Genomic DNA, 57,671 nt, shown 5'->3' with positions numbered 1-57,671 from the left:
AATACATCATCAATCAGCAAAACAGAACATCCTTTGAGATATTTTTTAACCTTATGCGAAACCTTAAAAGCATTTTTTACGTTAAGTTTTCTCTCTCTCGAAGAAAGACTAACCTGCGGACGGGTATGCCGACAACGAACAAGCCAACTCGGTTTTAAAAGCTTTTTTTGTGATGCTGCAATATAACGCGCAAGCTCAGCAGATTGATTATAACGTCTCTCCCAAAAACGACGAAAATGCAATGGAATGGGAATAATAACATCACAATCATCAATAACCTCGCGTCCAGCAAACATCATCCAGTTGGCCATAAATGATGCCAATTCTATATGATCACCATATTTTAAGCGCGTTACTAAAGCTCGTGCAAGCCCTTTATGAACAATAGCAGAACGGACACGTGAAAAAGGATGAGAATTACGAAGCGCTTCACCACTGAGAAAACCATCCCCCATATCACAAACAAAGGGAGTCCCCATAACAGGACAATAAGGTTTAGTGATAAATTGAAGGTCTTTCCAACATTCGGAGCAAATCGTGCCATAAGTAGAAACATTTTGCTTACATCCAGGACAAATTGGTGGATAAAGCACCGTTTTCAAGCGTTCAATGAACTTACTTAGTATATCCCCACTACTTAACGCCGCTTCTCGAAAATACAACATTATAAATTTAGGCTTTTACAAGTTTCCCTCAGAACAAAAGTTCCTTTGTATTTCCTCAATTTATAATTTTAATTCCTTTAAAAATTCTTACCTTCTATAAATTTATTTTTCTTTTATATTATAAACTTGACAGAGCTTGCACAAATAATGAACCTTTTCAAAATATATTCTTTCATAGATCGAAAGTGTTCCACAATATGTCGCATCCTTTAATTTTTGATCATAACCGCATTGAACAATTCCGAAAACGTGCCTTTCAAAAAGCAAAAAAAGGATACGACTTTTTACTCTCTCACATGGCAGAAGATCTCTATAAACGTCTTAGCACTGTTGATCGCCTCTTTACATTAGCTCTCGATTTACACAGCCATACAGACCTTGCTGCGCAAGCTTTAATGAAATCTGGAAAAGTTTGTTCCATAGAACGTATTGAGACCAATACGCTTTATCAAAGCCATGATAAAAAATTTCATTTACGTCATCGGGAATTTCTTGATTTACCTCAAAGTTACTGTGACCTTATTGTTTCACTTCTTTCATTACAATTGACCAATGATACCCCTGGTGTTCTAAGCCAGATAAAAAACACCCTTAAACCAGATGGCTTATTTCTTGCTGTTATGGCAGGAGCTGGTACATTAAGAGAATTGCGCGAAAGCCTTCTGCAAGCTGAAAGTGAAATTTATGGTGGAGCAAGCCCTAGGATCTATCCTTTTGCCGACATTCGTGATGCAGGCGCTCTTTTACAGCGTGTTGGCTTTGCCCTGCCTGTAGCAGACGTTGAAGATATCACAATACGTTATAATACAATGTTTGATCTTATGCACGATCTTAAAGCTATGGGAATGCAAAATGCACTCATCAATCGTTCACGACGCCCTGTATCCAAACGTTTTTTTCTCCGCGCAGCTGAAATCTATGCACAACGATTTAGTGATCCTGATGGACGTATTCGTGCACATTTTTCTTTCATCTGGCTCTCTGGTTGGGCTCCTCATCCCAATCAACAAAAACCCTTACAACCTGGTTCAGCGCAAATATCTCTTACAGATATTTTACAACCCCAAAAAACATAACCTAAAATCATTTTTTAAAAATACTTTTATCTGTTGTCTGTAACATTTGACTGGTGATCGTTCCAGCTATCATTGAATCGCTCACGTTTAGAGCGGTCCGTCCCATATCAATTAGCGGTTCGATAGAGATAAGTACAGCAACCAAAGTAACAGGAAGCCCCATAATTGGTAACACAATCAATGCAGCGAAAATAGCGCCTCCCCCCACACCAGCAACACCAATAGAACTCAATGTCACAACCCCAATAAGCGTAGCAATCCAAGTAGGATCAAGAGGGTTAATACCCATAGATGGTGCAATCATGGTCGCAAGCATCGCTGGATAAAGACCAGCACAACCATTTTGTCCAATTGTTGCCCCAAAAGAAGCTGCAAAACTCGCAATGGGTTGTGGTACACCTATCCACTGTGTTTGCGCTTCAATATTCAAAGGAATACTTGCAGCACTTGAACGACTGCTAAAAGCAAATGTTAAAACAGGTAAAACCTTTTTGAAAAAACGAAAGGGATTAACTCCAGAAATACCAAGCAATACACCATGAATTCCAAAAATTAAAATAATACCGACATAAGAGGCAATGACAAAAACCAGTAAATTTAAAATATCTGCAATACGCGATATTGCTCCTACTTTCGTCATAAGTGCAAAAATACCATAAGGCGTCAAAGCAATCACAATACGGACTAACCGCATAATCCAAGCTTGTCCCACTTGAATAAATAAAAGCGCTTTTTCTCCTTTTTCTGGCTCATCTTTCTTTAAAAGAAGAACCGCTGCACCTAAAAATGACGCAAAAATAACAACACTGATAATTGACGTACGTTTAGCTCCACTCAACTCAGCAAATGGATTTTTAGGAATCATAGACAAAATCATCTTTGGTATATTCATATCTCCAAGTTTAGAAATATGACCTTCAAGAATAGCAGAAACATTTTGCCCTTCATGCACTAAACCATCGGCTGTTAATCCAAAAAAATTAATCACAAGAACACCAACCAATGCTGAAAGAGCCGTTGTAAAAAGCAATATTGAAATTGTTATTATACTCATCTTTCCAACAGCATAAACAGAATGTAAATGAGCAACTGCTGAAACAATAGAGATAAAAACCAGTGGCATAACAATCATTTGCAACAATAAGATATAGCCCTCACCAACAATGTTAAACCATTCAACGGATTTCAATAAAGTGCTTTCACCCTCTCCATAAATAAACTGCAAAACACTTCCAAAAATCAAGCCAAGGATAAGCCCTAGCATAACACGTAGTGAAAGACTCCATTGCATTCTCTTACTTTGAGAAACAAACAATAAAAAAATAACAAATAGAAATAAATTGACGAAAAAATTAAATGTCATTGTCTATGCTCACTTACTATTGTTATGATTGACGTCAATAATCTGCATAATTCAAAATCAATGCATGATATTTAAAATTAACATAAAGCTTACCAGGCTTTTACAAAATCATTATTTTTTTAATTTATAGATTAAAAGAGAATTTTTTATCTACTAATAACTGTTTAAAGAAAATAAATAAAATTATGTTCCTATTCTTTAAATTTATGCTCTCATAAAATAGTTAAAAAAGAGAAATATAAACAACATTCATTGCATCTTAATACCGAACAATTCCAGCATATCTTATCCTATCAATATCCTTACCTCTCTCTTTTGCTATTTGAACTGAAGCGAGCTTTTCAAGAAAGGATGAATTAACAATCGAACATTCATGATTTTTCTAGAAAATACCTTTCATAGATTCTTTCTTTGCTTTCAATGAACGCTTTTTTATTTTTCGAATTTTTTTTATAGTCATAAAAAAGACTTTAAAAGCCACAATGCCTATTGAACGACAATACATTGATTTATAATAAATAATTTACTATTTTGCATATTAAATGAGAGTCCCGAATAACGTAAGATTCTCTCATTTCAAACCTGTTTATCTTGAATCAATCAAAATCATTTTCTTGCACGTCACAAGCAGAGCTGGCGTGTGGATAAAAAATGTATAAGAAAGGTGTAGAAATACCTCTTATGAAACGTCTTAATGCAAGAGCTGTCGCAACATTGGAGGACGGAGCTTGGGCAGAAAATATAAATAATATGATTGCTTTTTATAATAGCGCAGTAAAACGTTTTAACGATACATATCTATATGCTGATCGAACAACACGTGTACGTGCCGTAGATAATTTTATCACTTTAGATATAAAGTTGTAGTTATAATGTTAAGCAAGAACTAATAAGAGGAAGGGTTTTTGAATTTGAAAAGACATGCCTCATGCAAAGTTCGTATCGTTCTTTTACACGACTATGGCTTTATTATAATCGTATCTTCAATGACGGAGTTTATCAGATACCACATGTATTCCCTATGGGGCAAGCAGTAGAAAATAGAGTCATAGAAATTACAAGCATAGGAGCACGAAGCGGTTTTTCTGTGTTAATAGCTAAGAATTTACCTAATCTAGATGCAATAGATACAGGCCAATGCTTTCCACGGTATCTTTATAAAAATGTTGAATCTTCTATAACTGATCATGATGAGAAACAATCCCATTTGTTTACAAATTCAATAAAGGAAAGAAAAACATCTGGTTTACAGAGGCGTGATGCCATCACTGATAAAGGATTAGCGCATTTTAAGCTGCTTATCCTAGTGAGACCATAACTAAAGATGATCTATTCTATTACGCTTACGGATTATTGCATTCAAAAGATTACCGTACTCGCTATGCTCATAATTTATGAAAAATTTATGCAAAGAATTGCCTCGTATCCCTTGTGTAAAAAGCGCTGAAGATTTCTGGATATTGTGGACAACAGAGTGTGAATTTGATCACTTGCACATGAATTATGAAAGTGTGGAGCCTTATCTTGTGACCTTTAAAAAAGGGTAATCCAAAACTGACTGACATCTCTAATCCCGAAAAGTTTTATTACGTGACAGAAATGAAATTCGCAAAAATTAAAAATAGTAAGGAAAAGGATAAATCTACTTTATTTACAACAGCAATATCATCATGACAGACATCCTTCTTGAAGCTTATGAGTATATCGTTAATGGCAACCCCACTCTTGAATGGGTTATGGAGCGTCAATGTGTAAAGACAGATAAAAAGAGTGGCATTGTTAATGATGCCAATCGCTATGCTCTTGGAACCATTAGTAACCCTGCTTATCCATTAGAGTTGTTTCAAAGGATCATACTATAAATTTAGAAACAATGAAAATTATTAAGAAACTACCAAAATTAGAAGTGTGAGAAACCGAATAGACTTATGAGGTTAACACACCTCATAAAGGTCTCTTGTGTATTGCTTTAAAACGGCAGTCTATAACTTTAATCATCTTATTAAGTTTATTACCTACAATCTTAAAAGGATAGCTTATCATGCATTATTCTAAAAAAGAAGCTTTGCACTTTTAAACACTGTTATTTGGATTGCTTTTAAAAGATTATATCGTAATCTAAAATGATAGCTTTATTGTTTTGAAAAACTCTGTTGAAAAAGAGCTTTATGTATTCATTTTACTTATAGATTTTGAAGGTGTCTAAAATCCTAAAAATCTTCAAAAATCTCAAAACTAATAACCATAATGGTCTTAATAGCATTTTTTATGACTAGAACCTATCTTTTGAAATGGCTTTAAAGAATCACATGCTTTTCATAAGATTTAATCACTCACTAAAATGATCTATTTTGTCGGTTCAATTTACTGACAGAAAACTGACAAAAATGACAAAAGTCTATTAAAAGGGAGTTTGCTGACCTCTATAATTATCAGTCTCTCTTTAGATGTTTTTATAAAAGGCAATAAAGCGCATTATCATCTTTATCATTTATCTTATGAAAATGAAAAATGGTGCCATGACTATAAAAATATAATAGCTATAGAGCATGCGTGAAAAAAAGCAAGTTTTCATAATCACAATGCAAATGAACGCGTTGGTTATAAAGAGCGCGGTGCCTATTAAAGTTGTTCAAATTAGAGCCCCTTATAAACAAAATCTACAAAAATCATTAAAATCATTTAGTAAAAAACTGATACGTTATAAAGCTAAAAATACGCATGATGAGAGCGTTTATAAATATTATTAATGTTATAGATAATAAATAACGCAATTGTTTAATAAATTCCACAATATATCTTTAAAAGACATAATAAAAAACAATCAAGTAATAAGCATATAAACAATATTTACACATAATATATTTAAAAAATATAAAATTGTAAAATATTTATTTACAATAAATACGTATCGTGTTACATAAATTATAGATATATTAGTTTATATGTTACGAAAAAGCCTTTTCCATACCTTTAAAATACTGATTGTCTTTTATGCTTTTGTTAGTATATGAGTACTTTGTCGGGTGTAGCTATGCCATACAATACCCTTTTATGGGAAATGCAACGCCACTCGTAATCTACATATCATTCAATATAATTTGAAACACAATACCAACAAAAATATCACATATACCATTGATATAACCAAATTAAATGATATCAACCGTCGTAATAGACCCTATTCAATACCGGCCTATTTATCGAAGATAAGGAGTTAAATCACTCATGAAACGTACCGTAACATTTATTGTTTTATCTTCTCTATTGATCATTTTGTTTGCTGTATTAATATCACTTGGATATACCAAAGTGAATGATCTGAATCCGTACAACGAACTTTATCAGTCATACCTAAAATAACAACTATAGAAATTCAGAATATCGCTACAAAAAGGAAATAGCAAAAGAATAAATTATCTGTATAGAGAAAATGATACCCTGTAATTTTCCTACCCGTTTTAGAAATACATCTATTGCCTTCATGCTGACTGTATAACTATATCGTATAATGGTACAAAAAGGTATAAGAATCCCCTTGAGATCTAGCTACTAAAAAATGGAAGAAGAAAAATTTAAAAGCGCACTAGATATGTTTAGCTAACAAAAAAGTTTTTGTTGCCCGTCTCTGCAAAAACTGAAATTTTTTATTTTTATTCCATACTTTACTCTTGTAACAACAGAATAACACATATTGATATAATATAATCAAATACATGGAGTGAGAATAATAACTGTAAAGAAAAATATCTCAAATGCTGTTTTTCTCATGCATAAAAATTCAATTTATTAATATTTAATGATGTAATTAACACCTTAATTCTATATATTATAATCTCTATTTCTATCTCTTTACATAATATATTTCTTTTTTATATAAAAATAAATTTGAGTTATACATACACAGATCTATCGGCATTTTTTCTACTGTCTTTTTAGCTTACTGAACGATTGATATCGTAATTTTTGTATAATAAAATGCTCTTTCATATAAGCATCGTACATTGAATTATAATAACGGACTATTAAACGCAAATTATATTTTTTATCCCTTTTAAAAGTGAAAAATATTATTTTCAGACCTATTCATAAGTGGGATGAGCTATGTGAATAAAAAATGTTTGATAATAAGCTTAAGTATATCTTTTATGAGCTATCTTTAGCACAAAGGTACAACATTAAGATTACGGAAATATCGTGATATTATTGGGTATAAAAATCACACTGCCCAAGAGATTTTTGTATTGTACCCTTTATGAGAAATGTTAAAAGAAAGGCAGGGTATGCTCTCTAGAGCAAATGAGTGAATGAGCCACCACGGTGATATGCATTTTTTAAAAAGTAGGAAGTCTCTTTTCTTCAAATTTAATAGGCACATTCTAAAAATAAAGGTTCTACAGATTCATTCCAAATAGAATAGTAATAAGACAAAAATTTTTCAGCATCTGTTTGTCCCATTGCAACAACCTCTTCTAAAGGATTAAGAAAATTTGTTTCATCAAAACCATTCGTATCATACTGTTTGCGATTTTTTAAGCCTTTGCGGGCAATAGCAAGAGCTTGTCGTGCTAACTCTAAAAGAATAGTTTGACGAAAAGGAGTTTTTAACCCTTCTTTAGGAACGCGTTGGCGCACATCTAAAACTTCTTCAAAACACCAATCTTTTGTCAAAGCTTCTGCCTCATTAAGTGCTTCCCTATCATAAAGAAGCCCGACCCAAAAAGCCGACAACGCACAAATGCGCTTCCAAGAACCGCAATCAGCTCCTCTCATTTCTAAAAATCTTTTTAAGCGGACTTCAGGAAATAACGTTGATAAGTGATTAATCCAATCTCCCATGTTTGGAATTGAATTTGCAACTTGTCCTTTTAATGCTCCATTCATAAACTGACGAAATGTTATATGTGTACAATCATAATAACGACCATCACGCACAACAAAATACATTGGAACATCAAGAGCCCATTCAACATAATCAGCAAAACCAAAACGCTCAGAAAATATAAAGGGAAGAACGCCTGTCCTCTGATTATCCGTATTACGCCAAATTTCAGAACGCCACGACAAAAAGCCATTTGGGCGTCCTTCTGTAAAAGGTGAACTTGCAAATAATGCTGTTGCAATGGACTGTAACTTCATAGATACTTGCATTTTTCGCCGCATATCACTTTCAGATGAAAAATCAAGATTAACCTGAACTGTTGATGTGCGATACATCATATTAAGACCATTATGCCCCACTTTAGGCATATAATCAGTCATAATCTGATAACGTGATTTAGGCATTCGCGGCGTTTCAGCTAAAGTCCACTTTGGACTAGCTCCAAGACCTAGAAAACCTATACCCAATGGTTCTGCAATTTTTTTGAGAAGAGTTAAATGCTCCATCAACTCGTGATATGTATGGCCTACTGATTTTAATGGTGCACCAGATAATTCAAATTGTCCTCCAGGTTCCAAAGAAATGGCTCCCTGATCAACTGATCCTACAAGCCCAATAATATTCTCTTCATCTAAAATAGGTTTCCATCCTAAGGCGCTTTGCATCCTCTCTAAAAGCGCTTGGATTCCCCTCTCTCCTTCATAAGGAACAGGGTGAAAACCATCTTTATAAAACGGAAACTTTTCATGTTCTGTACCGATACGCCAATCATCTTCTGCTTTATACCCCCCTTGGAAATAGCTAACCAAGGAATCTAAGTTATAAATTTCACTTTCATCAGTTATATCAAGCGCCATAACTTATCGTATCCTATCATTGGTATCATCATCTTAAATGAACTGTTTAGAATGATTTTACAGATTTCTCAATCCATTGCCCAATCCCCCACGGTAGCATTAAGAAGAGCCAAAGCAGCAACAGCGGCAGTGTCAGCGCGTAAAATACGCGGACCTAATGATATTGGAACTACAAAAGGATGTTTTTTTAAAAAGCTCCGCTCTTCTTCACTAAAGCCACCTTCTGGTCCAATAAGAATACCAGGTGTTGTAACGTCACGCTTTTTAAAAGAAGGTAATGGATTATGCGATTTATGCTCTTCATCACAAAAAAATAAAGGCTGTGTCTCATCCCACCGTACTAAAAGTTCTGCTAATGATAGAGCAGATACGCATTCAGGGAGAGATAAAATGCCACACTGTTCAGAAGCTTCAATAACATTGGCTTCCATACGCGCCATATTGATACGCGTAACCTGCGTATGATGCGTTATAACAGGCTGCAAAGTCGATACCCCCATTTCAACAGCTTTCTGCACCATATAATCCAACCGAGCGTTTTTGAGTGGAGCAAAGCAATAAATAAGATTGGAATGCGTCGTTTGTAATCTTTCTTGATGGATAAGTTGAACCACAACAAATTTTTTCTTAACAATGATAAGTTTAGCAAGCCACTCACCATCCTGTCCATTAAAAAGTAAAATTTCTGCTCCTTCTTTCATACGCAGAACGTGCACAAGATAAGAAGCTTGTGCCCCCTCTATCTTTATTTCTTCATTCAAAGCCAATGTCTGTCGTATAAATAATCTTTTAAGTTTATAATTTATGCGCATAAAAATTTTGCCAATGCTCACTATCGTCATCGAAAAAATAAAGAAAAATATATAGCAAAAAGAAAAAATTATATCTATAGAACTATAATATATTAAAGAAATATAGAGTTTTTTTAGCTTTATGAGATAATAATAGGAACTTATAGATCCTTAAGTGATTCTACTTTCATAAAAGTTTAAATAATGCACCATTCATCTTTGCATTCAGTCATTGATGCATCCGTGGAGGAAAAATATGTCTGCTAAAAAAGCTACAATTATTACGATTACAACCCTCTTAGCCTTTATTTTGATTACAGTGGGAATTGGTTCTGTTGGAGCAGATGGGAAGCATACAATTACCAAAGATGGTTATGGTATTTCTTCTGGGATTCAGTAAGCACTGGCCGACATCCCCCTTAAAAATTTAATGTTTTTTAGAAACTTTTATAAGATTTGCATCAATATTATGAATTTCTTGTATTTGAAAGATTCCATAAGAAGGATTTTTATTCCTCTCTTCAATCATTTATCTATATCAACCACACTTATGACGGAGAGAACGATTTTTACTGCTTCACCACGAACGGATTTAAAATGAGAAAATCTTCCGATAGAGTGGGACCTCTGATTTAAATTAAAAGACAATTTTAAGTTGCAAAAAGACGAATTACTATTATAAGATAGAGTGCTATATAGATAAAAAACAATTCTCAATCTGCGTCAATGTCTTTTGTAACCCAAAAATTACCATGGTTTTGCCCTTTAGAGCGTAGAGAAAATGTAAAAGGCCATGCAAGGCTATTAGCGAGACATTGGACATCTTTACATAAAGTTTCTGATCTATAGTTTTTGCGTAGTTGTGCCTGTAATATCAATTCATTCTGCTTCCCTTGCGCGATATCAGTTGCAACGGTTCCTTGAATGGATAAGCTCAAGTCTGCTGTACGCATTAATGACTCTGTCACCTTCATCATACCTTCTGAAAAGCTTGTCTGAATATCCCAGTGATCAAATGTTGTTGAAAAAGTATCATTAGTCATTAAAAGAAATTGTTGTTTATTTAAAAGTCTTGTTTGTAATTCATTCAAATCATATCCTAAGAGCCGACCAGAAGACATCTTCAGTGTTAATTCACCCTGCATTTGCGTAAAAATTTCTCGCCAAGAATCAGCAAGTGTTCGTATCGTTGCAGTAAAATTCGTTTTGCTTTGTATAAATGGAATCAATCCCAAGGTTTCTAAAGTCTCCTGCATATCAATAGAAGCACCTGAAATATTTCCTCCTATACGCACTTTCTGTCCAGCTGGCGTAACTTCAATATTACTTTGCACGGATCCACCAAAAATATTCGCATGTCCAAGATCAAAAATACCATGCCCATTTCTTATTTGTATTGCAGCAGCTAAATTTGTGAGGGAAATATTTCCTATTTTAGCTTGTGGCGCAGAAAGTCGTATATCCACGCCAATACGATCAAAAATTGTCATATCAAAGAAGGAATTTTTCTTTTTACCTGAAAAAAACATTGAACCCAAGAGGCTAAGATCTAGGTTATCAAAGGCTAACGAGCCCATAACATTTGGTACATAATCTTGAAAATCGAGTTTTAAAGCTCCTCGCGCATTGGCTTTCCCCATCGTAAATGTAACATTGTTCATTTGAATATGCATTGGCTGCGCTAAAAAATGAGATTCCCATACAATGGGTATTTTAAATTTATGTCCCCAAAACTGATTTCCACCAACCCAAGACAATGTCTGATTCCATCCCGGAGAACGCATCGATACTTTTCCGTCAAAAATATAATATTCAGATAACCGAGCCTTTCCTGTAAAAGTTATTCCCCCACGTACAGAATTGAGACTTGCCCTAATATGACTTTTTCCTCCTGCAAGAAGCAGCAATGCTTGAGAAGCATCAATTGATAACTTTGTAAATTCTCCGCGCCAACGCGCATCTGCACGTAACCGTACTTCCTGAGTCGATTCCGGCCAATGTAAAGTCGCATTTAATCCTGTTATTTTTTCTGCCATCCCCGAAAAACTATCGTGATACACAAGAACACCATTTTTAATGACAATCCGCCCAAAAGGTTGTTTTAAAAGGTGCTCTATCTCTGGATGTTCAGGATTATGTTTTAATATTTCACGCGTATTGCGTATTGCCAACCCTAATGCACCTTGTGAGCGAGAAAACCGATCAAAAAAATCTGCTATTGTTTTAACAGGCTTTTCCATAACAAATTGAGGACGCATAATCCGCGTCTCTGAAAAAGAAACATGTCCCCAAAGAAGATCGACGACAGAAAGATCAACTTCTATTGATTCAGCTTCCATTAATGGCGCAACATCATCCATTTTTGATGTTAAAGTAACGCCAGAAAGAAATGCTTTAGGATAAGGAAAAAGATGTAACCGCGGTGGATCACGCAATTGCACATTGTAACCGGTCCATACACTCAAATCCTGCGCTAAACGAATACGAATCGCATCTGTAGAGATAAGATAAGGTAAAACGAGAATCCCCACTCCAAATAAAAAGATAATTGTAATAAAAATTCCGCTCAAAAATTTTATTATTCTGATGCGCACAATATCCCTCTATATTTATCCCCCCCTATAACAGATTAAAAACAAACTTAAATGATTATAAAAAGTTTTTATAACCCTATAATTCACTATATCCACTTTGTATCTTCATTATTTTTGTTCTTTATCCAAAATTTATTCAAACAGCAATGTTGCTGCTTCTTTATAAAGCAATTATTTAAAAGTCTTCAAAACTATAAATCCACAACATTATAAAACCATTCTTACTGTTCTCACATGAATATTGCTATAAAACTCTATCGTATTATTAGAAAATGCTTTACAAAAAAACAAACAGCCTTACCGAAAGGATCTCTGAATGAATAATATTATCGATGGAAAAAAACTTGCTGAAGAGATTATTGCGAAAGTTAAGGCCGAAACAATAAATCTCCGCCATCACTATAATATACAACCTAGTATCGCTGTTATTATCGTTGGAGATGATCCCGCAAGTCAAGTATATGTCACCTCAAAAAATAAAAAAGCCGAAGAATGTGGGTTTCTTTCAATCAAACATGTCGTTTCTAAAGAAACGCAAGAAAAAGAACTCCTTCAACTTATTGCAACATTAAATTCTGATCCAAAAATTCATGGTATTTTGGTACAGTTGCCTCTCCCTGCTCATATGAATACAAATCGCATAACACAAGCCGTTGCTTTCCAAAAAGATGTTGATGGTTTTCATTATATTAATGTAGGAAAACTCGCGGCAAATGCACTTGAAGATGCGATTATTCCCTGCACACCAGCTGGTGCCATGATGATGATTGAACGACACTGTGGGCAAGATTTATCTGGACTTGATGCTGTCGTTGTTGGACGCTCTAATATTGTTGGAAAACCTATGGCTGCCCTTTTAACAGCAGCCAATGCCACTGTGACAATTGCCCATAGTCGTACCCGTGACCTTGATGATGTGTGTCGAAGCGCTGATATTTTAGTCGCAGCTGTAGGCCGCCCACAAATGATTAAAAAAGACTGGATAAAAAATGGTGCAATTGTTATTGATGTTGGTATTAACCGCGTTGCTGCACCAGAAAAAGGTGTAGGGAAAACACGTCTTGTTGGTGATGTCGATTTTGAAAACGTAAAAGAAAAAGCTGCTGCGATTACCCCTGTTCCAGGAGGCGTTGGACCAATGACAATTGCCATGCTTATGGTTAATACACTCAAAGCCGCCGCGCGATCACACAATCTGCCTATACCAAAATTCTAAGAATTGTAACAATTCCTTGTATATGGTTTTATTGTACATGATTAAGCTTGTTTATTTTTGCATTTTTCATGTCATAAAAACAGATGCCCCTTGATCTGCACGATTAACGGATTGACGAAAAACATGAAAAAGTTCGCGTCCAACACCATGTTCGTTTTTTGAAAGATCAGGAGGTATGATTTTTCGCGCGTTAAATTTTGCTAAATCCTCCAAAAGAGTTAGTTTACCCTCATGAGCATCAAGAAAAACAATATCACCATCCTGCAAACGTGCAATGGGGCCATTATCCATTGCTTCCGGTGTCACATGAATGGCAGCAGGAATTTTTCCTGACGCCCCTGACATACGCCCATCGGTTATCAATGCTACCTTTTGACCGCGATCTTGTAAAACGCCTAAAATGGTCGTTAATTTATGAAGCTCTGGCATACCATTGGCTTTTGGTCCTTGATAGCGAATGACAGCGATAAAATCTTTATCATACAACACTCCAGATTTAAAAGATTTTTGTAGTTCCTCTTGATCATTAAAAACAAAGACTGGTGCTTTAATCTGCCAATACTCTGGTTTAACAGAGGAAACTTTTATAATAGCTGTTCCCAAATCTCCCGATAAAACACGAAGACCACCGTCAGGCTGAAATGGCTTTCTCCACCCTGCTAACACCTTATGATCACCACTTTCCTTGAGAGCCGCTTCACGCACCACATGACCATCAGCAGAAAGCTTTGCTTCAATTGCATAAGCAGTGAGATCTTTACCAAAAACCGTAGAAACATCTTCATGTACTAAACCTGCCTCGATAAGCTCGCGAATAATAAATCCCATCCCCCCAGCAGCATAAAAATGATTGATATCCGCTAAACCATTAGGATAAATGCGCGCTAAAAGAGGCACAGCGGATGAAATTTCTGCAATATCATGCCATGTCAATTTAATACCGCAAACAGCAGCTATAGCAATCAAATGAATCGTATGATTGGTAGAACCTCCTGTTGCATTTAATCCTACAATGGCATTTACAAAAGAACGCTCATCAATGATCATACCAAGTGGCCTATAATGATCACCAAGATCTGTCATTTCAAGTACACGTTTCGTGGCTTCTTTTGTTAAAGCATCACGCAACGGTGTATTCGCATTAACAAAAGAAGCTCCCGGCATATGAAGCCCCATCATCTCCAGTATCACCTGATTAGAGTTAGCTGTTCCATAAAATGTACATGTTCCTGGTCCATGATAAGAACGTGCTTCTGATGCTAGAAGTGTTTGGCGATCTATTTTATTTTCCGCGTAAAGTTGACGTATCTTCGCTTTTTCATCATTACCTTGACCACTTGTCATAGGACCAGCTGGTATAAAAATTCCTGGTAAATGACCAAATGTTAGTGCACCAATCAATAAACCTGGTACAATTTTATCACACACCCCAAGATACAATGCTGCATCAAAGACATCGTGTGATAAGCTTATAGCTGTCGCCATTGCAATTACTTCACGCGAAAAAAGGGAAAGCTCCATCCCCGCATTTCCCTGCGTAACACCATCGCACATCGCGGGAACACCACCTGCAACCTGTGCAACACCACCAACCATACGGGCCGACTCTTTAATTAAGTGAGGAAATTTTTCAAAAGGTTGATGAGCTGAAAGTAAATCGTTATATGCCGTGATAATGCCAATATTCCCAACGATATTTCCCTTCAAACGCTCTTTATCTATTGCACCACAAGCAGCAAAACCATGAGCCTGATTGGCACATCCTAAAAAACTTCGTTTGGGGCGATGAACTTGTGCTTTCGTAATACGATCTAAGTAAATTTCTCGTGTTGATCGAGAACGTTCATAAATCCTTCGTGTAACTGTGGCAATTGTCTTGGAAAGTGCCATATTCCCCTCCCTCTTTCATTGTTGCTTCCCCTCATTCATTGAGAGAGATTACGTTTTTATTCACCTTGTCTCTCATATTCTAATTCACTTATTTCATTATCTGCAGGCGACCAATAAACCTGCACAAGATGAGGGGAATTACGCAAAACTGCCCGAATAGGCATTTCTATTTCAGATCCATCTTGACAAGCTTTTTCAAAACAATCGCGTTTCTGAAAACCTTCGATATGGAGAATAATACAACGAGACTGCATAATAACTGGCAAAGTTAGTGAGAGTCTTGGCTCAACAGCACTCTTAGCATGAAGGGGCAAAACAAGTGCTTGTGTTCGCAGATCAAGCGCTTGCTTTAAACGATCAGCATCAGGAAAAAAAGAAGCCGTATGTCCATCACCCCCCATTCCTAAAACAACAACATCAAAGGGTTTAGGCAAAGTATTAATACGACTCGCCGCTGAAAAAGCAGCAAGTTCAGCAGTAATCGCTTTATGATAAAGCCCTACAAAACGTGCTTTTTCGGCAAAATTTTGTAACAAATGACACCGTACCATATGCTCATTTGAACGTTCATCGTGTGTAGGAACGAAACGTTCATCGACCAAAGTGATAATGATATTTTGCCAATCAATATCCGCTTTTGACAAATAATGAAAAAACAATTCTGGTGTTTTACCACCAGACACCGCTAAAACTGCTCTCTTACGCTCAAGAACAGATACACTAAGTTCTGCGGCTACTCGATCTGCTAATGCCAAGGCTAAAGTCTGAGGGGTTTCAAAATCTAAACGGTCAATATTCATTCTATACATACTTATTGCTCTAAACTAAATTGTTCCATATACGCCCATCACGTTCCATGAGAATCGTTGAAGCAGATGGCCCCCACGAACCAGCGCTATAACTGTGAAAAGGCTGTTTTATTGCTTCCCATCCCTTAATGATTGGATCAATCCAACGCCAAGCAGCCTCAACTTCATCACGACGCATAAACAGCGTTTGATCTCCACGAATAACATCCATTAATAAACGTTCATAAGCATCAGGATTACGTTCAGAAAATGCGGAAGCAAAACTCATATCTAATGGAATGTGACGAAACCGCATACCGCCGTAACTTGGATCCTTAATCATCAACCATTGTTTCACACCCTCATCAGGTTGGAGACGAATCACAAGCCGATTAGAAAAAATTTCATCTAAATCCACATTAAAAATATTATGAGGAATAGGTTTAAAAACCACAACAATTTCAGACATTCGCGTGAACATGCGCTTACCTGTTCGTAAATAAAAAGGCGTATTAGCCCAACGCCAGTTATCAATCTTAACCTTAAGCGCTACAAATGTTTCACTCTTACTCACTCTTCCCAGATCATCGAAATAAGACTCTACAGATATACCATTTGATAGACCAGAAAGATACTGCCCACGTACAGTATGCTGTCCTACATTATGTACATCAAGCGGTGTTAAAGAATGTAAAATTTTAAGTTTTTCATCGCGCACAGCATTAGCACTGTTGGTAAATGGTATTTCCATCGCAACCAAACAAAGTAATTGCAGCATATGGTTTTGGACCATATCCCGTAGAGCACCAGTGCTTTCATAATATTCTGTACGCCCCTCTAACCCTAAAGATTCAGCAACGGTTATTTGAACATGATCAATATAGTTGGAGTTCCATAGCGGTTCATAAAGTGTATTAGCAAACCGCAATGCCATTAAATTTTGAACAGTTTCCTTCCCAAGATAATGATCAATACGAAAGATCTGCTCTTCATTAAAGACGCTTGCAAATGCATCATTAAGTGAAACAGCTGTTTTTACATCGCAACCAATTGGTTTTTCAATGATAATCCGTGTTTGTGGTGTCACCAAATCATTTTTTCCCAACTTCATCGCAATATCAGCAAAAAGTGACGAACTAACAGCCAAATAAAAAGCTCGAATATTCGCTGAATCTCGTGACAGAAGGAGAGCTAAATCCTCCCACCCTCGATTTGAGGAAGCATCAACAGAAACATAGCTTAAACGTGCAAGAAAACGATTGAGTTCTGTTGAATTGAGATCTTTTGGATGGATATGTTTTTCTAAAGAAGTGCGGACAAAATTTTGATATTCTTCATGACTTAAGGGAGTGCGGGAAGCCCCAATAATACGTGTTGGCTCACTGAATTGACCAACACACTGACAATGATACAAAGCCGGCAAAAGCTTGCGCGACGCCAAATCACCATTGCCACCAAAAACAATACAATCAAAAGAAGAAACTGGAATAATTTTATGCACCATGAACTTGTTTATTTTTCTATTCGATTATGAAATCCCATATCACTTATAAAAGCTTCGCTCATTAAAGCAAACAGATACTAAAGAAGCCATTAATTTGCTTCATTTCAAGCAATGTTTCCATCAAAAACGATCCATTAAAGAAAACCAACGCATTGCTAAAAATATAAGCGGATAACGCAAAACTCTTCCCCCCGGAAAAGATGAAATCTTCAAGTCTTGGAAATAGGAAAAACGTTCATATTTTCCAGTCAACCATTCTGCGTATAATTTTCCTATGAAAGGAGCCAGCATAACGCCATGCCCTGAATAACCACCACAATAAGTCATCCTTGAGAAAAGTTGTCGAACATAGGGCATGCGCTCAACTGTAATGGCAACCGTTGCTCCCCAACAATGGCTTAAATTGATAGAGTGTAATTGAGGATAAACTTCAGCAATTTGCCGTTTTATACGTTCATCTAAATTTAAAGGATGTTTATTATCATAACTTTCTACGCCACCAAATAAGAGACGATTATCAACGCTTTTGCGAAAATAGCGAACCATAAAACGGGAATCATCAACCGATTCCCCGCCTGCGAGAATTGAACTGTGCTTTGGTAATGGGTCCGTTGCTCCAATATAAGAACGAATAGAAACAATATTTTTTTCAATAAAACGCTCCAGACCAAGTTTATACCCATTTGTTGCAAGTAACACATGCTCTGCTGTTACACTGCCTTTTTCTGTTATCACTTTCCAATGGGCTCCCGTGCGCCTTACGGTCGTTACTTGTGACTTCTCATAAAGCTTAGCACCAACATCTTTAGCTTTTTTTGCCAATCCAATAATCAATTTTAAGGGATTTATATGGCCGGTATCCGCATCATAAATACCACCACAATAAAAAGACGATCCAAGTCGCCTAGATGTTTCTGCCCTATCCATAAAAGTAAGCGCATGATAGCCATAACGCTGCATCACCTCAATATGCCGTTGATAAGAGAGAAGCTCACGCCTTTTATGTGTCACAGAAAGCTGTCCTCCTATCAAATCACACGAACAATTAGGCATCGCGCATAAAGATAAAATATCTCTTTTAGCTTCTTCTGCTAAATCAAACAGAGCCTTACTTCGCTCAAAACCATACTTTTTTTCTAATGTTTCTACCCATTGCCGTTGCCCTGTTCCCAGCTGTCCACCATTGCGCCCTGAAGCACCATCACCAAAACGTGATGCTTCAAATAAAACAACATCTACTCCAGCCTTGACTAAATGATAAGCAGCCGACAGACCCGTAAATCCGCCTCCAATAATGACCACATCACACTGTCTGTTTTCACAAAAAGAAGGATAAGAGGGACGTTCTTTTAAAGTATCTTCATACCAAGAAATTCCTGGAGAAATTGAATTATAATCAATCATCGTCATAAAATTTAAACATTCAGCAGAAGATATTCACGCTCCCACGGACTAATTACTTCCATGAAAGTTTCAAACTCTTGTCGTTTGATTGCAGCATAAGTACTGACAAACACATCCCCTAAAATAGCACGTATCGCTGTATCTTGTTCAAACAAATTGACTGCCTCAATGAGTCCACGCGGTAACTCAATATTATCAGCGTTTACATTATTTGTTGCTGGCTCATCCGGCTCAATTTTTTGTTGCAAACCAATAAGACCACACGCTAGAGAAGCTGCAAGGGCTAAATAGGGATTCGCATCTGATGAAGGAAGTCTATTCTCAACACGCCGCGCTTGAGGAGCAGAACGGGGAACTCGAAAAGCTGTAGTACGATTATCATATCCCCATCTCAAATTAACAGGAGCCGAATTATCAGGGACAAGACGTCGATAAGAATTCACATAAGGCGCAAGCATCACAAGTACCCCTGGCATATGTTTTTGCAATCCACCAATAAAATGGCGAAAACAGATACTTTCTTCACCATTTTCCTGTGTAAAAATATTCATACCGGTTTTCTTATCAACAACCGATTGGTGAATATGCATAGCAGAACCCGGCTGCCCTTGAATGGGTTTTGCCATAAAAGTTGCATACATATTATGTTTTAGTGCAGCTTCACGAATTGTTCGTTTAAACATAAAAACTTGATCCGCTAATTCAATAGGATCACCATGACGTAAATTGATTTCAAACTGACCTGCTCCTTCTTCATGAATGAGGGTATCAATTTCCAATCCTTGTGCCTCTGAAAAATGATAAATATCATCAATCAAATCATCAAATTCATTCACACCGGCAATGGAATACCCCTGTCCACCACCAATTGAACGCCCAGAACGACCAACCGGTGGAACTAACGGATAATCAGGATCGGGATTTTTTTGTACCAAATAAAACTCAATTTCTGGTGAAACAACAGGGCTTAAACCCATTTTTGTGTAAAAATGAACTACCGTTCGTAAAACATTGCGTGGTGTGTAATCCACAACCTGACCATTTTGATACACAAGATCACAAATCACCTGTGCTGTGGGAGCATCTTCCCATGGAACAATGCTTAACGTAGAAAGATCAGGCTCAAGGCGTAAATCACCATCTGCTTTAGGATATTCAAAACCATGACCATCTTCAGGATAATCCCCTGAAATTGTTGCCATAAAAACTGCTGAAGGCAATGCCAATGATGTTTCCGATGTAAATTTTTTAGAAAGCATCATCTTGCCCCGTGGTACCCCTGCTTGATCAGGCGTAATACATTCAATATCCTCTACCTTACGGAAAGCAAGCCATTGTGAAACTTGTTCCCAATTGCGCACACCACGTAAACTTTTGAGAAAACGAGAGACAGGTTTAAAATTTTTACTTTTCGTTTGTTTACCATTTTTTACAGCCATAACATACCAACTTTACAAACAATCAAGTTCTATTCTTATAGTATCAGCCCCTGCATAAACGACACGAAAAAAAATTATCAACTGATATTTTTGAAGAATACTATAAGATCTATCAAGGTAAAAGAACTTTACGCTCAACAAGCTATCCTATCACCATAGTGAAAAAGTTGATATTGCACGCGATACATCGGTGCGAACCTTCTTCTTATATAAAACAGCGAGAAATACCATATTGTACGTAACCTAATTCCGATTCAAATAATCATATATAAGCAAACATTGGCGAGAATAATAAAGGCGAGATATTTAATTTCCTTTTGATTGTAGTAATGCTTAATTAAAAGAAAAAAAACTTTTCTTTTAATATGAAGCAAGTTTTGTAACTCTATTGTTATCCACATAGAAGTAAACACCCTAGGATGGTGAGTAGCCTTTACAGCTAGTGCTTACAAACACTCACCCCGCCGTAATATGCGTAAATGTATTTTCAGGACAAGACATACGCTTAGCATTTCCGACATGAAACTTAACCATCCCCTGCATAATAGAGCTATCAACCTTGTTCTGAGCGGATACTTATAGACTCTGCACTTATATCAATTCCCACCGCTTGACATTGCACTTCGCACACAATATTTAGGGCTGAAAATACAGTAGAGCATACCAAATCCAATAGATAGGATTTTTTGCTAATTGCGCCATGCGGGATCCAACATTTGATAGTCTCCAGCCCACTAGGAGGTTTGTTATTTATATCTAAAAAGCCAAAAAATCAGGATATGAGAACACAATAATATCAATTTCCTTTGAACTAACGTCCTTCATCGTCGATCTTCCACCATCGTAAAATCTTTTTTGTATCAGTTGCTTTCACATACTTTGACTTATGATCTAGTGATACTGTGTAGATTGAGTACACATCCCCAGAGCCCAGATTGTAATTAAGTTCGTACCATTCTGCTCTTTTATAGAGCTAATATTTGAAAATAAATAACCATAATCTTCAGATATAATACGCCTAGGTTCAATAATTACCGTAAGCTTATGTAAATCACAACCCAATTGTGATAATGCCTCATAAATTTTGCGAGGGTATTCGTCATTGACCGTCACGGCATCGCAAAACGCTGTGGAAGTCGGATATCCCCCGCCTAGACTGATAAAACTTTTTTGATCCTTCAATGCGTAAATATCCTTTCTAGCCTTAGTTAAGGTGGATACTATTAACTCAGTCGAATTCAAATGAGAGCCCACATGCAAAGGCACCCCATTAAGCCTAATCCTATTGGATTCTAGCAAAGATAATGCGGCACGTAACTCCGCCGCAGTCATACCAAAACGCGATCTATCCCCGTTTGCCAGTACATGGCACAATCTCAATGAGATTTTAGGCAATATGTCAAAATGGCGGGCAAGAGCGATGATGTCATGTAATTCGATAATATTATCACACTGGACATTTATATGTTTTCTAATAGATAATTCTATCTCTTCTCGAAGTTTTACAGGGATATTAAAAAATATATCTCTACCTTTAAAACCATCTTTTTGCGCTAATGACATTTCATAACCAGACGCAAATTCCAAGTCCCAGCAACATAACAATGATGCCCCGCATGTCCATTAAAATACCCTGCTTTTTCTCGCCCTAGGCATTCATAGCCCGACCACGTAAAACAGGATACCAATTACAATATCAGACCATAAGGCAGCAAGAGAAAGTTTTTTTATATTTTTATCTTTACATTGCCTCTTAAACAAGCTAGCCTGTTCATATAATAAGTTATATGTATAATACATATAACTTCTACAAAAGGAGGATTCATTATGTTCCGTGAAAATCTTTGGTAATACACTCGGGTGATTGGGTCACCAGTCGCCCGTCAGTAATGTAGTGCAAGTTAAGAAATTGGGGGAGGTAAGCTATGCAACTTGTGGATCATCCTTTTGTGAAGTTCGATCAACTCAAGCCGATTTACAACTTCACATATCCGTTATTTCGCACTATTTCAAATGAATTTTACGATTACCTAGACTTTAATAAACTAGCGCAAAGTAAGCAGATTCCACAAGCGCGTACCATTTCTCTTTATTTGCATATTCCCTTTTGCGAAACCATCTGTTCCTTCTGTCCCTTTCAGAAAGGGGCCTACAAGCACGTTAAGCAAATCGAATCTTATATGTCAGCGCTTACCACAGAGATCAGAACCAAAGGAAATTTCATTCGCTCGCTTAGAGGGCCCATCCGCAGCATCTATATAGGGGGCGGCACACCGTCGCTTTTGTCTGCAGATAATATCCGACACATCGGAAAAGTATTGCATGGCGAATTTGAGCTCTCTTCCTTAACCGAGTTTACACCGGAAAGCGAACCGAAGAGCGTCACACGTGATAAACTTTATGCTGCCCGTGAGATCGGCGTTAACCGGATCAGCTTCGGTATACAGAGTTTCATTGAGCGTTTCCGATCATTGTTTAACCTCACCTCAACACGTGAACAAATCAACAATACCGTGGCTTGGTCACAAGAGATCATTGGACATGTCGGTTTCGACCTACTATATGGCATGCACAGCCAGCAAGCCGAAGAACTATTATACGATTTGAAGCAAGCCAGCGAGCTTCATCCTGAAACCATCAACCTCTATGCAATCAACAATCTGGCTATCACGTCGCAACTGCATAAGTCTTACGCACAAAAAGGGCTAAAGCCATCCAGCCTACAGCATCGACAGATGCTTCGCTTATTTAGCGACATCGTTATGCGCAGCTGCGGCTATGCGCCGTGTAATGGGCATTCCTATATCAAAATTGCCAATGACACTCCTCTAACGCTCGCTAAAACGAGTTCAGCTAATTATTTCCGCTATCACAAATATTTGCATGGTTATCATGACGATTATGTGGTTGGCTTCGGGGCGTCAGCACTGTCGGTTCTCGGCTCACTCGTCACACGAACCAATCCCTGTCGAAGCGGATACATTACCGACATACAACTTAAAGGCAAATCCAAAGTATACTACAATTGGGTATCAGCGGAGCAACAAGCCTCCAAGGCTTTGTGTATGCGGCTACCTTATAACGGTTATGCCAAAAAAGAAAGAATTGACTGGACCGCACTCCCCTCTTTCGTTTACAATAACCTACAACAGCTCATAGGTGCAGGTCTCATCGCAGAAAGTGATAACAATCTCCAGCTGACTCAGCGTGGTTGGCAATGGTATTCCAACCTTATGTATTTTCTTCTACCTCAGGCAGATAGGAATATCTTGGACGGCTATGTCTCAAACATGCTGAATACAACCGCCGTACTTGATGGACCAGCGGAAACCTGTGTGGCATCTTAAGGAGAAAAGAATGTTCACGTTAAGGAGAACAGAATGTTCACGCTTTTTGCCAACAAGAACATACGCTATTTTTGCCTAACCGTTAGTCTGCTCGCCTTACTCAGCGGTGCTTTGCGCACTGCCATCCCGCTATTAGCAAGACAATCTGGATATGGCGTAGTCGGAGTAAGTTGGGCGCAAGGTCTCTTTTCATTAGCGTGGCCAATTTTCGGCATCCTTGCAGGCATTTTACTTGATCGCTGCGACAAAATAAAACTTGCCACCTCGGCTCTCTTCATCTTCATGCTACTGCATATTGTCCTGTTCGTACTGCTCATGATACAGATTGCTCCAGCCGAACAAATTTTCTTCTATGCAACCATTGCTGGATTCATCGTCGTTTCTGCCGAAGCTTATATAATGACGATTCCACCACTTATCATGGAGGGAGAGCGATTGATGACCTTCTACTCTATTGTCTTGTTTTTAGATTTCGGGGTCTCCTATTTTCTTGCCCCTGTCATAACAAGCAGCATTTTAGCGCATAGCACACTGCTATTTCTTGGCCTTTTAATCGTGCTTTTTATCACATTGATTTTTACCGCTCGCCGTGCTGTTCCGACATCGCCAACACCTGATAAAGAAAACATCACTTTCCGTTATATCATTGCCGGCTTTCGTTTCATTTTTTCAAATCGGCATCTTACCTCCCTTACATTACTCACATTCTTTCTATCGGTGGTATTTGGAGCATTCCTAACCTCGTTCATCTTCTTCGTTACCGACAGTCGGTATCTGGGCCTACATAGCAGCCAATATGGCGTGATGTTTGCGGCCTACGCGCTTGGAACAATGGCAGGCGCCCTATTTGCGCCGCGTATACGCTATGCACCGGTGCGCCTAGCTGTTCTCACTGACGGTTTAGGAACGGTTATCTTGCTGCTGATTCCAGCCTTTTCAAAAAGTGCTGTCGTCGTATGGGGCGTCACCTTTATCGCTGGCGTTGGAGCAAGCTTATGGTTTATTGGTGTTACCGCCTTCAGGCAGCGCCTCACACCAAAGCAACTTCTCGGGCGAGCTAATTCTGCTTTTCGAGTGATAGGCTATGCTGGAACACCGGTCGGAAGCTTTTTGGTCGGCGTCTTTGGTTCTTTTATATCATTGCAGTTTGCTGCCGCCTTTATCGCTGGACTACTATTGGTGGCTATCGCGATAACGCTTCCTTTTCTTTGGCAGGCTGATCATATAGACACACCCAACCCTGCCACGAGGTAACAGCTGCTTTTTAAAAAAGACACGGTCAAAAAAGGCACATATACCCTATTACGCAATCGATTGATCTGTTCTTTGGACGAGGAAATTATCACCGTAATTGCTGATAGAGCCAGCGGCACTAATGGAAGCAGCCAAACAAGCGTTAAAGGCAAAATAGCCCCTTTACGTTGCATTGGGCGATGATCTCAACGCCTATATGAAGAATGCAGAGAGCTTATAGCGTACGGAGCGCAATTCTTAACTAAAAACTCCACCCTAGCAATGCCCACTTATACTCCAATTAATCCGTCACCCGCTGGACATCAAATGCCTCACCCCTTTACTGCTCCTCAAAATACATTTTGCTGCACTTACGCGCCGTATTCTTCCTTTGTAATTAAAAGAGCAGCCCTCCTTTCCTAATTTAGGATCTCTGCCTACACAACGCAGCAACAGATGCGACCATATATGCAATCACGCCTTAGGACCTGCATAGTAGAAAGCTTAGTTCGAGAGATTCATAAAGCCTATATCCCAATAAATTTGCCACCCAATCCACCTTTTAAAATGGCGGCTTTATATAAACCGTTAGAGCAAGCTATGAAATCCTTAGGTGTATTAGAAATAATTGGCGTTTTTTACCTCAGACCAATGTTGATTGACTTTTACTCGTGCATATACGCAAGCGGTGCTACTCTTTTCTCAGATAGAAAGGACATAATCGTTACCATCTGACCTATTATTGTTTGAAAATAAAGAAAAAGTATCAGTGTGACTGATGATATTGAAGAGCTATCTCATTATGTGGCTGTACTTAATTACGACATTGGGAAGCTAGACACGCAATCACCCATTTCTGCGCGCCTTCTGCATAATATTCATAAGATTTTATTACGCGGTACGTCCAAAAGCCTTGGCGAATTTCGCAAAGCACAAAATTAGCTTGGCGGTACGCAACTAAAGACAGCGTCATTCGTGCCGCCCGCTCCTACCACAGCCCCCCACTTTCTCTACCACCATCCCCCGCTTAGAATCGCGCCCACTCATCACCGGTGCCTCGTTAAACACCACACCAGTATCAAGGGCGGTAAAATGCGCCTTGCCGCATTTAATCTTCAGCATTTCTTTAAGGCACAAATCAAACTCGCTATTCGTTCCTTTTGTTTCCAGTACAAAATAAAGCTTTTGCGCGCCTTCTCACTCTTAAACACCCCAAAATCCGGCGTGTAAGAGCCTACGAGCGTCATGATTTTAAAGCTCCTTGGCAATTAAAAAAATAATTTTACTTCGGAGGCATTATCATTAATTTTGCGCAAATTCTTTCTCAATTATAAACCACATGATCATATACACTCTTCTCACTCACCAGAGCTGTACGCTCTAAATTCGCCAAAAGTTAGCTACTTGCAAAACATTCTTGCACACTATAGTCTTGGCCAGCTAGTTTTAAATATTTAATACCAGCAATAGTAAGATTGACATACGCTTTATCGAGGATTTCCTCCGCGCACTCTAAAAAAGCTTGCGTTTTTTTTTGCAAAATCTAATACGCGCCCACTATTTAACAAAACATCAATATCACAAGCTTCTTGATATGCTCGTTCGCGATATTTCTGGCTAATAGCCGCACAATCATTTGGCGCATTCAAATCGGTAAGCATCTCTACTAAAAACGATGGACAGCTCTTAATTTCGACTCAATCCATATAAGGTGACCCACACACTATTTTTTTCCTGTGTCTTTATGTAAGTCATAGGCAAGTCCCTATTCAACAGTATCTTCACTTTCAAACCTTCTCGTCTTTTATTAACTTTTTATCAGCATAAAGCCAAGCCAAATTAAGCGGGATAATTAAACATATACAAAGCAAGGTGAAACAAAAAGCTGCTTCTATACAAACATTGTTCGCCAACCAACCAATCAGCACAAGCGCTAAAATACCAAAAATACGTGCAAGAAAACTAACAATGGATAAAACCGTATTTGCATTCTTTTGTTGAATATGTTTAAAAAATTCTGCTTCAAACTGCGTCACAGGGACAGAAAAAAAACTGTGAAATATGGTGAATAAAATAATGGGGGCCCAACTGTTTGCAACGAGAAGCAGAGCAAGCATAACAACAGCACTCAGGACTAGTGAGTACAAAGTTATCGCCATAGGAGCGTATTTTTGCATAAGATATTTAATTACAAAGCGATTAAATAAGTATTTTACGAGAGTATAAGACACAAAGCACAGGCCAAGAATAAGAATTTTAGTCTTTCCTGTTGCATTGTCTAATACTCCTGTTTGTCCCAAAATAAAAGGTTGCCAAAAATGAAATATTGGCTGCAATGCGGCAACAATAAAACCACATATCAATATATAATATAACCCGATTTTTGAGGTAACTAAATAAGCAAAAGCTTCTGTTGCATGCAACAAAGAACCTGAGTCTATTGGCTGGCTATCCGAAACGGATGCAATACCTATCCCCGTCACCCGACTAAACAAGAATACAAGCACGAGAAATCCGAAAGAACAAAAATAATATGCCGACTGATAATTATCCATACACAAAACAATAAGAACACCTAGAGCACCAGCAACCGTATTCATGAATGCCGTTAGTTCCCGCTTATAGGCGTTTACTTGGTGGTAAATCAAACGACCCTTGTAACCACTGCCGTCGATTAAGCCTTTAATCCATGTGCTATCAGCACCAGAACATAAAGCAAAGCCTAAAGCATAAATAATTTCTGCCGGAATTAAGACAGAAAGATTAGGCGCGTAGATACATAAAAAGAAGAAGAGCGAAAAAAAGAAACATGATAAGATAACATTTTGTTTAACGCCGATTTTATCTCCTAAAATCCCACAAGGCACTTCAAAAATACAAATAGCTACGCTAAACACAATTTGCAATAAAGCTAACTGTGTTATGCTAACGCCCATAGACAAGAAAAAAAAGCATGGAAGGAACCTGTAATCAGCCGAACCCCACTCATTGCCGCACAGCCATAGAGCAACTTTTTAACTTCATAATCTATCGTCATTAATATATCCAAAGGCTATAAAGCTGCCAGCTTTATATATTCTAAAACCTCAATTCAGAAGGGAGCTTCGAGCAGCCATTTTCTGCTCACTTGCTCGGGCTTTGAGCACAGTAACATCACCCCGCTTAATTTGATTTTTTCAGTTGTTTATACATATATTTTTAGTTTTCATAACTTTACCTCCTATATTAGAAGTGTGGATTATAGCTACTTTGTAGCCACCTTTTGTCAATTTATTATCTTGATATAAAAAGTTTGGCTGTCCTCCCCGCGCTCACGTTAAGTATTTCATGCACCAATCATTCTGCAACAACCACCGCAGCACTTGGAAACTCATGCGCCGCTTCGGGCAAAGTACGCTTATATTCACACCAATTTGTCACTGGCTGTGCACTACACTCAAAACCCATTTCAAGCGTCGCAAAATGCGTTTTGTTCGCTCTCATGCTCTAATACCGCCCAATCTGGTGTAAGAGCCAATTAGCGTTGCAATTTTAAAACTCCTTGGCAATTAAAAAAATAATCTTACATCAGGGGCATTATCGAGATTTTGCACAAACTCTTTCTCAATACGGTTCTCACAAATCACATGATCATAAACACTTTTCTCGTTGACTACCGCAAGCCATTTGTTTGCTTTTTCCGACATAATTTTACAGATGTAGAAGCAATCTTATTATGATGCGCACATCCAGCGATTATTTTACCCTCTGCATTAGAGCCAAAAACATGAATAACACGCGGCGGCTTCGATAAGAAGGCTAGCCGCTTAATCAATCTACACAAAAATACATGTGCAGGCGAATACCCTCCATAATATGCAATATTTCAAGCCCGTTCATAGGGGTGCCCCTTTTAAAAATTGTGCTTGTAGCGTATTACAATAATAATCCCAAAATACACATTTAGCCCTTGTCTGAAATAGCTCAATTTTGGATTGATGAGAACGAAAACACGCTGCGATAATCACGTTGTTCAGCCCTAATGACCGGCAAAAGGGAGCCAATATTCCTGTACCACCAACGACTAACTAACGGTATTTCTTATCATTCTTGATCATATCCTCCACCCTTATTATTTTAAAATTTATACATTTCATCAACAAGATGTGCGCAGCGAGCCCGTACATCTTCGCTGTTCAGTCTCCATGTACGGCCTGCATTCTCAGACGCAAAATCACCTTTAGCCAAAGCAACTTGATATCGCAGAGCTTGTCCATAAAGCGTATGCACAACTGGTATCAAATATTCACATGACAGTAGCGCATTTTTTGCTGTACTGCCATGAGAGAAAAGACCAACAGCTTTATCCAAAAAAGCATTACAATCTAAATTATCAAAAGCGTTCTTCAAAATCTCTGAATAAGACCTGTGATAAACAGGATTTGCAAGAATAACACCGTTAGCGGCTGCGATTGTTTTAACAAATGCATGCACTTCAGCACCGCTGATTGTAATGTAATGACTTATAAAAACAATAACTTTTTTAAATGACTCTTCAACCGCGTATAAATATAAGCATGCTTTTTCTAGTCCTTTTTTACAGTATTAAATTGTTCTAATCTACCGAACTTACTCTTAAATTGAAGCCGAATGATTTTAATAAATCCATATTATTTTAAAAATTCAATAAAGACTATTGAGGCTACAATCAAAGGCACTTCTTTTCAAGATTAAGAAAGTTTTGTAACCTATATTGTTATCTCCATAGAAGTAAAACGTCCTCTATGGATGGTGAGTTAGCTATGCCTTCACAGCTAGTGCTTTACAAGCGCTTTTGTAACACTCACTTCGCCCCAAACATAGGATTGCGTTTTATTAAATACCCCACGCGCATATAATTAAAGATAGAAACGATTAAGCTTGCGCCAATCATGCCAAGCCAATAGCCAATAAAGCCATATTCAAAAAAATGCGCCATGAGCGTCCCCCCAAATAAGCCTATCCCCCAATAGCTTATTGCTACAACAATTGTTGACCAAAACGTATCAAGCAAGCCCACAAGTATGCCATTGAGCATAGCTCCTAAAGTGCCAAAAGCAAAAGACAATAAGATGAGCGGAAGCAACTCCCAAGAGGAAACAACAACGCTGTCTGAAGAAATATCAAAGATGGTTGTAAGGATAAATTCATAAGAGAGATAAACAACTCCTGATAAAAACAAGACATAAGCTACAGCAAAAACTGTGACACTCATACGCAACTGTTTTAGAGCCATATTATTCCCATCTGCTCTATTCCACGCTGCTATTGTTGCGGCTGCGCTGGAAATTCCCAAAGCCACCACAGAAATAAGCATATCGAGACGCATCCCAATCGTATGCGCGGCTAAAGCTTGGACCCCATAAGCCGTAATCATAAATGCAATGACAGAAGGAAAGCCCTCCGCAATAAGAATACGTATACCAATGGGGAGCCCTACTCGCAGTAATTTTATTATTCGTGAAATTTCTAACTTTGGTCTCAAATAATTCAAGTGAAAGGAATGAAAAGCAGAATTGCGAGCCAGAATTATTGCCGCTGCAATAACAATTAAAATACGGATCAAACTACTCGCAATTCCAGCACCAAAGACACCGAAGCCGCTTGCAGGACCTATACCAAAAATAAGCAGCCAAGAGATAAGAAAATTCACGAGGATAGCAGTAAGCATAATCCAAGTTAAGGGCTTGGGATTACCAATTGCGGACAATAATCCGCGGCTATTCACATAAAGATAAAAAAACACCACTCCTATCGCAGCGCCCCTGTTATATTCCTGCGCTATATGAGCAATTGCCTCATCTTGACCAAGAAGACACAAAATATTCCTCGTATTGAGTAAAATAATAGCACTCACCATTCCAATCAAAAGGGAAAGCCATATTCCTTGATCAAACCATGCCTTCAATGCATATCTATCTTGTCTGCGAAAGCTTTCTGCAAGTTTTGGTGCAACCGCGGTAATAATACCTAGCCCCAACAACATAACAAAACTAAACATACTCAGAGCCAACATTGTACCACTCAAGGCTTGAATGCCTAAATGTGCCACAAGCGCTGCATCTGTGAAGGAAATCATCATCTGAGAGATAAACCCAACAGCCAGTGGTATGCCAAGAGATAGCAATTGCTTCATCACAACAAACATTGTGAAATCCCCTTCCATATTGAAGGGTGTATTAAGCTCGGATCTTTTAAACAAAACGCATTGATTTTTTCCGTAAAGTCTTTCCGTCGCAAATCTTGTGTAAAGGATGCATAATGAGAACTCATTAAACTAAGAGGAGATGCCCAGTTCTTAAAGGAGAAGCGCAATGCGCCTTTATTCGTTTTTTGGACTTCATACCATGCATTTTTTTGTACAACATTATGCCCCCAAGCAGCTACAGTTGTTGATACAATATTCTTAGCAAGCGTTTGTTCGTCTTGCACATCCATTTTCAGTATTTTCAATAAAATCTTTTGGTACTGCAAGAGATACATCGTTCGAACCTTCTCTTTAAAAACACACCGTAATTACAAGCGGCTTCAAAAAACAGCCTTACTAATATAATATTAGCTAGAAGGTTACATGTATATCGCAATAATAATGCACTCATTCCCGCAAGAGTGCTCCACATATTATGGCGTAGACTGTACAAACTCTGCCGCTCTTGCATACTCAGGCGTAAAGCCACTTAGTCGTATGGCAGCCGCAGTTTCAACGTAAAATAGCGAACGCTTCTGTATCATAATACTTGACAGAAGCATTAACAGCTAAGGATATAGGAACTAATTTATATTTTTTCGAAACGTTATATATAAATTTAATGTGCTGCCCCAGAACACACCATCGGTAAACCCACTTAAAAGACCAAAAAGAAGGTTAAAATCAAAGGCATATTTCAAATCAGGTTCAATCTTGAGAAAAGCAATCAATATGAATTTGATGACAAAAGCGATAAGAATAAATGTCAGCGTCAACGGCGTACCAGGCCGAATAATTAAATCCGTTCCCTCTTTGATTTTTAAACGCGGAGTGGCACGCCAGAGCAACCAGCCAACGCCAACGCCGATCATCAGCCCCGCCAACATTGAGACTGCTCCCCAGCGCGGGAACGCCAGCTCTTTAATCACATCGCTTGCGCCCAAAAAAAGAAAGATTATCGGCAATAGAAAAAGGCGGTAAACCTTCATTTCTCTATCTTTCAATGCGATTATTCCCCTCGCGATGAGAAAAATAAGTAAAATCCAGGCCCATGAAGGGGTTCCAGTCAGAATGTTAAACAATGACATATTATGCTCCATGATGTTTGACGCGATAAAAATATTGTATGATGTTAGGAAGATATTTAGAAAAAAGAATACCGACCCAAATTAAACCCATAGTGACCAACCAAAGCTGGGGGGAGCATGTAAAAAAAGCCCCGAGAAGACCATTGGCAAAAAAGATGATGACCCAAATCCATGTAATATATTTATTGATGAGATAAAAGAGGATATGTTTGCGTTTTTCTTCAGAAACACCAGCAGGAGCATAAAAAATGGTAAAGGGTTTCTTTACCAGCAAGCTCATCAATGAAACCAGAGCAAGTGACAGATAGCAAAAAACTGTGGGGTAGTTCAGTAAAAGTGTAGACCATCCAGCGAAATAATTAACAAACAGGACAATAAATGTCAGAATGTTCGTAATCATCACGGGTTCTCCCTGTCGGATAAATTTAATATTCAGAGCAATAATTAATAATAAAAGCACAGTCAAGATGAGAGAGCGTTCGACCAGAGTTAAAACGTTTCCATTGATAACCCAGGAGTAAATACTCCACGGAATAAAAGAGATTATTATGTTAAACATGACGCATCCTCCTTTTTATATTTGATAGAAAACTTACCGCAAGTGCTTCGTTTTTTAGTTTCCGTATGAATATAAAAAACGCCACCCGGTTCACACTTTGTATCCTGTTTAATGGTCAACTGATAGGTATCTTCCGAATAAACTGCTTCAATGAACTTTACTTTTTTCAGCGCAACAGATGCGATATTTTTCGCCCTACCCTGCGTGATCAAAGCCAGAACCATCTCAATCAATAGTGAACCAGGACATACGGCGCGGGAGAGGAAATGTTCCTCAAAAAGCGGGTGATGCGCATTAAAGGAAAAAGTACAAGAATCTCCGGTTACGGAGGAAATCTTACATAAATCGCCTAGTAATGGAAGAGCGGCTTTCTCAGAACACGAGCTAGGAAAGCAGACCTTACTGACCATAAGGAAGTAGACCTTACTGACCATGATGATTGCCTGCGCAATAACGGCCCTGCCATTGCCGTATGGGCTGACCTTACAGTGAATACGGTAGGCCTCATTAATGCGTTCAATATGTCCTTCAACGCGTAACCGATCGCTATCAAAATGGGTGGTAGAGAAAAACTGTTCAACTATAACAGGGAGATAGCGATAAGTGAGATCCGAGTTTTTAGCCACCACGGTAGCGAATCGAACTGAAAACTGATGCAAGGCTTCGAGTAACAAGCCCTGTTTCAAATAGTTATGGGCTAAATTCCAGTGAGAAATATCGATTTGCCCGCAAGCACGCATCGGTGCAGTTAAAATGATATTCTGACATATACCCAAGAAATTTGGCTTGGTGCGATGCTTTATAGCCATAATTGGGGGACCTTTTTATATTTTTTTCTTAAATCCTTTGATGATAAACCGAAGGAATGAGCACTAAACCGCGCTTGATAGTGCGCGAGAAGTATCGGCATACGACAAACGAAAAAAGCCAACAATCCCAGCTCAGGAGAAGCCCGATGTTTGCTCATGATGCTTGCAATTAGAAAATCGACATTGGGTTGCAGTCCTGTATTGTCCAAAATAGATCGCGCAAGCGAACTGAAGGGGCGCATAGGCGCCTGAAAGCGCGAAAAAAAGAAATCAACCCGGACATCCCGTTGCATAATCGGATGACCAAACCCTAGCCAGGGTTTGTTTTTGCAATAATGCGTTACCACCGCCTCAAGATTCCCAGCTTCAATCTCATGGAGGACACTAGAAAGTCGCATGATAGCATATTTTTAGGCTCCCATATGCGCGTGGCCAGTGGCACAAAACCCACCGATTAGTGCAGAAATGACGTCGCTCTTGGTACTGGACGCGTTACGTCGGTGCTAACCTTCTCTATTTTTTTGCAGAACAGAAAGCGCGTATCAGGCTCTCTAGCCATACTTAGAGTACGCAAAGTTATTCATCACTCTACAACACTTTAAGCGCGCAATTTTATGTTTTGTATTAAAGGATTTTTGCTTTCAAAATATACGAACAACATCACACAAAGTAGAATAAACAAGCTGCCCCCAACATTAAACCAAACCTTCTCTGTAACCAGCACTGTTGCACCGAAACAGTTAACAATAGCGTGGACAAAAAAAGGCGCACACGCATAAAATTTAGAGCGCGTAACAACACCACGATACGCCAAGCATGTATTGAAAATATGCATGAGTATGACGCTCATTAAAGCACACAAAAAAATACTCGCTTGCGTCCAGGAATAAAAAATTACATACTCATTGGCTAATAAGCTAGATCGAATAGGCCAACCATTATAAACAAGGAAAGGCCCTAGCGCCTTATGAACTAATTCGCATAAACCCCAGCCTATGCCAATATTCAGCGGCAAACGCCACAAAAAACTAGGCGAGCACCGATAAAACTTAGTAACTAACCAACGACGCATAGCTTCTTCTGCTACAACAAAAAAAACCGTAAATGTTAAAAATAAAAAAACAAGCGCCAGCCCCTGCTCTGCACGACTCTTGGTTTCAACAATACTCATCATATAAAGCGTTTTTATTACAGATTGCTTCCAAAAAGCAATAAACCCGCCAGCAATGCAGCTAGCAACAAACCATCCCACAGCACCAGCGACAACCAATTTGAACTTCAGAAAATGATGAAACACACATAGAAGAAAAACAACGCCAAGCACTTGCAGTAAACGTAAGGCATCAAGTTTATGTTCTGTTTCCGAGTAACGCCATACTAACAGAACAATCACCCCAAAAACTATGCCGCTCAACAGCACATTTATCCAACTAAATGTAGAGCGAAAAAAATTATAAATGACAGCGCCATAAATAAGGCCTGCGAGAAGCGAAGTAATAAATAAAACCAACATTATTATGCCCCCTCATTTACTAAAGCGTAACTGCTATTTTTCTTCATGGATAATCTGTCTTGCACAAAATCATAAATTTGCCGCATAAGAGCAAACATAAGAATAGTAGCGATTGTATAATGCCCAATTGCAAGAAGTTCTGGCTCAGCGGCCCGCCATGAAAAGCGCGCCCAAGCCGCCAAGCATTGTAAAAGCAGGATAAGAACAAAAAAACGCCATTTCTTGTCAAGGCAAACCACAAGAATTAAAAAAGTTGATAAAAGATTCAGACCTATAATAAACGTATAATATATTACCGTCTCAAGTAAAGAAAGTAAGGCATCCCTATCAAGACTAAAAGCCCCTTTTAGGATTTTCACAGCTTCTGGTAGAGATGTAAGCAGTGCAAGCCCTATAGCAGCCCCCCAAATCCCCATTCCCACACCCAGTGCTGCCTCTACACCATTGCCATTATCTTCTGCCACCCAATGAGAGAGCAAAAAAAACTGCATAATCGCCATGCCTATAGGGAATAGACCAACAGCAAAAACAATATTAGGCGTACTATAAGCAGAAAAATCTAAAATCAAACTGCCTATCATACGCATAAAGCCGTATAGAAAAAAAATCAAAAGCACATAACAACCAGCGCTTGCCCCAATAATCGCCTTCGTGCCTTTAAACGTTTTAACCAAAGAGAGTAACCAGCGGTACCCCAATATAAGCGAAAGCGCCAAAACATAATAAGGAAAATAACTCGTAGCGCCATAAACATAAAGAAAAACAAGACACAAAACAACGAGCAAGAAAACCAAATGTTCAACCAATGTTTTTTTCTTCATCAAAGGAAAAATAATCAGCACCAGACAAAAAACGGCGCCGATAACAGATAATGTCAATTTGTCAAGCATTATTGCAAGCCTCAAAAATAGAATTTATTAATATTGCATAGCCTGAAGAAATGTCAAACATAAACAAAAGACCAACCGCAAAATGAATTACAAAAGGCAGATAGGAATAGACCTTGCGCTTATCTTGGAAACCAAGATACATAAAACGCGTATTTACAACATGCATCAATACAATCATGCCCGCGGCAATAAGATAGCTGATCGCTTGTGGACAAGATTCAAATGCGACATAGCCCACCATTTGTGGCGCCCTATCAACACGGTAATTCAAGTAAAGAAAAAGAGCTGGGAGGGTCTTATAGCATAAGTCTAGAACACCCCAGCCCAGCCCAAAATAAAGGACCTCACGCGCAGCTAATTCTGACTTATATACGCGAAGCAACCACAAACGCAAAAGCTCCGCAGTTAAAACTGATATCAAAAGGATAAAAAAGGGATAGTTTGCAGCAACCAAACTCATGTAATGCACCACCTGCTGCTGGCTATTATTAGCAGCAGACAAAGCAGGCAATGGCAACAAAGAGCTCAAATATACAAAACCTGCCCCAATACACAAGGCAGCAACTGCACCACAGAATCCAAGAACTAAATATTTATATAAGTAGTGCTCGTACAGAATTAAAAGCATGCCAAGATAACATACCAAAAGCAAAGATAAGTCTGTAAGCCCACTTTCACTATGTGGATAAGCGAAGATGATAGCGCAGGAAAGGCCAGCTAGCCCCCCCAAAATGACGCGCTCGCCCAACAAGCCATTGTTTTTAAGGAGACGAGGGCTGGAACTTATCCCAAAACTAAGCAGCATTCCAAAAATTAAGTCAGACATATAATTTCCTTAAAGCGCCTTGCCCTCCCAAGCATACCAAGATATTATTGCGGGAGAAAAACTCCCTGCTAAGAGGCTGATAGTGTACCCCTTAGCAAGGCCTTTACCTTGTTAAAAAAGCCAGGTCAAACAACAATTTCACCACTTAGAGCGAGCACAATCCCAACCAGCTTTAGCAATACCCGCGGCTGCGCCACGGGACCCCGCCTACTATTGCTCCAGAAACTGCCCCTCCTGGGTTGGCTGCTCTAGGCTTTAGGATAACCCAAAGAACTATAGCCTCCTGTCTTCTCACTCAGTTTTCTTTTTAAACGGGTTAATCACGCTAAGCTTCACATTCTTTGATTTAATGTAACGCGCGTACACATAAACAACAAACATCAAACAAATCCAATTTCTAACCATTCTATAGTCATCATCTGTATGAACAAACGCTACATAATAAGAAACAAAGAGGCTAAAAAACAGCTCTGCAAGAACATCAAGGACCAACCAATAATATTTCTTTGTAGTAACAAAGAGAACCATCAAAAATGTCAAAAAAACTTGGCCCGTTAGAATAGCAAAACCAAACACCGCATAATCAAACATTTTTTTCACTGCCTCCCTGTTTGCAAAACCTATCTGTTGATAGATTTCTCGAAGGTCTGATAAAAGCAGTGATGACACAAAAAAGACGCCTATGGCAAACCCACAGCCAATGCAAATGCTTAAATCTAGCACTGACATAGATTTTTCCTTCAAAGCTTTAGCAATTAGGACATAGCGAGCCCCCCCTATCATCAACGGAATAATGAAAAGCAGATAAATATAGCTCGAAAGCTGCAGATCAAAAAAATCTAACAGAAGGTCATCACTCACAACAATAAAACCAGCTGCGATGAAAAAAATGGGGCAACTTGCGATAATGGCCAAACTAAAGCATTTTATATTGTTTACTATATTGGGTATAAATTCAATGCAAAAAGAAAGAAAGAACATAATTATAGCAACATGAGAAGATGTTATCGACACATCGTCTATATACTCAAAGATATATATGATGGGAGGAACAACCAATGCCGCCACTATGAATGCAACCATGCTCCCCTTGTATAACATGCTTTTTCCATTAATAGCAATAGTTTTGAAGAATAGATACATGCCAAACCACAGACAAAAATAAGCGAGCACTAAACCAAACGCGCCCATAGCTCCTCCTGTGTAATATTCCAAACATAAAGGTGGCACCTTTTACAGTACCACCATTCTAGGCTTTAGGATAACCCAAAGAACTACATCAAAAGTGCATCAACATCCCACCACCTGAATTAGCAATAGATTGACCCAAAAACTGTGTGCCACACTGGACAGCAGCCACACCATAACCACCATAACCGCCTATGGTGTCTCCGAATTCATTGCCTACAATTTGCCCAAAGCTTGCTGAGGCCATGGTAGTAACAGGATTACGCGATGCCACTGCTCCTAAGAAAAGACCACCCAGGAAGCCAACCTTACTACCATACTTGCTACCAAACGCACTACCAGAGTTATATTTGCTACTAAAATTATCGGCACTGCAATAATCGTACGAACTACTTGAAAATCTCATTTATTTTCTAATTTAGTGTATAGATACCCCCCCCCCAAGGTTACTTATGTCCCCGCGCCAGAATGGCCTACCCATAATCAACCACCGAAACACCCCTGGAGATATGAATGCACTTTCATGCAAGTCCGCATTTATAATATATAGTTGACAAAATCAAGGTAATTGTGTCAAAAATATGTCATATTTTAGTAAATTTATGCTTACTTACTTATTTTATGTGTTTAAACTTAATGGTTTATATTATGAGCAATAATAATGAAAGTCGAATAAGATTCTCTTAGTTTACAAAATATAATAAAAGTATATAAATATACTGATAGAGATATTTATTGTTGCAATTGCAATCAGAATTATAGATTTAGTTAACCCGTTTATATTTCAAGCGATTATTGATCGTATCATTCCGTTTTGGGCAAAATTTGAGGAAAATCATCCGCGCAAGGTCTCTGCTCCGTGACGGCTCACACGCAAAAAAATCCCGCCAAGCACGGCTTTTAACCGCCTCACAAAACGCCCAAAATAAGAATTAGAAAAGTTGTAACAAGATAAATGGTACGGTTGGTGGGATTTGAACCTACGACCTCTGGTGCCACAAACCAGCGCTCTAACCAACTGAGCTACAACCGCATAAAAGAAAATGTATCATAACTGTTCACGATTTCGTAAACATTTATTCTTATGCTTATGTGACATAAGGAAAATCAACAAAGTTTGCAAGCCCCTTTAAAAAAATCTCGCAATTTTTTGTGAAGAAAAAAGCGTTTTTACAAAGGAAATTTTGCCCAACGCTCAAGACTGTGATCACGATAGCCTTTTATGTTATCAACACCGTCTTGTTGCATCATCTGCAAAATCTCTTGCAGAATAGTTATAGCAAGATTTGGACCTTCATAAACCATCCCACTATATAATTGAATTAAATCTGCACCAGCTTTTACTTTTTCCAAAGCGGTTTGTGCGTCCTTTACACCGCCAACACCAATAATTGCAATCTCCTTCCCTAATTTTTGACGCATTTTTGCAAGCACAATAGTAGAACGCTCAAAAAGTGGACGTCCAGAAAGCCCCCCCTCTTCATTACTGAGGTGACTATTGCTAAGACCTTGGCGTGAAAGAGTTGTATTGGAAACAATCAGTCCATCAAAATCAGAAAGTTTTATTTCTTCTGCAATATCATCCAATTCTTTCTCTGATAAATCTGGAGCAATTTTTAAAAAAATGGGAATGGAAAATCCATGCTTTTTCTCTTGCTCCTTTCGCGCTTGCGAAACTGCACTCAACAAAAGATGCAAACTGTCACGGGACTGTAAATCACGTAAACCTGGTGTATTAGGAGAAGAAATATTAACCGTAAAATAATCAGCAACATCATAAAAATGAGCAATACCAACAGTATAATCATCAATCTTATCGACCGTATCCTTATTAGCTCCAATGTTAACTCCTACAACACCAGTTTTTTTACACGCGCGCAATCTGTTGTAAACAACTTGATGTCCGTCATTATTAAAGCCCATTCTATTAATAATCGCTTCATCTTCTTTTAAACGAAAAAGCCGTGGTTTAGGATTTCCAATCTGAGGCTTTGGTGTCACTGTCCCAATTTCAGTAAAACCAAATCCTAAACGAAAAATACCATCCACAACCTCTGCATTTTTATCAAACCCCGCTGCGAGACCAATAAAATTTTCAAACTCAAGCCCAGCAACAGTTACACACAAATGTTTATCGATAACCTTTTGACAGCCATTTAATCCACTTTTCAGCCCGAGAATCGCTAAACAGTGTGCTTGCTCTGGATCCAACATAAATAAGGCAGAACGGCCAATACAACGAAACAAACTCATCAATCCTTCTCCACAACATAAAAATAATCCATCGCACCTCACCTATATCTTTTAACACAAAAGATCACCAATCAAAGAGAGCATATTATCCAAATAATATTCCCCTTCTAGAAGAAAATTTATCACATAATAGCCATACATGTTTATATTGATGTATACTGTGTAAAAAAATTTTATTCTTAAAAAACGTTTTTCTTTTTCGACATTTTTCAAAGATTAAAACGTGAATCCTAATCTTATAAAATGCAGCATGAATTGAAACATCAATGGCTCTTCACTATAGCCATGGTTTTGTGACATCTCATGCAGACAAGCTCATAATTCTCTTAAAAATGCACGCAAATTATCCCTATTCCCAAAGTTCCTTTGTGTAATATTGTTTCCAATAGAAACAGAGCTTGCTCTATAAAGCTATTTTTTCCTAGCATTTATAGAATACATGGTTCATAAAATTATCTAAATTCATACTATTGTTGCGCTATTTATTAGCAACAGGATATTCAATCATTTGTACTCTATTGATAAATTTTTGAAGAAACTGCATTGTTTGCTTTGCCATTTCTGATGCGCTAAATACAATTTTGCATCTATAAGTGCTCTGTCTAAAATATAGTTTAAGTAATGACAGTTGATCATTGAACTCCCACCTATCATACCAACGATTTCCAAACCAAAATGATCTTGCAAACCCTAGAGCTCTGCTATTTATAAACTAATACAATCTTCCAGTAGATGAAATGTGTTTCTTCCATCAGAATTATCGCCATTTTAGCTCGTGCACCCCAGTAAAAATAGCTTTTAGATAAGCCATAATGCCCTCCTCCTAATTGCTATTATCGCTTACTGAATTAAGAGGAATTAAATTATAAGTTTTCTCCTGCCTCATCTATCTATTTCTTCCATCAGTGCTGAAATATATTTTTTATTTCCAAATTCTCTTTTTATAACAATACGTTATACCAATATATGCACTTCATCTGAGAAGCGTCCTGATAGCTCAACTTTCAACGCTGCTCATTTTGTGGTATTCTGTAAAAATCTTTCTTTTTAATGTTATCATAAAAATCTTGAGGCAATTATATAAATTAAGCTACGGTTTTCTACTTTCTGTTGAAAAAAGCAGATATAGTTTTTATCAAAAAAGCTTTTTTCTCAGAAATGTTCTATGTACATTCAAATAGAGCCCTAATGCTCTTTATTAAGCCTTATAAAGTTCTTTGAAAATAATATTAATATTGTAATATAATCCTAAAAATAAAATCTGCCCTTTCCTTTTTCATCAAAAGCGGTAAGTAAATTACCGTATATCGCTTACATAAAGGGGAAAACGCAATGCTGAAAGAATTCAAAGAATTTGCCCTAAAAGGTAATATGATTGATCTTGCTATCGGTGTGATTATAGGGGGCGCTTTTGGTAGCTTGGTCAACTCAATTGTCAATGATATTTTTATGCCAATCATTGGACTGATTACAGGTGGAATTGATTTTTCTAATATGTTTATTCAACTTGCTGGCGAAAAACAAGCAACATTGAGTGCCGCCAAAGCAGCTGGAGCAACCATTAGCTATGGACACTTTATTACTTTACTTATCAATTTTCTCATTATTGCTTGGGTTCTTTTTTTATTCGTTAAAGCTATGAATAAAATCCGTAGAAAAGAAGAAGAAAGCCCAAAAAAAACGTCTTCAGAAGAACAACTTTTAACAGAAATTAGAGATCTTTTGGCTAAGAAAAAATAATTTTATGAAAGATTTACATCATGGAACACGAGGAAAAAACATTTCCACAGTTGTTCCATGATTGGGTTTTGAGAACAATAAAAATTGTCCTCCTCTTTCTTCCACCATTGCTTTACACATTGGGAGTCCTAAACCTGTTCCTATAAAAGCGCTATCTCCAGATCGTCCATCTTTACGCTCTACTTGACCATAAGGTTTCAGTGCCTGTGCAATCTCTTCTTCGTTCATCCCTATACCATTGTCACTCACTGAAATTTTTACACGTTCTTTTCTATAAGAAACGTGAACAATAATCTGTCCACCCAAAGGTGTAAAACGAATAGCATTGGAAAGAAGATTCCATATAATCTGGCGAAACACTTGTTGTGATACAGGAATAAATGGAACGTGAGGTGGAGCAACAATGCGCATGATAATGCCGTTCTGATTGGCTTGAGTTTCAAGAAAAGCTATCGTCGCACGTAAACAAGATATCACATCAAATGTTTCAGAAATAATGGAAGAATCAATCTGGTTATTGGAACCAGAATAATTTATCTTCGAGCACTCAAGTAATTGATTAATCAGCAATAATATATGTTTTCCAGAGGAAATAATATCGCGTAAATATCCACGATAGCGCTCATTTTCTATCGAACCAAAACGGCCTTCTCTCATAATTTCTGCAAAACCAATAAGAGCATTCAAAGGTGTTCGTATTTCATGAACAACCCCAACAATTTTATCCTCTTCTGCTTTTTTTCCTCCTGATGGAACTGTTTGTGTCCTATCACGCAACATAACAGCATAATTGCCTTGCTGTGCCAAAAATACAATCGTTATCAAAACGGTTATATTTTTATGATTTTTCGTCATTAAATCAGCTGTTTCTCTGCGATTTAAAACCTGATTTTTCCCCTCCACACGGATTGATTTAAAATATTTTTCAACGAAAAATCGGCTTTGCAAAGTAAATAATGAAGAGAGTGGCTGTCCTCGTAGTTCATTTATTTCATAACCCATCAATGCTAAGGCTGCCCTACTTGCTGATTGAATAAAGCCCTCTTCATCCAACCATAAAACACCATCTGTTGCTGTATCCAACAATGATAAAACTGCTGCGGGCTCTTTTACGAGAGCTTGTTCTATAGCATTTACCGGCAATGTTTGTGTATATGGTAACTGAATAGCTGTTTCTTCAACTAATTTTTTTTCTTTTACCGATGAATTCAATTCATCACGTAATTTCTCTGCAATTTCATGAAAAGCTGAACGTTCTATCTCCGTAAGACATGGCATTTCTGTTTCCAGCTTTTCATCTCTTTTTTCTTGGACTTTTTTTCGTATTTTTAAAATACCAAAGCCACGAAACCCCTTAAGCTGCTTTTTAACATCAAAAATTGGCAAAGCCGACAACTCAACATCAAGCCATTGTAAGCAACCATCAACAGGCCATTGAACAATCTCTTTACTCCAAGGCATAGCAGCTTCAATAAAATGACTGAGAACCAGATATCGATCATCATTAAATTGATGAGCAAGCTCACGAAAGCTACATCCTAAAATAGAGGAAGAGAGAGGACCAACAACTTCAGCTAGCTCTTTTGAGACTTCACAAAATAAACCATTATGATCGATTTCCCACGTAAAAGGCCGAGGCAAAAGCTCTGGTGTAAAACGAAAAGCTTCTTGCTGACATTTTAATTCATTTGTATTTAACTTCAATTCATCTGCTTTTAATGGCATAACTAAAACTAAAAAGTGTTGGATTTACTCTCAAATGAATAATGCTAATTTGTTTACAATTACCTGTTCTGGTTAAAATAACTTGATATCTCATATCAATTGTCTGTAGCAAAATTTTGACTGTTTCATCAACAAAACAAGAATAAAAAGAATCCTCCAACTCCTGTTGCTTATTCACCCATTATTGTAACAAATCTTGTTACAATAATGGTAACATCTCCCTCGCATAAATAGTACTCAAAAAGAATACACTTATTTTGCGCATTCATGTGCCTGTTTTAAAAAGATATCTCCCAAGCTCCCCAAGCTTATTTTACGACGGCATCCGTAAATGGTATAATGTAAAGTCCCCCATAACAGATAGCAAGGCATTGTACATTACATTTTTATGCTTATAAAATAGCTGGTTAAAACCATCATTATACTAATTTTAACCCCTAATGTTGTTACCAATAGTTCTTGGCATTTGAAGGCGTTCATAAGCGGCATTTTTATTTCTTTTTTTACTTTTTTACCCCTACATTATTATGATACGCAAGAAAATCGTTTTATTTGTTTCAACAGAAACAGATTTGAAATGAAAAAAATTTACGATATTTGAAATTTTTATTCAATATTTACAATGATAAATTATCATTATAAATCAATAAATTGCATTATAAAAATAGAAATAAAAATTTCTTTTTCACATAAAGTTTCTCGTAAGAACACCTTTCTTGTGCCAATAATATCAAATGATGACAAATTTAGTATAGTGCTTTAAAGCACCCAATGCAATAAAACTTGCATATTGGATACTCTTCTTATGATGCTCTCCATAATTCCCAAAAGACCTTTCTTTCATCAGAACAGCTATAGAAGAGAAAACAAAAATTATCTGTTCTCATATAAAGATTTGTTTAATTTCTTTACATTCCAGATCATCTAGAAATGTTAAAAATATCTCCCCTTTTGGTATCCGCTTATTTACCTCATCAGAAGTCAAAAGATCGCTTTTGCATTATTCTTCTCCACTCAATTTTTTAATATTATTATAAAAATAAATACATGGTCACATCTGCTTTGAAAAAATAAAACAAGCATTCGCTATTTAAATAATAACTGTCAAACATTTTAAAAATCGCATATTTTAAATCGCACATTTTAATGTGCTTTTTTATTTCCCTGCATTGAGTAAAATTTCACGTTTTCCCACATGATTAGCGGCTCCAACAATGCCTTTTTCTTCCATCCGCTCAACAAGAGAAGCTGCTTTATTATAGCCGATTGAAAGTCGGCGCTGAATATAAGATGTTGAACATTTTTTATCACGCATAACAATCTTTAAAGCTTGATTATAAAGCTCCTCTCCCTCTTCATCAAAATTTTCTTCCTCAGAAACTTCAACCGTTGAATCGGCAGAAGCATCCTCTTTGTTATCGTCTTCGTTATCTGTGACGGTTGCTAAATAATCAGGTTTTCCTTGCAGTTTAAGATGTGCAACAATAGATTCAACTTCTTCATCAGAGACAAAAGGTCCATGAACGCGTACAATACGCCCCCCACCTGCCATATGAAGCATATCTCCTTGACCTAAAAGCGTTTCAGCACCTTGTTCACCTAGGATCGTACGACTGTCAATTTTTGATGTCACTTGAAAAGAAATGCGGGTAGGAAAGTTCGCTTTAATTGTCCCTGTGATAACATCAACAGAAGGGCGCTGCGTTGCCATAATAAGATGAATACCAGCCGCACGCGCCATTTGTGCTAAGCGCTGAATGGCATTCTCTATTTCTTTCCCTGCCACCATCATGAGATCAGCCATCTCATCAACAATCACAACAATATAAGGAAGCTGCGTAAGATCCATGGCTTCTTCATGATAAAGCATTTCTCCTGTTTCCTTATCAAAACCCGACTGTACAGTACACATGATCGTCTCACCTTTTTGAGCCGCAAGTGCAACGCGTGCATTAAAACCATCAATATTACGTACACCTAACTTAGCCATTTTGCGATAACGCTCCTCCATTTCACGAACCGCCCATTTTAAAGCTGTTACCGCTTTTTTAGGATCTGTTACAACAGGTGTTAAAAGATGTGGAATGCCATCATAAACAGAGAGCTCTAGCATTTTAGGATCAACCATGATCAAACGACACTGTTTTGGTGTCATACGATAAAGAATCGACAAAATCATTGTATTAATTGCTACAGACTTGCCTGATCCTGTTGTTCCTGCAACCAATAAATGAGGCATTTTTGCTAATTCTGCAATGACCGGCTCACCACTAATCCCTTTCCCCAAAGCAAGAGCAAGTTTAAATTCACTTTCACGAAAAGAACGTGTTTGAATTAATTCCCGTAGATAAACGGTTTCACGAACCGCATTGGGTAACTCAATCCCAATAACATTCCGTCCAGGAATAACAGCAACGCGTGTAGAAATAGCAGACATAGAACGCGCAATATCATCAGAAAGATTAATAACGCGCGATGACTTTACACCCGCAGCAGGCTCAAATTCATACATTGTAACCACTGGCCCTGGATGCACATGAATAATTTCACCCTTAATGCCAAAATCTTCCAAAACACTTTCCAAAAGCCCAGCACCGCGTTCCAATGTTTCCTGAGGAATCATCGTACCTTCATGAAAAACAGGTTCCTGTAATAAATTGATCGGAGGAAACTCATAAACATCACTGTCAATAGATTGAATATTTTGCATAAAAGCAGAATCATAATTGCTTAATGGCACGCGGGTAGATTGCAATATTTTCGTTTTACGATTTGCTTGCATCACAGACAAATCTTTTGAATTCGGTGTGACATTCTTTGTTATACAATCGACAATATTATTGGTTTTTTTCGTCTCTATACTAGCCTCAGAATCGCTTAGTGCCTCAGTATCGTTTAACGCCCTTGCATTACTTAACGTATGAGCGGAATCTTCAACAGAAAGCTTAGAATGACACTCTTTAGTAATATCATTATTCGTATGCATTAAATCAGAAATTTGCTCAACGCCTCGCATCCTTTCCGCTGGAGATTCTGATGTAATTGAATCATAGAGTTGCGGAAAGCGGTATTCAAGAACACGGTAAAGAGCAGTTATTGACTCATCAAAGGCAGAAGGGATATCGGATGTAATTTCATTTGTCGTGTCAATCGATGTTTCATCCTCTTTTGAAGTTTGAGTATCCATATGTTCAAATATCAAAGATACGCATTCAAAAAATGCATCATCGGAAAGATGCCAAGCAGGATTCATTTTTTGTAGCACATTTTCTACTTGTAATTTATGCTCTTGTTTATCCTCCTCAAGTGGGATATTTGCTGACGGTATACGAGTAGCTTGTCGTGACAACTGCTTCAAAACTGTTGAATGACAAACCGACGTTTTATTTTCTATTGATTGAGGATTAATGACTTTTTTTGTCGATGGAGCGTTTGTTGTTTTCTTATTACAACGTACAATATCTGTATCTGTAATTTTTTTTTGATCTTGCTTCGTAAAAATTTTAAACTGTTTTGCAAAAACTGGATCTGTTTCTATACGACGACGCAAAATCTCAACTTCTGGAGTTCGCGTGAAACGGACATTTTTTCCGAGGGTAAATGCCTTTTTCCATACTTCCGGATAAGGAAATATCTCAGTAATCTTAATAGATAAATCTTCTCTTGATGCACCTTTCGTACCATCATCAGAAAAAGAAGACGCAGAAATAGATTTTGTTTTCGAATTATGCATGGCACCCAACAAATTTATAGCAATGAGAAAAATAACCTTTTCAAAAAGAATTCGTAGAAACTATCATACGAAGGTTAATAACCTTTTGCTGATGGTTACTTTTTAATGAAAAAAATAATGCCATAATGCATATTCATAATCTCTCTTCTGCATATTTACGATATAAATTGTCTATAGCTCTCTTTCTCTCTCATTTCATAAAAGCAATTAGTCCTAATAATACAAATGGGTATATAAGCATTGCTCTGTTGAATTCTCCATGCTCAGTTATCATGATACAATCTAATTTCTCGCGTTTTTATAAGATTACCCTTGTTATCCTCGTTTAAAACGGCTTAGACTAAGATAATCATAATTAAATAAACACAAATAGAAAAAAGGGAGTGAATTATGTTTAATAAACGGAAATTTTATATCAATGGTCTATGGGAGGACCCAAGCACTCCTCACGATTTTGACGTCATTAATCCATCAACAGAAGAGGCTTGTGCTGTCATTAGCCTTGGAAGTACAGAAGATGCCGATAAAGCAATTAACGCAGCTAAAGAAGCGTTTCAAAAATGGAAAACATCGTCACCAAGTGAGCGTCTTGGGTTCGTTGAAAAAATTCTAAATATCTATGAAAAACGCTCTAAAGAGATGGCAAAAACCATTTCAATGGAAATGGGAGCACCAATTGATATGGCACTTAATGCGCAAACCGCAACTGGCAGTTCCCACATTCGCAATTTTATCGAAGCTTATAAAGAGTTCTCGTTCCAAGAAACTTTAATAAAGGGAAATGAACAAGCAATTCTTCACTACGACCCTATCGGCGTCGTAGGATTAATTACGCCATGGAATTGGCCCATGAATCAAGTAACTCTTAAAGTTATCCCTGCTCTCTTGGCTGGCTGTACCATGGTATTAAAGCCCTCTGAAATTGCGCCTCTTTCTGCTATGCTTTTTGCTGAATTTTTAGATGAAGCTGCGCTCCCTGCCGGTGTTTTTAATTTAATCAATGGTGATGGTACAACTGTCGGCTCTTACCTCTCAGCACATCCAGATCTAGAAATGATTAGCTTTACTGGTTCAACTAGAGCAGGAAAAGATATTTCTAAAAATGCTAGCGCTACTTTAAAAAGAGTCTGTCTGGAACTTGGGGGAAAAGGAGCGAATATTATCTTTGCTGATGCCGACTCAGATGCTATTCAACGTGGTGTGCGACATTGCTTTTATAATAGTGGACAAAGCTGTAATGCACCCACTCGTATGCTTGTGGAACAAAGCATCTATGACAAAGCCATAAAAATAGCTAAAGATATTGCAGAAACAACAAAAGTAGGACCAAATTGCCAAGAAGGAAATCATATTGGTCCCGTCGTTTCAAAAAAACAATATGATAAAATTCAAGATCTTATCCAATCGGGAATTGATGATGGTGCAACTCTTGTTGCAGGCGGAACTGGTTTACCAAGAGGAATTGAACGCGGTTATTATGTCCGTCCAACAGTCTTTGCTGATGTAAAACCTCATATGCGTATTTTCAAAGAAGAAATCTTTGGTCCAGTTCTCTCGATTCTTGCTTTTAATACAGAAGAAGAAGCTGTCGCTTTAACGAATGACACTGAGTATGGTCTTACAAACTATATTCAATCACAAGATCGCAACAAATGTCGTCGTATTGCGGCACAAGTACGCTCTGGTATGGTAGAAGTTAACGGACATGGATTACCCAGTGGAAGCTATTTTGGAGGTGTAAAATTTTCTGGACGCGCCCGTGAAGGGGGACATTGGGGAATTAAAGAATTCCTCGATAGTAAAGCAATTTCGTACTGGTAAAATCTTATTAAAAACTTAATAGGAATCGTATGGTAATACAAAAAATAACGGATGAAGGTGCTCTTGGGCAACGTCTTGATCAGTGGCTAGCAAAACAATATCATAATGTGTTCTCACGTTCACGTTTGCAAACCCTCATCCGTGAAGGCTATCTTAAAATTGATGGTCAATTCATAAAAGAACCAAAAACAAAATTAAGACCTAAGCAAATAATTGAATTGGCAATGCCTGACCTTCGTGATGCAGAACCTAGTGCTGAAGCTATTGCATTGGACATCCTTTTTGAAGATGATCATATCATTGTTATTAACAAACCAGCAGGTCTTGTTGTTCATCCTGGCAATGGAAATTGGACCGGTACGTTGGTTAATGCCCTTATCTATCACTGCGGTAATAGTTTATCTGGTATAGGTGGTGTTAAACGCCCCGGCATTGTCCATCGTCTCGATAAAAATACAAGTGGTGTTATGGTTGTTGCAAAAAATGATCTGGCTCATAAAAGTCTCAGTGCTCAATTTTCTGATCATGGACGTACCTGTGCATTAGACCGACGCTATCATGCCTTGATTTGGGGGACACCTCACCGCAATGTTTGGACAATTGATGCATCACTTGGCCGTTCGCCCCACAACCGAACAAAGCAAGCTGTTATCCATAAGCAAAACCCTTATGCTCGTCATGCTGTTACACATTTTTCTTTGCTAGAAAAATATGGCTCTCATGCAGACTCAACATCTTTTGCTAGCCTTCTGGAATGTCGCTTGGAAACTGGACGCACCCATCAAATCCGTGTTCATATGGCTCATATTGGGCATCCACTCATAGGCGATACAGTTTATGGAAACGCTTTTAAAACAAAATCAAACGCATTCAACCCCACTATTAGAAATGCAATCGATCAATTCAACAGACAGGCACTTCATGCCGCAAGTCTCACTTTTGAACACCCTTCTACCGGTAAAGTTATGTCGTTTTCCGCACCACTACCTCAAGATATGGCTAAACTTATTAAGCATTTTAAAAAAATGAATTGAAACTTTTCTCCTTCTCAAGATTTCACAATAAAATATCTTTTTTTGAACAAAATTGAAAAATATGCTAAAGTGAATGTGCACAGGTATTACTATCTGAAACATAGAATTTGCCTTATCAGGGAATTCAGACAAAAGGAGGGTGCTATTATGGCCCATATGAATTTGTTATCAGTAACCACAAGCGATGGCGGATTAAACCGTTATTTGGAAGAAGTACGTCGTTTTCCAATGCTTGATCCAAAAGAAGAATATATGTTAGCTCAACGTTACCGTGAGCATAATGATTTAAAAGCAGCGCATAGGCTAGTAACCAGTCATTTGCGTCTTGTAGCTAAAATCGCGATGGGATATCGCGGCTATGGACTCCCCATTGGGGAAGTCATTTCAGAAGGCAATGTTGGACTCATGCAAGCTGTTAAGCGTTTTGAGCCAGAACGTGGTTTTCGTCTTGCAACCTATGCAATATGGTGGATTAAAGCATCAATCCAAGAATATGTATTGCGGTCTTGGAGTTTGGTGAAGATGGGGACAACAGCTAATCAAAAGCGCTTGTTTTTTAACCTTCGTAAATTAAAAAGTAAACTTCAAGCACTTGATAACGGTGATCTCAATGCAGAACAAGTAAAAGAAATTGCAACTCAGTTGAATGTCTCAGAAGATGAAGTTATATCAATGAACCGCCGACTTGGTGGTGACACTTCACTCAACGCACCCCTTCGTACAAAAGAAGGGGAAAACAGCGAGTTGCAAGATTGGTTGGTGGATGAATCTAACGATCAAGAACAAGTTTTAATTGAAAAAAGTGAATTGGAGAATCGTCGTTCCATGCTTATAAATGCCATGGACAATCTCAATGAACGTGAAAAACGTATATTCAAAGCACGTCGTTTAAACGATATACCATTAACTCTAGAAGAACTCTCTGGTGAATTTAACATTAGTCGAGAACGAGTAAGGCAAATTGAAATGCGTGCATTTGAAAAAGTGCAAAATTCTATCAGAGATTCCGCTTTATCTCAAAGTCAAATATAAGACTCTAGAATTAGGTATGAAGCCAATTGTTTGCGCATTTTTAAAGTAGAAATGAGAAAAGCGTATGTTGGCTTTGTACTTGTAAATTAGTCTGTAGAATCCTTTGAGTTATAGTATACAATTTTATTGAGCGTGTTTGATATAACTAATAAAAATCAATATCGAGAAATAACCTTTTATTTTATTTGCATCTATGTTTTATTTTTCTGATCAAGAACTGTTAACTTATCTTGTTGTGCAAGCCATTGTCCAATAACTTTATTGAAAATAGACTCACCTGTTGGCCCTTTTGCAAAAGTTAATTCATTTATACGTCCGTTTTTATCCGTTAACACTAAACGCACCCAATCTAATTCTCGCATCAATTGCAAATTTCGATCAAGAAATGGATGATTACCACTCAATGCAACAAGAAAAAAATCATCGTTAATTTTTGTAGAAATAGTTCTTACTAAAGGCTGCCCAATAGATTGTTCACTTGCTTTAAAGGTTAATGCTTGAACACTGCTTATAGCTTTACCTGAGAATTTATCAGAAAGAATAAAAATAAGATCCATAATATATGCAGCAGGAAATGACCGATCGGTATTGCGACGTAAAATTAACCGTAATGATAGCCCTTCATCAGGAATTGTTATATCACCTTGTATGGCTGTTTCTTCTGGAGCCCCCTTCACATAAGACTCCTTTATAAGCGTCCAGCGAACACTTCCGGTTGCTATCTTTTCTGCATCATAATTTGTACGTGCTTGATAAAAAACAGCTTCACCTAATTTATCAAGCGATTGCAAATTGCTGGAAACAACGGTTGAAACTCCTTCTTCATCCGAAGAATCTGTCGCTTGTTTTAAACCGACATCAATTTCACTCCCATCCTCTAATAAACGTTGTGTTAACTTTCTCTTAACCGAAAGTGCCTTTGGTACTTCGTGAGAAACTTGAAGATTTTCTCCTAACACTTGATGATCATTTGATACAAATACACGCCCACCAATAAAAAAAATACCAATAGTAAAAACAGCAAAACTAACAATAGAAACAGCACTTATCACAATACGCCTTTGCACCAATGATTTATTAGCACGACGTAAAGCCTGAGAAAAAATATGCGAAACAATATGAGGATTATCTTCTTGCGACGAAGAAATCTTTAACTCACAGCTATTAACATGCTGAGAAGGTACATCAGCCTCCATATTAACAGGCTCTGCATCTGGTATATCTGATACCCAAGGCTCATCAAATAACTTGCTATCCTTTGGATGTGTAACAAAATCCTGCTTTCTTTTTATGTCTACCACTGAAAATTCATTATTCTTTTGTAATATAGTTTTTTTTGTATATTTCTTATCTTCATTTATATTTGTGGAATCCCACCCAATAACTGAAGAAAGCAACTTCTTTTCAACTGCTAAATATTCTTCTTCAACAGTTGCAATAGCACTCTGAAGAATCTTTCTTTGTTCATCTGCTATTGCTTGTGGTATTTTTGCTGTTACAAATTGATATTCTAGTGTTTCGATAGCCCGTTTATAAATCCGCTTACGCACTTGTGGTGTAACATTATTTTGTGCATTAATTGCCTTTTTTAAGATTCCAACGAAATCTACCATTTCCTCTATAATCTCTCTTAAACTAAGCAAAGAAACCCTAGCACTCAGGCTAAAACGGCTTTATTTTAGGCTCATAAGTTTATTGTCATTTATATTGGTACAACTATTGTCATAGTGTAAAATGAATATGAAAAATAAACAATGTCATTTTACACCTTTCTTTCACGCACTCTTAAAAACTCTTTTTGTTAAAAGATATAGAAGTGAACAAAAGATCTATATGGAAACCTAAAAATAATAATCAATTTGCAAAAGGATCTGTAATAAGAATAGTATCTTCACGTTCTGGACTCGTAGATAATAAAGCCACTTTTGTGTTAATCAGTTCTTCAATATAGCGTATATATTTAACAGCTTGCATTGGTAAATCTTCCCACCTCAATGCATGGGCTGTTTTTTCCTTCCAACCTTCTAATGTTTCATAAATAGGCTTCACACGGGCTTGGGCTCCCATGGAAGAAGGTAAATAATCAATCCTTCTACCATCAAGCTCGTAACCAATACAAACTTTTATTTCATCCAAACCATCCAAAACATCAAGTTTTGTCAATGCTATACCTTGAACACCGCAAACTACTACCATCTGACGGACTAAGACAGCATCAAACCAACCACATCGACGCTTTCGACCCGTTACAACACCAAATTCATGCCCACGCACTCCCAGAAATTCACCAATATCATTTATCTGCTCTGTAGGAAAAGGTCCTTCTCCAACACGTGTGGTATACGCTTTTGTAATACCCAAAACATAATGAATTGCACTAGGTCCCATCCCTGAACCTGTACATGCCTGCCCAGCAACCGTATTCGATGATGTTACGTACGGATAAGTCCCAAAATCATTATCGAGTAAAGCACCTTGCGCACCTTCAAAAAGAATGTGTTTTCCTCCTCGATAACCTTCATCTAAAAGACGCCACGTACAATCCATAAAGGGCAAAACTTTATCCGCAACTTGCATCAATTCATCATAAAGCGCTTGAGAATCAATCTCTACAACACCCATCCCACGACGCAAAGCATTATGATGCCTCAAAAGCCGCTCAATCTTAGCCATAAGTGTATCTTTTTCTGCTAAATCCATCACTCGGATAGCACGACGTCCCACCTTATCTTCATAAGCCGGTCCAATACCACGCTTTGTTGTACCAATCTTTAAACCAGATAAACCGCTTTCTCGAATTGCATCAAGATCACGATGCAAAGAAAGAATCAAAGGAGCATTTTCAGCAATACGTAAAATTTCCGGTGTGATTTTCACGCCCTGATCACGTAGCTTTTTTAACTCTGCTACAAAATGATGGGGATCAACTACAACACCATTCCCAATAATTGATAACTTCCCACGAACTAGACCCGATGGTAAAAGTGATAATTTATAACTAACTCCATCAATAACCAATGTGTGGCCAGCATTATGCCCCCCCTGATATCTCACCACGATATCTGCTCGCTCAGACAACCAATCTACAATTTTACCTTTGCCTTCATCACCCCATTGTGTACCGACAACAACTACATTGGCCATAACTTTCTCCGTCGTGTTTAGTCAAAAAAACCAGCATTCAAAAACAAACACTTCTTTATAACGAAACCTTAGAGCAAGTGCGACTCCTCATTTCAGATTTTTCTCAATCTTCAAGTTATTAAATTTTCAAATTTTAACGATAAGCAAATATCAAAATATTTTAAATCTGTCATTTTTGCTACAAAAAGTAAAAAAATAGAGATTTTAATTTGTGCGTATCCAACACCTGACAGAGCATTTATTCCTCCTCTTAATCTTTTACAATTCATGTAATATTTAGAGGCTGTTTGTCTGATACAAGAATACGAAAGATCATCATAATCTCTCGTATCCTTTTTCTGTTAAAAAACACCCTGTGAAAATCACCAGTAATTATTTAAAGCTGTGCTTTTTCAAATTGGAACGCCCACTCAAGCCATTGTGTTAAAATTTCAAGATCGGAAGCCTCAATTGTTATACCCGCCCAAATTCGAAGCCCCGGAGGAGCATCGCGATACGAACCAATATCATAAGCAACTCCTTCCTCATCAAGACGTTTCACAACCGCTTTTATGAAAGATACTCGCTTTTCCGTATCCAAAGCAGTAATCACTGGATCCACAATATCTAAACAAATAGCGGTGTTAGAACGCACTTCAGGATCTTTTGCCAAATATTCTAGCCATGGTGTTTTGCTAACAAAAGCATCAAGTACAGAAAAGTTTTTCTCCACCCGTGCTCTTAATGCCGCTGCACCTCCTAGAGATTTTGCCCACTTCAACCCATCAAGAAAATCCTCAACACAAAGCATAGAAGGTGTATTGATTATCTTTCCTTTAAAAATATCTTCGTTCAATTTTCCATTTTTTGTCATATAGAAAAGTTGAGGCATAGGCCAAGCTGGAACATAATTCTCAAGCCTCTCAACAGCACGAGGACTTAAAATCACCATACCATGCGCAGCCTCACCTCCCAAAACTTTCTGCCATGAAAAAGTAACAACATCTAATTTTGAAAAATCAAGATATTGCGCAAAAGCTGCAGATGTTGCATCACAAATGGTCAATCCAGCCCGCTTATGGGGAATGAAATCTGCATTAGGAATACGCACACCAGAAGTGGTCCCATTCCATGTAAAAACAACATCACGATCAAAGTCAAGTTGTGTTAAATCTGGTATTTCACCATAAGGAGCTTCAAAACGACGCACATCAGAAAGCTTTAATTGCTCGACAACATCTTTATTCCACCCAAATCCAAAACTTTCCCACGCCGCCATATCAATGCCACGCTCACCTAATAGAGACCATAGAGCAGCCTCAACAGCACCGGTATCTGAACCTGGCATAATTCCTATACGATGATCAGAAGGAACCTCAAGAATCTCACGGGTTAAATTAATAACTTCAGCAAGTTTTAATTCTGCTTCTCTAGATCTATGTGAACGCCCAACTAATGCATTTTTAAGAACATCAAGAGTCCAACCAGGCCGTTTGCTACAAGGACCTGAAGAAAAATTAGTATTATTGGGACGACTGCTTGGTTTGTGTAACATTATCATTATTTCTCCCCTTTTAGATGTTTTTTTCTTTATAAAGAAAAACAAATTATTATAAAGACTAATCAATAATCTTTTTAGAAAAAAGTCAAAAATATTTTCTATTATTTCGTATGCTTAAAATTCACTGAAACTTTATTAAAAAAAACTTTCTTAATCATGCTTCTCGATTGATTCTTTTAATTTTTTGTATCATCACCACGATAAGACATTATTCTACTAACAATACACTAACACGTCCAATATGCCTATCAAATTTATTTTATGATAAAGATTCATTGATAAGTCTCTAGAATAGGGAGATAAACTTATTAAAAAATCAATTATTTTTCTTTTGATGACTGGACAGAGAAAATTTTAATGTTATAACCGCAAGCGCTTTATATTTTTTATGAAGCATGCCCAGATAGCTCAGTTGGTAGAGCAGCGGACTGAAAATCCGCGTGTCCGTGGTTCGAATCCGCGTCTGGGCACCACTTTTTATTTTTTCTTATTTAGTATCTTGTTTTATTATATTTTTAAAACATGATGGATTCGTAAATAAAGGTTAGGGAATAGGATTTTGTGACATGCTTCTCAATTATTGCGAATCAGTTTTTTTAAAGGGCATAATCAACTTCTTAATTAAATAAATCTGAATGCGTACCTGTCCTATCAAAATGGATACGCTTTTCATCAACTATATAAATTAATAACCAATCGGGTTCTATATGAAGATCTCGACGAGGCTTCTAGTTTCCTTGTAATGTATGATCATTTAAAATAGATAGCAATTGCTTCTTATGAATTAGAAGTTGCATCACTCCTGTGAACTTTCGCATATCTTTTCCACGCTTTTTTGCTCATTTTACATCCTTTTTAAACTTTCCTGAATAACTCACTGAACGCATAATCAGATATCCAGTTGCTTAATCAAATCAGCAATATTTTCAGCATAAAAAAACATCTTCATTGCTATCGCTTTTATGAAAAATTTCAAGCGTTTCTTTATTGAGTATCTTATTATTTTCAACGTACACACAAATAAGATCACGTAAAATTTGAGATGCTGGACGGTGTTTTATTTCAGCTATAGCCATAAATGCGCTTTTTAGATTCATATCTACTTTAGCTGCTATAAGTCACTTTTTTCACTCATAATATTTCCTCTTTAAGAATTTTAATGATTAACATTATTTAGCTTAGTTAAAACATTTAACTTAGTTAAACATAGTGTTACTTATCATTAATATTAATTTCTTTTCTTAAAGAAAAAGTTTTTCAACTTTTTGTTAGCTACTTTTTGAGGTGTGAGAAGATACTTTCTAGAGTATCCATAAAGCGGGCAAAATCGATAATAAACACAAAGACAATGAAGGCAATCAATTTCATGATGCGTGACATCATCTTTAAGCCTTGATAGGTCTCTATCATCTCGTGAAGAAGCTGTTGTTCTTTTTCTGTAAGATCTTTATCTTTGCTGCTTCGTTTCTTGACCATCTTTCCAACCACATAAATGGGCTCCCTGCTTGTTATGCTTCAAAAT

General features: G+C 37.6%; 44 protein-coding genes, 2 tRNA genes and 3 pseudogenes (1 of these 49 running past the window's edge). 12 read left to right on the top strand and 37 right to left on the bottom strand.

The features are described 5' to 3' along the window. A protein-coding gene (locus ACFIKD_RS02985; protein ID WP_012754790.1) for a ComF family protein crosses the window boundary here: on the bottom strand, positions 1-665 show its 5' portion. It extends 121 nt beyond the left edge of the window; the window shows 665 of its 786 coding nt (coding positions 1-665); its start codon is at positions 663-665; the stop codon falls past the left edge of the window. Positions 666-862: 197 nt separating this feature from the next. On the opposite strand from ACFIKD_RS02985, the gene ACFIKD_RS02980 reads away from it, so the two are divergent. Continuing rightward, positions 863-1,741, top strand: a complete 879-nt coding sequence (locus ACFIKD_RS02980) for a methyltransferase (protein ID WP_375647192.1) — start codon at positions 863-865, stop codon at positions 1,739-1,741. A gap of 7 nt (positions 1,742-1,748) precedes the next feature. Here ACFIKD_RS02980 and ACFIKD_RS02975 read toward each other — a convergent pair whose 3' ends face one another. Beyond that, the gene (locus ACFIKD_RS02975; protein WP_012754788.1) at positions 1,749-3,104 is read right to left on the bottom strand and encodes an L-cystine transporter; all 1,356 of its coding nucleotides are present in this window, start codon (positions 3,102-3,104) and stop codon (positions 1,749-1,751) included. Between the two features lie 732 nt (positions 3,105-3,836). On the opposite strand from ACFIKD_RS02975, the pseudogene ACFIKD_RS02970 reads away from it, so the two are divergent. Then, a pseudogene (locus ACFIKD_RS02970) lies at positions 3,837-5,016 on the top strand (type ISP restriction/modification enzyme); the annotation flags it as partial. A 2,453-nt stretch (positions 5,017-7,469) separates the two neighbouring features. Here ACFIKD_RS02970 and ACFIKD_RS02965 read toward each other — a convergent pair. Together ACFIKD_RS02965 and ACFIKD_RS02960 are read right to left on the bottom strand one after the other, a co-directional pair. Continuing rightward, positions 7,470-8,843, bottom strand: coding sequence for a glutamate--cysteine ligase (locus ACFIKD_RS02965; protein WP_375635796.1), 1,374 nt, complete (start codon positions 8,841-8,843; stop codon positions 7,470-7,472). Positions 8,844-8,911: 68 nt separating this feature from the next. After that, complete coding sequence (locus ACFIKD_RS02960; protein WP_375635797.1) at positions 8,912-9,655, bottom strand: 16S rRNA (uracil(1498)-N(3))-methyltransferase; 744 nt, start codon at positions 9,653-9,655, stop codon at positions 8,912-8,914. A 235-nt stretch (positions 9,656-9,890) separates the two neighbouring features. Here ACFIKD_RS02960 and ACFIKD_RS02955 point away from each other — a divergent pair, with 235 nt between their 5' ends. Beyond that, the gene (locus tag ACFIKD_RS02955) at positions 9,891-10,034 is read left to right on the top strand and encodes a hypothetical protein (RefSeq protein WP_012754785.1); all 144 of its coding nucleotides are present in this window, start codon (positions 9,891-9,893) and stop codon (positions 10,032-10,034) included. 313 nt (positions 10,035-10,347) lie between these two features. Here the strand turns inward: ACFIKD_RS02955 and ACFIKD_RS02950 are convergent, their stop codons facing one another. Further along, complete coding sequence (locus ACFIKD_RS02950; RefSeq protein ID WP_375635798.1) at positions 10,348-12,228, bottom strand: AsmA family protein; 1,881 nt, start codon at positions 12,226-12,228, stop codon at positions 10,348-10,350. A 316-nt stretch (positions 12,229-12,544) separates the two neighbouring features. Between ACFIKD_RS02950 and folD the strand changes: the two genes are divergently transcribed. Then, positions 12,545-13,444: a bifunctional methylenetetrahydrofolate dehydrogenase/methenyltetrahydrofolate cyclohydrolase FolD gene (folD, locus tag ACFIKD_RS02945; protein WP_375647190.1), complete on the top strand. Its 900-nt coding sequence runs from the start codon at positions 12,545-12,547 to the stop codon at positions 13,442-13,444. A gap of 66 nt (positions 13,445-13,510) precedes the next feature. Here the strand turns inward: folD and edd are convergent, their stop codons facing one another. The 6 genes from edd to ACFIKD_RS02915 form a co-directional block, all read right to left on the bottom strand. Next, the gene (edd, locus tag ACFIKD_RS02940; RefSeq protein ID WP_375635800.1) at positions 13,511-15,334 is read right to left on the bottom strand and encodes a phosphogluconate dehydratase; all 1,824 of its coding nucleotides are present in this window, start codon (positions 15,332-15,334) and stop codon (positions 13,511-13,513) included. A gap of 56 nt (positions 15,335-15,390) precedes the next feature. After that, on the bottom strand, positions 15,391-16,143 hold the full coding sequence (pgl, locus tag ACFIKD_RS02935; RefSeq protein ID WP_012754781.1) for a 6-phosphogluconolactonase: 753 nt from the start codon (positions 16,141-16,143) through the stop codon (positions 15,391-15,393). Positions 16,144-16,153: 10 nt separating this feature from the next. Next, positions 16,154-17,626, bottom strand: a complete 1,473-nt coding sequence (gene zwf, locus ACFIKD_RS02930; protein ID WP_375647189.1) for a glucose-6-phosphate dehydrogenase — start codon at positions 17,624-17,626, stop codon at positions 16,154-16,156. Between the two features lie 120 nt (positions 17,627-17,746). Further along, complete coding sequence (locus ACFIKD_RS02925) at positions 17,747-19,030, bottom strand: NAD(P)/FAD-dependent oxidoreductase (RefSeq protein WP_375644610.1); 1,284 nt, start codon at positions 19,028-19,030, stop codon at positions 17,747-17,749. An 11-nt stretch (positions 19,031-19,041) separates the two neighbouring features. Beyond that, positions 19,042-20,469 (bottom strand): glutamine synthetase family protein, encoded by a 1,428-nt coding sequence (locus ACFIKD_RS02920; RefSeq protein ID WP_375635802.1) that lies wholly within the window; start codon positions 20,467-20,469, stop codon positions 19,042-19,044. Positions 20,470-21,360: 891 nt separating this feature from the next. After that, a complete protein-coding gene (locus tag ACFIKD_RS02915; RefSeq protein WP_375647188.1) occupies positions 21,361-22,056 on the bottom strand; it encodes a hypothetical protein in 696 nt (231 codons plus the stop codon). A gap of 338 nt (positions 22,057-22,394) precedes the next feature. On the opposite strand from ACFIKD_RS02915, the gene ACFIKD_RS02910 reads away from it, so the two are divergent. The 3 genes from ACFIKD_RS02910 (at position 22,395) to ACFIKD_RS02900 (ending at position 25,991) form a co-directional block, all read left to right on the top strand. Then, positions 22,395-23,816, top strand: a complete 1,422-nt coding sequence (locus ACFIKD_RS02910) for a coproporphyrinogen-III oxidase family protein (protein ID WP_375647186.1) — start codon at positions 22,395-22,397, stop codon at positions 23,814-23,816. Positions 23,817-23,849: 33 nt separating this feature from the next. After that, entirely contained in the window at positions 23,850-25,070 is a 1,221-nt protein-coding gene (locus tag ACFIKD_RS02905; protein ID WP_375647185.1) for an MFS transporter, read from the top strand. Between the two features lie 750 nt (positions 25,071-25,820). Beyond that, positions 25,821-25,991 (top strand): hypothetical protein, encoded by a 171-nt coding sequence (locus ACFIKD_RS02900; RefSeq protein ID WP_375647184.1) that lies wholly within the window; start codon positions 25,821-25,823, stop codon positions 25,989-25,991. Positions 25,992-26,018: 27 nt separating this feature from the next. On the opposite strand, the pseudogene ACFIKD_RS02895 reads toward ACFIKD_RS02900, so the two are convergent. The 18 genes and pseudogenes from ACFIKD_RS02895 to ACFIKD_RS02810 form a co-directional block, all read right to left on the bottom strand. Then, positions 26,019-26,317 (bottom strand): annotated as a pseudogene (locus ACFIKD_RS02895) (hypothetical protein). Between the two features lie 219 nt (positions 26,318-26,536). After that, positions 26,537-26,698, bottom strand: a complete 162-nt coding sequence (locus ACFIKD_RS02890; protein ID WP_375647182.1) for a hypothetical protein — start codon at positions 26,696-26,698, stop codon at positions 26,537-26,539. Between the two features lie 138 nt (positions 26,699-26,836). Next, complete coding sequence (locus ACFIKD_RS02885; protein WP_375647221.1) at positions 26,837-27,985, bottom strand: MFS transporter; 1,149 nt, start codon at positions 27,983-27,985, stop codon at positions 26,837-26,839. A 400-nt stretch (positions 27,986-28,385) separates the two neighbouring features. Further along, positions 28,386-28,532 carry a hypothetical protein gene (locus tag ACFIKD_RS02880; protein ID WP_273787866.1) on the bottom strand — a complete coding sequence of 49 codons (147 nt, stop codon included), beginning with the start codon at positions 28,530-28,532 and terminating at the stop codon, positions 28,386-28,388. 633 nt (positions 28,533-29,165) lie between these two features. Beyond that, positions 29,166-29,522: an NADPH-dependent FMN reductase gene (locus tag ACFIKD_RS02875; RefSeq protein ID WP_375628262.1), complete on the bottom strand. Its 357-nt coding sequence runs from the start codon at positions 29,520-29,522 to the stop codon at positions 29,166-29,168. Positions 29,523-29,871: 349 nt separating this feature from the next. Continuing rightward, entirely contained in the window at positions 29,872-31,215 is a 1,344-nt protein-coding gene (locus ACFIKD_RS02870; protein ID WP_375647181.1) for an MATE family efflux transporter, read from the bottom strand. Continuing rightward, positions 31,203-31,520: a hypothetical protein gene (locus ACFIKD_RS02865; protein ID WP_375628266.1), complete on the bottom strand. Its 318-nt coding sequence runs from the start codon at positions 31,518-31,520 to the stop codon at positions 31,203-31,205. The genes ACFIKD_RS02870 and ACFIKD_RS02865 overlap by 13 nt, the downstream gene beginning before the upstream one ends. A gap of 318 nt (positions 31,521-31,838) precedes the next feature. Beyond that, entirely contained in the window at positions 31,839-32,342 is a 504-nt protein-coding gene (locus tag ACFIKD_RS02860) for a hypothetical protein (protein ID WP_375647180.1), read from the bottom strand. 1 nt (position 32,343) lies between these two features. Beyond that, a complete protein-coding gene (locus ACFIKD_RS02855) occupies positions 32,344-32,742 on the bottom strand; it encodes a hypothetical protein (RefSeq protein WP_273787860.1) in 399 nt (132 codons plus the stop codon). 146 nt (positions 32,743-32,888) lie between these two features. After that, on the bottom strand, positions 32,889-33,710 hold the full coding sequence (locus ACFIKD_RS02850) for a beta-hydroxyacyl-ACP dehydratase (protein WP_375647178.1): 822 nt from the start codon (positions 33,708-33,710) through the stop codon (positions 32,889-32,891). Continuing rightward, complete coding sequence (locus tag ACFIKD_RS02845; protein ID WP_375647177.1) at positions 33,701-34,003, bottom strand: hypothetical protein; 303 nt, start codon at positions 34,001-34,003, stop codon at positions 33,701-33,703. Before ACFIKD_RS02845 ends, ACFIKD_RS02850 begins: the two co-directional genes overlap by 10 nt. A gap of 305 nt (positions 34,004-34,308) precedes the next feature. Next, positions 34,309-35,223 carry a hypothetical protein gene (locus ACFIKD_RS02840; RefSeq protein ID WP_375647176.1) on the bottom strand — a complete coding sequence of 305 codons (915 nt, stop codon included), beginning with the start codon at positions 35,221-35,223 and terminating at the stop codon, positions 34,309-34,311. A gap of 2 nt (positions 35,224-35,225) precedes the next feature. Beyond that, positions 35,226-36,113, bottom strand: a complete 888-nt coding sequence (locus ACFIKD_RS02835; protein WP_375647174.1) for a hypothetical protein — start codon at positions 36,111-36,113, stop codon at positions 35,226-35,228. Beyond that, on the bottom strand, positions 36,106-36,939 hold the full coding sequence (locus ACFIKD_RS02830; protein WP_375647173.1) for a hypothetical protein: 834 nt from the start codon (positions 36,937-36,939) through the stop codon (positions 36,106-36,108). Before ACFIKD_RS02830 ends, ACFIKD_RS02835 begins: the two co-directional genes overlap by 8 nt. Positions 36,940-37,230: 291 nt before the next feature. Further along, positions 37,231-38,022: a hypothetical protein gene (locus tag ACFIKD_RS02825; RefSeq protein WP_375647172.1), complete on the bottom strand. Its 792-nt coding sequence runs from the start codon at positions 38,020-38,022 to the stop codon at positions 37,231-37,233. Positions 38,023-38,218: 196 nt separating this feature from the next. Further along, a complete protein-coding gene (locus tag ACFIKD_RS02820; protein ID WP_375647170.1) occupies positions 38,219-38,401 on the bottom strand; it encodes a hypothetical protein in 183 nt (60 codons plus the stop codon). Between the two features lie 682 nt (positions 38,402-39,083). Then, positions 39,084-39,160, bottom strand: a tRNA-His gene (locus ACFIKD_RS02815). Between the two features lie 137 nt (positions 39,161-39,297). Continuing rightward, the gene (locus tag ACFIKD_RS02810; protein ID WP_375647169.1) at positions 39,298-40,380 is read right to left on the bottom strand and encodes a quinone-dependent dihydroorotate dehydrogenase; all 1,083 of its coding nucleotides are present in this window, start codon (positions 40,378-40,380) and stop codon (positions 39,298-39,300) included. A gap of 1,332 nt (positions 40,381-41,712) precedes the next feature. On the opposite strand from ACFIKD_RS02810, the gene mscL reads away from it, so the two are divergent. Further along, positions 41,713-42,120, top strand: a complete 408-nt coding sequence (gene mscL / locus ACFIKD_RS02805; RefSeq protein ID WP_026500234.1) for a large conductance mechanosensitive channel protein MscL — start codon at positions 41,713-41,715, stop codon at positions 42,118-42,120. An 18-nt stretch (positions 42,121-42,138) separates the two neighbouring features. Here mscL and ACFIKD_RS02800 read toward each other — a convergent pair whose 3' ends face one another. Together ACFIKD_RS02800 and ACFIKD_RS02795 are read right to left on the bottom strand one after the other, a co-directional pair. Beyond that, entirely contained in the window at positions 42,139-43,845 is a 1,707-nt protein-coding gene (locus ACFIKD_RS02800; protein WP_375647168.1) for an ATP-binding protein, read from the bottom strand. Positions 43,846-45,001: 1,156 nt separating this feature from the next. Beyond that, a complete protein-coding gene (locus ACFIKD_RS02795; RefSeq protein ID WP_375647167.1) occupies positions 45,002-47,578 on the bottom strand; it encodes a DNA translocase FtsK in 2,577 nt (858 codons plus the stop codon). Positions 47,579-47,968: 390 nt separating this feature from the next. Between ACFIKD_RS02795 and ACFIKD_RS02790 the strand changes: the two genes are divergently transcribed. The 3 genes from ACFIKD_RS02790 (at position 47,969) to rpoH (ending at position 51,465) form a co-directional block, all read left to right on the top strand. After that, positions 47,969-49,399 (top strand): aldehyde dehydrogenase family protein, encoded by a 1,431-nt coding sequence (locus tag ACFIKD_RS02790; RefSeq protein WP_375647166.1) that lies wholly within the window; start codon positions 47,969-47,971, stop codon positions 49,397-49,399. A gap of 29 nt (positions 49,400-49,428) precedes the next feature. Further along, positions 49,429-50,433, top strand: a complete 1,005-nt coding sequence (locus ACFIKD_RS02785) for an RluA family pseudouridine synthase (RefSeq protein ID WP_375644545.1) — start codon at positions 49,429-49,431, stop codon at positions 50,431-50,433. 147 nt (positions 50,434-50,580) lie between these two features. Further along, entirely contained in the window at positions 50,581-51,465 is an 885-nt protein-coding gene (gene rpoH / locus ACFIKD_RS02780; protein ID WP_375635825.1) for an RNA polymerase sigma factor RpoH, read from the top strand. Between the two features lie 191 nt (positions 51,466-51,656). Here the strand turns inward: rpoH and ACFIKD_RS02775 are convergent, their stop codons facing one another. The 3 genes from ACFIKD_RS02775 to ACFIKD_RS02765 form a co-directional block, all read right to left on the bottom strand. Continuing rightward, positions 51,657-53,078: a hypothetical protein gene (locus ACFIKD_RS02775; protein WP_375644544.1), complete on the bottom strand. Its 1,422-nt coding sequence runs from the start codon at positions 53,076-53,078 to the stop codon at positions 51,657-51,659. A gap of 241 nt (positions 53,079-53,319) precedes the next feature. After that, positions 53,320-54,609 carry an adenylosuccinate synthase gene (locus tag ACFIKD_RS02770; RefSeq protein ID WP_375635827.1) on the bottom strand — a complete coding sequence of 430 codons (1,290 nt, stop codon included), beginning with the start codon at positions 54,607-54,609 and terminating at the stop codon, positions 53,320-53,322. A gap of 376 nt (positions 54,610-54,985) precedes the next feature. Next, positions 54,986-56,149, bottom strand: a complete 1,164-nt coding sequence (locus ACFIKD_RS02765; protein ID WP_375647164.1) for a phosphoserine transaminase — start codon at positions 56,147-56,149, stop codon at positions 54,986-54,988. Between the two features lie 397 nt (positions 56,150-56,546). Here ACFIKD_RS02765 and ACFIKD_RS02760 point away from each other — a divergent pair. Then, positions 56,547-56,622: transfer RNA gene (locus ACFIKD_RS02760), tRNA-Phe, on the top strand. A gap of 144 nt (positions 56,623-56,766) precedes the next feature. On the opposite strand, the pseudogene ACFIKD_RS02755 reads toward ACFIKD_RS02760, so the two are convergent. The 3 genes and pseudogenes from ACFIKD_RS02755 to ACFIKD_RS02745 all read right to left on the bottom strand — a co-directional run. Further along, positions 56,767-56,859: pseudogene (locus ACFIKD_RS02755) on the bottom strand (type II toxin-antitoxin system mRNA interferase toxin, RelE/StbE family); the annotation flags it as partial. Between the two features lie 216 nt (positions 56,860-57,075). Continuing rightward, positions 57,076-57,225 carry a hypothetical protein gene (locus ACFIKD_RS02750; protein WP_375635829.1) on the bottom strand — a complete coding sequence of 50 codons (150 nt, stop codon included), beginning with the start codon at positions 57,223-57,225 and terminating at the stop codon, positions 57,076-57,078. A gap of 196 nt (positions 57,226-57,421) precedes the next feature. Then, complete coding sequence (locus ACFIKD_RS02745) at positions 57,422-57,637, bottom strand: hypothetical protein (protein ID WP_375647163.1); 216 nt, start codon at positions 57,635-57,637, stop codon at positions 57,422-57,424. Positions 57,638-57,671: the final 34 nt, after the last annotated feature.

The sequence above is a fragment of the Bartonella sp. CR84HXZ genome, from assembly GCF_042194535.1.
In the GTDB taxonomy this organism is placed as follows: Bacteria; Pseudomonadota; Alphaproteobacteria; order Rhizobiales; family Rhizobiaceae; genus Bartonella; species Bartonella grahamii.
The sequence above is the reverse complement of the archived record's forward strand: the minus strand, read 5'-3'. Positions and strand labels throughout refer to the sequence as shown.

Coding starts and splice junctions, on each gene's coding strand:
- ACFIKD_RS02980 (WP_375647192.1), top strand. CDS start 863: ATGTCGCATCCTTTAATTTTTGATCATAACCGCATTGAACAATTCCGA.
- ACFIKD_RS02975 (WP_012754788.1), bottom strand. CDS start 3,104: ATGACATTTAATTTTTTCGTCAATTTATTTCTATTTGTTATTTTTTTA.
- ACFIKD_RS02965 (WP_375635796.1), bottom strand. CDS start 8,843: ATGGCGCTTGATATAACTGATGAAAGTGAAATTTATAACTTAGATTCC.
- ACFIKD_RS02960 (WP_375635797.1), bottom strand. CDS start 9,655: ATGCGCATAAATTATAAACTTAAAAGATTATTTATACGACAGACATTG.
- ACFIKD_RS02955 (WP_012754785.1), top strand. CDS start 9,891: ATGTCTGCTAAAAAAGCTACAATTATTACGATTACAACCCTCTTAGCC.
- folD (WP_375647190.1), top strand. CDS start 12,545: ATGAATAATATTATCGATGGAAAAAAACTTGCTGAAGAGATTATTGCG.
- edd (WP_375635800.1), bottom strand. CDS start 15,334: ATGGCACTTTCCAAGACAATTGCCACAGTTACACGAAGGATTTATGAA.
- pgl (WP_012754781.1), bottom strand. CDS start 16,143: ATGTATAGAATGAATATTGACCGTTTAGATTTTGAAACCCCTCAGACT.
- zwf (WP_375647189.1), bottom strand. CDS start 17,626: ATGGTGCATAAAATTATTCCAGTTTCTTCTTTTGATTGTATTGTTTTT.
- ACFIKD_RS02925 (WP_375644610.1), bottom strand. CDS start 19,030: ATGATTGATTATAATTCAATTTCTCCAGGAATTTCTTGGTATGAAGAT.
- ACFIKD_RS02920 (WP_375635802.1), bottom strand. CDS start 20,469: ATGGCTGTAAAAAATGGTAAACAAACGAAAAGTAAAAATTTTAAACCT.
- ACFIKD_RS02910 (WP_375647186.1), top strand. CDS start 22,395: ATGCAACTTGTGGATCATCCTTTTGTGAAGTTCGATCAACTCAAGCCG.
- ACFIKD_RS02905 (WP_375647185.1), top strand. CDS start 23,850: ATGTTCACGCTTTTTGCCAACAAGAACATACGCTATTTTTGCCTAACC.
- ACFIKD_RS02885 (WP_375647221.1), bottom strand. CDS start 27,985: ATGGGCGTTAGCATAACACAGTTAGCTTTATTGCAAATTGTGTTTAGC.
- ACFIKD_RS02880 (WP_273787866.1), bottom strand. CDS start 28,532: ATGAGAGCGAACAAAACGCATTTTGCGACGCTTGAAATGGGTTTTGAG.
- ACFIKD_RS02870 (WP_375647181.1), bottom strand. CDS start 31,215: ATGTTTGTTGTGATGAAGCAATTGCTATCTCTTGGCATACCACTGGCT.
- ACFIKD_RS02860 (WP_375647180.1), bottom strand. CDS start 32,342: ATGTCATTGTTTAACATTCTGACTGGAACCCCTTCATGGGCCTGGATT.
- ACFIKD_RS02855 (WP_273787860.1), bottom strand. CDS start 32,742: ATGATTACGAACATTCTGACATTTATTGTCCTGTTTGTTAATTATTTC.
- ACFIKD_RS02850 (WP_375647178.1), bottom strand. CDS start 33,710: ATGGCTATAAAGCATCGCACCAAGCCAAATTTCTTGGGTATATGTCAG.
- ACFIKD_RS02845 (WP_375647177.1), bottom strand. CDS start 34,003: ATGCAACGGGATGTCCGGGTTGATTTCTTTTTTTCGCGCTTTCAGGCG.
- ACFIKD_RS02840 (WP_375647176.1), bottom strand. CDS start 35,223: ATGTTGGTTTTATTTATTACTTCGCTTCTCGCAGGCCTTATTTATGGC.
- ACFIKD_RS02835 (WP_375647174.1), bottom strand. CDS start 36,113: ATGCTTGACAAATTGACATTATCTGTTATCGGCGCCGTTTTTTGTCTG.
- ACFIKD_RS02830 (WP_375647173.1), bottom strand. CDS start 36,939: ATGTCTGACTTAATTTTTGGAATGCTGCTTAGTTTTGGGATAAGTTCC.
- ACFIKD_RS02825 (WP_375647172.1), bottom strand. CDS start 38,022: ATGGTTGCATTCATAGTGGCGGCATTGGTTGTTCCTCCCATCATATAT.
- ACFIKD_RS02810 (WP_375647169.1), bottom strand. CDS start 40,380: ATGAGTTTGTTTCGTTGTATTGGCCGTTCTGCCTTATTTATGTTGGAT.
- mscL (WP_026500234.1), top strand. CDS start 41,713: ATGCTGAAAGAATTCAAAGAATTTGCCCTAAAAGGTAATATGATTGAT.
- ACFIKD_RS02800 (WP_375647168.1), bottom strand. CDS start 43,845: ATGCCATTAAAAGCAGATGAATTGAAGTTAAATACAAATGAATTAAAA.
- ACFIKD_RS02795 (WP_375647167.1), bottom strand. CDS start 47,578: ATGCATAATTCGAAAACAAAATCTATTTCTGCGTCTTCTTTTTCTGAT.
- ACFIKD_RS02790 (WP_375647166.1), top strand. CDS start 47,969: ATGTTTAATAAACGGAAATTTTATATCAATGGTCTATGGGAGGACCCA.
- ACFIKD_RS02785 (WP_375644545.1), top strand. CDS start 49,429: ATGGTAATACAAAAAATAACGGATGAAGGTGCTCTTGGGCAACGTCTT.
- rpoH (WP_375635825.1), top strand. CDS start 50,581: ATGGCCCATATGAATTTGTTATCAGTAACCACAAGCGATGGCGGATTA.
- ACFIKD_RS02775 (WP_375644544.1), bottom strand. CDS start 53,078: ATGGTAGATTTCGTTGGAATCTTAAAAAAGGCAATTAATGCACAAAAT.
- ACFIKD_RS02770 (WP_375635827.1), bottom strand. CDS start 54,609: ATGGCCAATGTAGTTGTTGTCGGTACACAATGGGGTGATGAAGGCAAA.
- ACFIKD_RS02765 (WP_375647164.1), bottom strand. CDS start 56,149: ATGATAATGTTACACAAACCAAGCAGTCGTCCCAATAATACTAATTTT.
- ACFIKD_RS02750 (WP_375635829.1), bottom strand. CDS start 57,225: ATGGCTATAGCTGAAATAAAACACCGTCCAGCATCTCAAATTTTACGT.